This is a genomic window from Pseudomonas sp. 9.2(2024) (assembly GCF_039695385.1).
In the GTDB taxonomy this organism is placed as follows: Bacteria; Pseudomonadota; Gammaproteobacteria; order Pseudomonadales; family Pseudomonadaceae; genus Aquipseudomonas; species Aquipseudomonas paraglycinae.
The window spans coordinates 4545001-4602256 of sequence record NZ_CP155585.1 but is presented as its reverse complement, the minus strand read 5'-3'; the positions used below and the strand labels follow the sequence as shown (position 1 = coordinate 4602256).

Genomic DNA, 57256 nt, shown 5'->3' with positions numbered 1-57256 from the left:
ACTCTTCGGCGGCGACGATCGAATAGCTGTAATCCAGGCCCATGCCGCCGAATTTTTCCGGCTTGGAAATCCCCAGCAGACCGAGGTCGCCGGCCTTGCGGAATATCTCGTGGATCGGAAAGCGCCCGGCCTTTTCCCACTCATCGACGTGGGGGTTGATCTCGTGCTCGACGAACTGGCGGACGGTACGGCGCAGTGCTTCGTGTTCCGGGGTGAAGATCATTTTTATTGTTCTCCTTTAATCCGTGGCGATCAGAACCGGCTGACGCCGAAGCTGTTGGGTTGCAACGTGCGGATGTCGGCTTCGTGGCAGATGTCCAGCAGGTAACCGAGCAGGGTGCGGGTGTCGCGCGGATCGATCAGCCCGTCGTCCCACAGGTTGGCGCTGCCGTAGAGGGCGGTGGACTGGCTGTCGAGTTTCTGCGCGGTGACCTGCTCCAGCATGTCGAGCATTTTCGGGTCGGGCACCAGGCCGTCCTTGAGCTGTTTGGCTTCGGTGACGATGCGCAACACCTTGCCGGCCTGGGCGCCACCCATCACGGCGGTGCGGCTGTTGGGCCAGGCGAAGATGAAGCGCGGATCAAGCCCGCGTCCGCACATCGCGTAGTTGCCCGCGCCGTAGGAGCCGCCGACCACGATCGTCAGTTTCGGCACCCGCGCATTGGCAACGGCCTGGATCAGTTTCGAGCCGTGCTTGATCACGCCGTGCTGTTCCGATTCGGTGCCGACCATGAACCCGGTGGTGTTGTGGAAAAACAGCAGCGGTGTCTGGCTCTGATCGCAGAGTTGAATGAATTGCGCCGCTTTGCTCGCGCCGTTGGGCGTGATCGGGCCGTTGTTGCCGATGAAACCGCAGGCGCGCCCCTGGATTTTCAGGTGCCCGCAAACGGTCTGCTGATCGAACTCGCCCTTGAACTCCAGGAAGCGCGATTCGTCGGCGATCCGCGCAATGATTTCGCGCACGTTGTAGGGCTTTTTCGGGTCGTCCGGAATCAGGCCGAGCAGTTCGTCGATGGGGTACAGCGGCTCTTTGAATTGCGGCTCGGGCAGCCACGGTATTTGCTCGTTCCAGTTCAGCAGACTGACGATTTCCCGCACCTGACGCACGCCGTCGGCATCGTTTTCGGCCAGGTATTCGGCGGTGCCGGCGACTTGCGCGTGCATCTCGGCGCCGCCCAGTTCTTCGTCGGTGGCGACTTCACCGGTCGCTGCTTTAAGCAACGGCGGGCCGGCAAGAAACAGCTTGGCCTTGCCGCGCACCACCACCACGTAATCCGACAGCCCCGGCTGATACGCGCCACCGGCGGTGGCCGAACCGTGCACCACGGTGATCTGCGGCAGCCCCATGGCCGACATCCGCGCCTGATTGGCAAAGCTGCGTGCGCCTTCGACGAAAATCTCCGCCGCGTAATTGAGGTTGGCGCCGCCGCTTTCGGCGAGGGTGATGACCGGCAGTTTGTTTTCCTGGGCGATCTGTTGCAGGCGCAGGGATTTTTTCAGACCCGACGGGGAAATCGTCCCGCCCTTGATCGCGCTGTTGTTCGCCACGATCAAGGCGCGCACGCCGGACACGTAACCGATGCCGGCGATCAAGCCGCCACCGGCCGAGCTGCCGTCCTTGTCGTCGTGGAGTTTGTAGCCGGCCAGGCTCGCCAGTTCGAGGAACGGCGCGCCGGGGTCGAGCAACAGATTCAGACGTTCACGGGGCAACAGTTGTCCACGTTTGTCGAATTTCGGCTTAGCCTCGGCCGCCTTGTTCAGCAGGTTCTGTTCGAGCTGCTGGACTTGCTCGATGGCGGCGAGCATGGCTGCGCGGTTGCGGGCGAAGGCTTCGCTGTGCGGGTCGAGTTGGGACTGGATCTGCGGCATGGCTTACTCCTTGTCCTTCAAAACGTCCGGCATATAGGCCCGGTGAAAACCGTTGAAGGATTCGCTGTGGGTCGCCTTGTGCAGCGGCCAGGCGCGACTGCCCAGGCTGGCCGCGCCGTCTATGCGCAAGGTGCTGCCGCTGATGAACGCGGCAGCCGGGCTGAGCAGAAACACGATCGCTGCGCTGACCTCCGATTCGGTGCCGATGCGCTTGAGCGGCACGTGTTCGCGCAAGGTCGGGATCACGGCCTTGAACGCGCCTTCGTAAGTGTCCATGCCGCTGGACGCGATCCAGCCCGGCGCCACCGCATTCACCCGAACGCCGGCATAACCCCATTCGAACGCCGCCGTTTTGGTGAAGTTGTCCATGCCCGAACGCGCGGCGCCGGAGTGGCCCATGCCGGGCATGCCGCCCCACATGTCGGCGAGCATGTTGACGATGTTGCCGCCGTGTTTGCTCATCGACTGATTGAACACTTCCCGGGCCATCAGGAAACCGCCGACCAGATTGGTCCGCAGCACGGTTTCGAAACCTTTCTGATTGATCGAGGCCAGGGGCGACGGGTACTGGCCGCCGGCATTGTTGACCAGCCCGTGGATCGGCCCGTGTTCGCGGATCAGTTCGCTGACCAGCGCCTTCACCGCTTCTTCGTCACGGATATCGCAGGCCTTCCAGTGCGCCCGACCGCCGTCCTCGGCAATTTCGGCGGCGACGGTTTGCAGCTTTTCCGGCTTGCGTCCGACCAGCACCACGGTCGCCCCGAGCGCCGCCAGTTCATGGGCGGTGCAACGCCCGATGCCACTGCCGCCGCCGGTGACGATGACGGTCTGGCCGCTGAACAGATCAGCCCGGAAAATCGATTCGAACGCCATGGTGCCAATCCTCTAGTCGAACTGTTCGGCGATGCTCTGCGGCACCGGGATCTGGATTTCCAGCAATTGCTGGGCGAAGGCCTTGCCTTGCGGGTCGATGCGCAGGCTCGCCACGCCGCCGCCACCAAGGGCGTTTTCCAGCAGGAAGTTGAGGCTGTGGGTGCCCGGCAGATACCAGCGCTCGACCCGGCCGTGAATCGGGTCGAGGACATGGCTCATCCAGTCGACGACCACCGCCGGGGTCAGCGCTTCGGCGATCCACGGCAGGTATTCGGGACGGCGTGGCAGGACGCCGATGTTGCTGTGATTGCCCTTGTCGCCGGAGCGCGCCACGGCCAGTTTCACCAATGGCACGCTCGCGTCGGCGCGGCCCTGGGGTTTGGGCGTTTCGTGGGGCAGGGGCAGATCCTGACTGTCGAGTGTTGCAGGGGCGGGCAGGGTGAACGGGTGAGATTCGCCGGCGATGTCGATCTGCAATGTGCAGGCGCTTTTGTCGATCAGGAACGAGAACAGCCGGATCAACGGATATACCGTCGGCCGTCCGCCAACGATCCCGGTCAGCCCTGGCGCCATGCCGGTGGCGGCCTGGGCGATCTCCCGGGAGAACAGGATCAACGCTTGTTTGTTCGGGTGGCGCACGGCGAGTTTAATCACCACTTCGCGGCTGTCCCGGCGCTGGCCGTGAGGGCCGTAGGTGGCTTCGCTGCCGAGCAGTTCGACGTGGGTTTCGGTGTAAGGGCCGAGGCCCTTCTGGTCGAGCATCTCCGAGGTTTTGTCGAGAATCGCCTGGCTGACGCGCCGGGCTTTCTCCACGGCATCGATGCCGGCGATCAGGCAACTGGCGGTGCAACGGAAACCGTCCGGATACGTTGCGCTGACCTTGTATTGGTCGCTGGGCGGCAAGCCTTTGGCGCCGTGGACCCGGACCGCGTTTTTGCCTTGTTGCTGGAGTTTGACCTGGCTGAAATCGCAGACCACATCGGGCAACAGATAGGCCTGCGGATCACCGATTTCGTAGAGCATCTGCTCGCCGACGGTCAGTGGCGTAACCAGTCCGCCGGAGCCTTCGGGTTTGCTGACGATGAACTGGCCGTCGGCGCTGACTTCGACGATCGGGAAACCGATGTGTTCGTAGTCCGGCACGTCGCGCCAGTCGGTGAAGTTGCCGCCGGTGCACTGCGCGCCGCATTCGATGATGTGCCCGGCCAAGGCGCCTTGCGCGAGTTTGTCGTAGTCGTGCCACGACCAGCTGAATTCGTGCACCAGCGCGGCACTGACCACTGCGCTGTCGACCACCCGGCCGGTGATCACGATGTCGGCGCCAAGGCGCAGGGGTTCGACGATGCCCGGCGCGCCGAGGTAGGCGTTGGTCGACACGCACATCGGCGGCAGCGGGGCGCCGCTGAACATTTCCGTGATGCCTTGGGTGGCCAGTTGTTTGAACTGGGGTTGCAGGTCATCGCCCGACAGCACGGCGATCTTCAGCGCCACGCCAGCCTTGTCGCAGGCCGCTTGCAGCGCGGCGGCGCAGGCCTTGGGATTGACCCCGCCGGCATTGCTGATGACGCGAATGTTCTGTTCGGCCAGTTGCGGCAACAGAGGCGCGAGGACTTCGATGAAATCGCCGGCGAACCCGGCCTGCGGATCCTTCATGCGTGCGCCGGCCATGATCGACATGGTGATTTCGGCGAGGTAGTCGAAGACCAGATAATCCAGCTGTCCTGCGGCCACAAGCTGCGCGGCGGCGGTCGAGGTGTCTCCCCAGAATGCGCTGGCGCATCCGATGCGAACCGTGGTGGGCATTTTGATCTCCGACTCAGCAACCTGTGACAGAAGTGCATCGAGACTACCAAGCAAGCGCTTGGTTTGTAAACGCCTGGAATTATCTTCTGCCCAAGCGCTTGCTTGGTCACCGCCGGCGGCTTAAATTGCCCGCGCAACCCCGCCGTTTCTGCGGCGTACGGCGCATTTGACTGATCGACTGTAGGAGAGAACGGGTGGACGAGCAAAAAGCCCTGAGGGTCATGCGTGAACTGGTCGATGCCGGCCAGTTGACCGATCCGGACAGCGCTCGCGGCAAACTGCTGCAAGTGGCGGCCCACCTGTTCCGCAACAAAGGCTACGAGCGCACCACGGTTCGCGATCTGGCCGGTGCCGTGGGGATTCAGTCGGGCAGCATCTTTCATCACTTCAAGAGCAAGGATGAAATCCTGCGGGCGGTGATGGAAGAAACCATCCGCTACAACACCGCGCTGATGCGTGCGGCCCTTGCCGATGCCGCCGATGTGCGCGAGCGGGTGCTGGCGCTGATCCGCTGCGAATTGCAGTCGATCATGGGCGGCAGCGGCGAGGCGATGGCGGTGCTGGTGTATGAATGGCGCTCGCTGTCCGAAGACGGCCAGGCCAAAGTGCTGGCGCTGCGCGACATCTACGAAGACCTCTGGCTGCAAGTGCTGGGCGAGGCCAAGGAGGCGGGGTTCATCCGTGGCGACGTGTTCATTACCCGACGTTTTCTCACGGGCGCGTTGTCCTGGACCACCACCTGGTTCCGTGCCGGCGGCAGTCTGAGCCTGGATCAACTGGCCGAAGAAGCGCTGATTCTGGTGCTCGAAGAGCGCTAGGCGCTTTCTATCAGGTCGGGAAACTGGCTAACTGGGCGAAACCGCCTAGCTTGAATGCAATGATCGATACTTTTTCGGGGAGTGGGGTGTTTTGAAGTCTTCGCCAATTCGGACGGCCGCCGGGCTGATGCTCGCAGCGCTGGCTGCATTATGGGTATTGCCTGCTTCGGCGGCGCAAGTGGTTCGGGTGGGCGCGGCGCATTTTCCGCCCTACACCATTCGCCCGGAAAATGGCGCCGACACCGGCCTGCTGCCCGAGTTGGTCGCGGCTTTGAACAGCGCTCAGAGCGACTATCGCTTCGAACTGGTGCCCACCTCGATTCCTCGCCGGTTCGGCGATTTCAAGGACAGCCGCACTGACATGGCGATCTTCGAAAACCCTGAGTGGGGCTGGAAAGACATTCCCCACATCACCGTCGACATGGGGCTTGAGGACGCAGAGATTTTCGTCGCGCAGAACAAGCCCGGTCGCCAACAGAACTACTTCGCGGATCTCAAGGGCAAAAGGCTGGCGCTGTACAGCGGCTATCACTACGAATTCGCCAACTTCAACGCCGATCCCAAGTACCTCGCCGAAACCTACAACGCCACGCTGACCTATTCCCACGACAGCAACCTGCTGATGGTCTTGCGCGGGCGCGCGGACATTGCGTTGGTGACTCGCTCGTACCTGTTCGATTACCTGCTGCGCAACGAAAAAGTGCGCGACGAGTTGCTGGTGTCCCAGCGCATCGACCAGATCTACCACCACTACGCGATTCTCAGTCCGAAGGCGCCGATCACCGGTGAAGCGTTCGGCAAGCTGCTGCAGGGCCTGCGCGACAACGGGCAGATGCTGAAGATCTTCGATCCGTACAAGATTGCGGTGGTGCCGGTACCGCATCAATGACCGGCGGTTTTTGCCGAACGGCCTAAATTTCCCGCCCCGGCTCACGTCCCATCGTTGAACTGTCGACGATTATCGTGAGCCCGACCCATGTCCAATCTGAATGACCTGACTGCCCTGGCCCTGCCTTCGGGCAGCCAACTGGTAGCCGATGCCACCGAAAGCCGTCTGAGCCTGAGCCTGGACGGGCAACCGCTGATTCGCCTGCGTCTTGATCGTGAAGGCCAGGGGCCGATCCAGATCGATGAGCGCTATGCACTGCCGCCGGGCCAGGCGCTGTGGGCGGCCTGTTATTGGCTGTTTGCCCGGGATCCGGCGCGTCAGCAATTGATCTGGCAACTCGATCAGGCGCCGACCGAAGCCTTGCTCAGCGGTTTGCTGGTGGGCACTGAAGTGGCGGGTGAATACCGCTGCGAGCGCACGCTGTTCTGGCAACTGCCGCAACCGTGGCTCGGCACATCGCTGACCTGCAGCTATCCGCAGCAGATGGTCATCAGCAACGGCAAGCGTCATCCGCTGCGCCCGGTGAAACCGCGTGGGGAAGTCTATCGGCGTTTCGATGCGCGTCTCGGTGCCTGGATTTCCCTGCGAACGGTGGAGATCGAGCAGGATCTGGCGCGTTTCAATCGCTGGCAGAACAGCCCTCGAGTCGCCAGTTTCTGGCAGGAAGAGGGCAGCCTCGAACAGCACCGCGAGTACCTGAGCAAACTCGACGCCGATCCGCACACGCTGACCCTGATCGGTTGTTTCGATGATCAGCCGTTTGCCTATTTCGAAGCCTATTGGGCCAAGGAAGATCGTATCGCGCCGTTCTACGATGCCGACAATTACGATCGCGGCATTCACATGCTGGTCGGAGAAGAAGATCATCGCGGTCCGCACAAGGTGGCGAGTTGGCTGTCGGCGCTGGTGCACTACCTGTTTCTGGATGATCCGCGCACGCAGCGCGTCGTTGCCGAACCGCGTGCCGACAATGCGAAGATGATCGGCCACATGCACAACCAGTGCTTCCACTGCGAGAAAGAATTCGATTTCCCGCACAAGCGCGCGGCGCTGATGATTCTCGGGCGCGAGCGGTTCTTCGACCGGTGCACGCTGGTGTGATATTTCGCTGAAAACAAAAAAGATCGCAGCCCTTCAACGAAGGCTGCGATCTTTTTTTTGGCTCTGTTTCAGGTCAGCGACGGTTCGCGGACACCGCATCGGCGCGGCTGCCGGATACCTTGCGGCAGTGCACCAGCGCATCGCGAATCATGAAGTTGACCAGCGTTGGCGAAACGCCGAGTTCCTTGGCAATGTCCTTCTGCGGCACGCCGTGCAGACGGTACATCTCGAACGCATAGCGGGTGCGGACCGGCAGCTCGGTCAACGCGTCGGCGATGTGTTCCAGGGTCGAGAAGTTGATGTGCGAGGTTTCCGGCGAAGCGCCCTGAATGACCACGTTCAACCCTTCCTCCTCGGGGCCGGCGTACTTCTGCTCCAGCGCCTGTTTGCGGTAGTGATCGATCGCCAGATTGCGCACGATCTGGAACAGATAACTCAGCTGGGCCTTGATCGACGACGTGATCGGCGGCGCCGACTGCAGTCGGAAGAACGCATCCTGCACCACATCTTCGGCGCGTGACCGGCAGCCGGTAATGCGGGCTGCAATCTTGACCAGAATCAGTCGATTGTCGACGAATGCCTGAAGTAGCGGTGAATCGCACCTGCTTGTGGATACTTGTTCCGTCATGGAAATCACCTTGCTGCCAATAGGTTAGTGGGACGCCTGGGGGACGGGGCCGTCCTACACATCGAGCGACAAATTATGTTGAATGATAATGATTGTCAATTGAGAAAGAGAACTAATGATCCATAACAGTGCGATCTGAGAACTGCGACACGCCGCCGCACTCGCCCAAGCGCCCAGCCCCGTTGGCGATCCAGCCTGCCGACTAATTATTTCAAGACGTCATCCGTTCTCATTGGTGAATGGATCCGGGTACGCAGCCCCGGACCTACCGCATTCCAATGCCTTGCACGGTCGGCAAAGACCGTGTCCCGCATGCCTTGCACGGGCATGCCGCAGCCAACCCGATTCCACCAGCAAGCCGAATTCAGGCAGGAAACCTCATGACCGACGCGTTCGAACTCCCCAGCACCCTGGTTCAAGCCCTCCAGCGCCGCGCGGCCATGACGCCGGATCGGCTGGCCTTGCGCTTTCTCGCTGAAACCGAGGCGCAGGCTGTGGTGCTCAGTTATCGCGAGCTGGATCAACGTGCGCGCACCATTGCAGCCGCATTGCAGGCCGAGGCCGGATTCGGTGATCGCGCGGTATTGCTGTTCCCGAGCGGACCGGATTATGTCGCGGCGTTCTTCGGTTGCCTGTACGCGGGCGTGATCGCGGTGCCGGCTTATCCGCCGGAATCGGCCAAGCGTCACCATCAGGAACGCCTGCTGTCGATCATCGCCGACGCCGAGCCGCGTCTGCTGCTGACCAGCGCCGACCTGCGCGACGCCCTGCAGCAAATCGAAGGCGCGCCACCGCTGCTGTGCGTCGACACCCTCGACGCTGCGCTGGCCGAGCGCTGGGTCGAACCAACCTTGCCGCAAGACCACATCGCCTTCCTGCAATACACGTCCGGCTCGACCGCGCTGCCCAAGGGCGTGCAGGTCAGCCACGGCAACCTGGTGGCCAACGAACTGTTGATCCGCCACGGCTTCGGCATCGACGTGAACCCGGACGACGTGATCGTCAGCTGGTTGCCGCTGTACCACGACATGGGTCTGATCGGCGGCCTGCTGCAACCGATCTTCAGCGGTGTGCCGTGCATCCTGATGTCGCCGGCGTACTTCCTCGGCCGGCCGTTGCGCTGGCTTGAAGCGATCAGCCAGTACGGCGGCACCATCAGCGGTGGGCCAGACTTTGCCTATCGTCTGTGCAGCGAGCGGGTCAGCGAATCGGCGCTGGAACGTCTCGACCTGAGCCGCTGGCGTGTGGCCTATTCCGGCTCCGAGCCGATCCGTCTCGACACCCTCGAACGCTTCGCCGAGAAATTCACCGCGTGCGGTTTCAGCGAAAGCAGTTTCATGGCGTCCTACGGTCTGGCCGAGGCGACCCTGTTCGTCGCCGGCACACCGCGCGGCAAAGGTATTCCTGCACTGCGCGTCGATGATCAGGCCCTGGCACAGAACCGCGCCGAGCCGGGCGAGGGCAGTCCGATCATGAGCTGCGGCATCAGCCAGCCAGAGCACGCGGTGCTGATCGTCGAGCCGAACACCCTTGAAGAACTGGCCGACAATGCCGTCGGTGAAGTCTGGGCTACCGGCCCGAGCATCGCCCTCGGCTACTGGCGCAACCCCGAGGCCAGCGCCAAGACTTTCGTCCAGCATGCCGGCCAGACCTGGCTGCGCACCGGTGACCTGGGTTTCATCCGCGACGGTGAACTGTTCATCACCGGTCGCCTGAAAGACATGCTGATCGTGCGCGGTCACAATCTCTACCCGCAGGATCTCGAGAAGACGGTCGAGAACGAAGTTGAGGTGGTGCGCAAGGGGCGCGTCGCCGCGTTCGCGGTCAATCAGAATGGCGAAGAAGGCATCGGCATTGCGGCGGAAATCAGCCGCAGCGTGCAGAAAATCCTCCCGCCTGAAGCACTGATCAAAGCCATCCGTCAGGCCGTGGCCGAGGCGTATCAGGAAGCACCGAGCGTGGTGGTGCTGCTCAATCCGGGCGCGTTGCCGAAAACTTCCAGCGGCAAGTTGCAGCGTTCGGCCTGCCGCAATCGTCTGGCCGACGGCAGCCTCGACAGCTACGCGGTGTTCCCGTCGGCCACCGCTGAAACCGCTCATGAGTCGACCGCGTCCGCCTCCGAACTGGAAGCCCTGATCGGCAAGATCTGGGCCGAGCAACTCAACGTCAAACAGGTCAACGCCGACGATCACTTCTTCCTGCTCGGCGGCAACTCGATCGCCGCCGCCCAGGTGATCGCCAAGGTCCGCGAAGAACTGAGCCTGGAGCTGAGCCTGCGCCTGCTGTTCGAAGCACCGACCCTGTCCGCGTTCGCCGCAGCCGTGGCACAGCAGCAACAGGACGGCGGCAGCGCCCAAGGCGAAATCACCGCACTGTCGCGCAACGAAGCCTTGCCGCAATCGCTGGCGCAAAACCGACTGTGGATCACCTGGCAGCTCGATCCGCAGAGCAGCGCCTACAACATCCCCGGTGCCCTGCGCTTGCGTGGCGAACTGGACGAAGACGCCCTGCGCGCCAGTTTCCAGCAACTGATCGAGCGCCATGAATCCCTGCGTACGCGCTTCTTCGAGCGCGATGGCGTGGCCCTGCAACAGGTCGAAGCGGCGGGCGAATTCAATCTGCAACTGATCGACATCAGCGACCTGCCGGCCAGCGAACGTGAAGCCCGCGCACAACAGATCCGCGAAGACGAAGCCCGCACCCAGTTCGATCTGGAGAAAGGTCCGCTGCTGTGGGTAACGCTGGTTCGCCTCGACGACGAAGATCACCAGTTGCTGGTGACCCTGCACCACATCATTGCCGACGGCTGGTCGCTGAACGTTTTGATCGACGAGTTCTCGCGCCTTTACGCCGCCGCTTCCCAAGGCCAGCGCGCCGAACTCGCGCCGCTGCCAACCCAATACGCCGACTACGGCAGCTGGCAGCGCCAATGGCTGGCGCAAGGCGAGGGCGAACGGCAACTGGCGTACTGGAAGGCGCAGTTGGGCGACGAGCATCCGACCCTGGAACTGGCGACTGACCATCCGCGTTCTGCCAAACAAATTCACAGCGCCGCACGCCACAGCGTTCGTCTGGGGATCAGCCTTAGCGACGCGATCCGCCAGACGGCACAGGCTTATCAATCCACGCCGTTCATGCTGCTGCTCTCGGCGTTCCAGAGCCTGCTGCATCGTTACAGCGGCCAGCGCGACATCCGCATCGGCGTACCCAACGCCAACCGTCCGCGCCTGGAAACCCAGGGCCTGATCGGCTTCTTCATCAACACCCAGGTGCTGCGCGCCGACGTCGATTCGCGTCTGCCGTTCACCGAATTGCTGGCGCAAACCCGACAAGCTGCACTCGGCGCCCAGACGAATCAGGATCTGCCATTCGAACAACTGCTGGAAGCCTTCCCACAGGCGCGCGAGCAGGGCCTGTTTCAGGTCATGTTCAACCACCAGCAGCGCGACCTGAGTGCGCTAAAACGTCTGCCGGGCCTGCTGGCCGAAGAACTGCCGTGGCACAGCCGTGAGGCCAAGTTCGATCTGCAACTGCACAGTGAAGAAGACCGCAACGGTCGCCTGACGCTGTCCTTCGACTACGCCGATGAGTTGTTCGACGCCGCGACTATCGAGCGCCTCGCCGAGCATTTCAGCAACCTGCTGCGAGCAGTTTGCGAACGTCCGGAACAAACTATCGGCGATCTGCAATTGCTGACCGCCGCCGAACATACTCAGCAAAGCGAATGGAGCATCGCCCCGTGCACCCCGGCGCAACAATGGTTGCCGGAACTGCTCAACGAACAAGCCCGGCAAACCCCTGATCGCACCGCCCTGATATGGGACGGCGGCAGCCTCGATTTCGCCGAACTGCACGCCCAGGCCAACCGACTCGCCCACTACCTGCGCGACAAAGGCGTCGGCCCGGACGTGTGCGTGGCCATCGCCGCCGAGCGTTCGCCGCAACTGCTGATCGGCCTGCTGGCGATCATCAAGGCCGGTGGCGCCTACGTGCCGCTGGACCCGGATTACCCGGCCGATCGTCTGGCCTACATGCTCAGCGACAGCGGCGTCGAACTGCTGCTGACCCAGACGTCATTGCTCGACCGCTTGCCGGCCAGCGAAGGTGTCAGCGTGATCGCCATGGACACCCTGCACCTGGAAAACTGGCCGAGCCAGGCACCGGGTCTGCACCTGCACGGCGACAACCTCGCCTACGTGATTTACACCTCCGGCTCCACCGGCCAGCCGAAAGGCGTGGGCAACACTCACGCGGCGTTGGCCGAACGTCTGCAGTGGATGCAAAACACTTATCGCCTGAACGACACCGACGTGCTGATGCAAAAGGCGCCGATCAGTTTCGACGTGTCGGTGTGGGAGTGCTTCTGGCCGCTGATCACTGGCGCGCGCCTGCTGATCGCCGGCCCCGGTGAACACCGCGATCCGCATCGCATCGCGCAACTGGTTCAGCAATACGGCGTGACCACGCTGCACTTCGTGCCGCCGCTGCTTTCGCTGTTCATCGACGAACCGTTGAGTGCCGAATGCACCAGCCTGCGCCGCGTGTTCTCCGGCGGTGAAGCGCTGCCGGCAGAGCTGCGCAACCGCGTGCTGGCGCAACTGCCGGCGGTGCAACTGCACAACCGTTATGGCCCGACCGAAACCGCGATCAACGTCACTCACTGGCATTGCACCGTGGCGGATGGCGAGCGTTCGCCGATTGGCCGCCCGCTGGGCAACGTGGTCTGCCGGGTACTCGACAGCGATCTCAATCCAGTGCCGGCGGGTGTGCCGGGTGAACTGTGCATCAGCGGCATCGGCCTGGCCCGTGGTTACCTCGGCCGTCCGGCGCTGACCGCCGAACGTTTCGTGGTCGATCCGCTGGGCGAGCAGGGCGCGCGTCTGTACCGCACCGGTGACCGCGCACGCTGGACAAATGATGGCGTGATCGAATACCTCGGCCGTCTCGATCAGCAGGTCAAACTGCGTGGCTTCCGCGTCGAACCGGAAGAAATCGAAGCGCGTCTGCTGGCTCAGGACGGCGTGGCGCAGGCCGCCGTGCTGGTGCGTGAAACCGTCGCCGGCCCGCAACTGATCGGCTACTTCACCGCCACCGACACCAGTGAAAATCAGGATGGGCAAATCGCTCGCCTGAAAACCGCACTGGCTGCCGAGCTGCCGGAATACATGGTCCCGGCGCAACTGATGCGCCTGGACGCAATGCCCCTGAGCCCGAGCGGCAAACTCGACCGCCGCGCCTTGCCCGAGCCGCAATGGCAGGTGCGCGAACACGTCGAGCCGGTCACCGAGCTGGAACAGCAGATCGCTGCGATCTGGCGCGAAGTGCTGGGCCTGAAACAGATCGGCCTGCGCGACGACTTCTTCGCCCTCGGCGGTCACTCGCTGCTGGCCACGCAAATCATCTCCCGCACCCGCCAGGCCTGCGACGTCGAGCTGCCGCTGCGTGCCTTGTTCGAGCACAGCGAACTGGGTGATTTCGCCGAGCAGATCCGCCAGATCCAGGCCAGCGGCCGCACCAACAAACAGCCGCCGATCGACAAGGTTGATCGCAGCAAACCGGTGCCGCTGTCCTATTCCCAGCAGCGCATGTGGTTCCTCTGGCAGATGGAACCGGACAGCCCGGCGTACAACGTCGGCGGCATGGCGCGCCTGCGTGGCGTGCTGGATGTCGGGCGTTTCGAAGCGGCGCTGCAAGCGCTGATCCTGCGTCACGAAACCCTGCGCACCACGTTCCCGAGCATCGACGGCGTGGCCCGTCAGCAGGTGCATGCCGAAACCGGCGTGCGCATGGACTGGAAGGATTTCTCGAAGCTCGCCGCCGATGTGCGCGAGCAGAAAGTTCAGCAACTGGCCGACGATGAAGCGCACCTGCCGTTCGATCTGGAAACCGGCCCGCTGCTGCGCGCCTGTCTGGTCAAGACCGCCGAGCAGGAGCATTACTTCGTTCTGACCCTGCACCACATCGTCACCGAAGGCTGGGCGATGGACATCTTCGCCCGTGAGCTCAGCGCACTGTACGAAGCGTTCGTCGATGACCGCGAATCGCCGCTGCAACCGCTGCCGGTGCAGTATCTCGACTACAGCGTGTGGCAGCGCCACTGGCTGGAGTCCGGCGAGCGGCAGCGTCAGCTCGACTACTGGACCGCGCAACTGGGCCGCGAACACCCGCTGTTGGAACTGCCGGGCGACCGGCCGCGTCCGCCGGTGCAAAGTCATCAGGGTGAGCTGTTCCGTTTCGACCTCAGCGATGATCTCGCCGCACGGGTTCGGGCGTTCAACGCGCAGAACGGTCTGACCCTGTTCATGACCATGACCGCCGCCCTTGCGACCTTGCTTTACCGCTACAGCGGCCAGACCGATCTGCGGATCGGCGCGCCGGTGGCCAACCGTATCCGCCCGGAAAGCGAAGGCCTGATCGGTGCGTTCCTCAACACCCAGGTGCTGCGTTGCCAGCTCGACGGCCAGATGTCGGTCGGCGAGTTGTTCGAGCAAGTGCGCCACACCGTGATCGAAGGTCAATCCCATCAGGATCTGCCGTTCGATCATCTGGTTGAAGCGCTGCAACCACCGCGCAGTGCCGCCTACAACCCGTTGTTCCAGGTGATGTGCAACGTGCAGCGCTGGGAATTCCAGCAGAGCCGCATGCTCGCCGGCATGACCGTCGAGTACCTGGCCAACGATGCGCGGGCGACCAAGTTCGACCTCAACCTGGAAGTCACCGACCTCGACCATCGCCTCGGTTGCTGCCTGACCTACAGCACTGACTTGTTCGATGAACCGACCATCGCGCGCATGGCCAGACATTGGCGCAACCTGCTGGAAGCGTTGATCGCCAACCCGCAGCAACGCCTCAGCGAGCTGCCGCTGCTCGATGCACCTGAGCAACAGCAATTGCTCGACAGCCTTGGCGTCGAGCCGGGCGAGCGTCGTCTCGACCAGTGCATTCATCACCTGTTCGCCGAGCAGGCACTGGCGCGCAAAGATGCGCCGGCCCTGACCTTCGCCGGGCAGACCCTGAGCTACGCCGAACTCGACGCCCGCGCCAACCGTCTGGCCTGGGCCCTGCGTGAACGCGGTGTCGGCCCGCAAGTGCGGGTCGGTCTGGCGCTGGAGCGTTCGCTGGAAATGGTCGTCGGCCTGCTGGCGATCCTCAAGGCCGGTGGCGCCTATGTGCCGCTGGACCCGGAATACCCGCTCGACCGCCTGCATTACATGATCGAAGACAGCGGCGTCGGCCTGCTGCTCAGCGACCGCGCGATGTTCAAGGCCCTCGGCGAACTGCCGCCGAACGTGGCGCGCTGGTGCCTGGAAGATGACAGCGCCGCGCTGGCCGATTACCCGGCTACCGAGCTGCCATTTATCAGCCTGCCGCAGCATCAGGCGTACCTGATCTACACCTCGGGTTCCACCGGCAAGCCGAAAGGCGTGGTGGTCTCCCACGGTGAAATCGCCATGCACTGCCAGGCGGTGATCGAGCGCTTCGGCATGCGTCCGGACGACTGCGAACTGCATTTCTATTCGATCAACTTCGACGCCGCCACCGAACGTCTGCTGGTGCCGCTGCTCAGCGGCGCGCAGGTGGTGCTGCGTGCGCAGGGTCAGTGGGACGCGGAAGAAATCTGCGGCCTGATCCGCGAACATCGGATCAATATTCTCGGCTTCACCCCGAGCTACGGCAGCCAGTTGGCGCAGTTCCTTGCGACGCAAAACGACACTCTGCCGGTACGCATGATCATCACCGGTGGCGAGGCGCTGACCGGCGAGCACCTGCAGCGAATTCGCGCGGCGTTCAAACCGAGCCTGTTCTTCAACGCCTACGGCCCGACCGAAACCGTGGTCATGCCGCTGGCCAGTCTTGCGCCGGAAGTGCTGGAAGAGGGCGCCGGCAGTGTGCCGATCGGCAGCGTGATCGGTGATCGCGTGGCCTACATTCTCGACGCCGATCTGGCGCTGGTGCCGCAAGGTGCGACGGGTGAGTTGTTCGTCGGCGGTGCCGGTCTGGCGATGGGGTATCACGAGCGTGCGGGCATCACTGCCGAACGTTTCGTCGCCGACCCGTTTGCCGCCGATGGCGGGCGCATGTACCGCACCGGCGACCTGGTGCGCCAGCGCGCCGATGGCTTGGTGGAGTATCTGGGGCGGATCGACCATCAGGTGAAGATCCGCGGTTTCCGGATTGAACTGGGCGAGATCGAAACCCGCCTGCTCGATCACGATTCGATCCGCGAAGCGGTGGTGCTGGCGCTGGATGTGCCGAGCGGCAAGCAACTGGTCGGCTATCTCGTGACCGAGGTCGCTTCGCGAAGCGAAGCCGAGCAGGCCGAACTGCGCGAAGCGCTGAAGGCGCACCTGAAGACGCAACTGCCGGACTACATGGTGCCGACCCACCTGATACTGTTGGCGAGCATGCCGCTGACCGCCAACGGCAAGCTCGACCGCCGCGCCTTGCCGGCGCCGGATCCGGAGCTCAATCGCCAGGATTACGTGGCGCCAAGCAACGAGCTGGAGCAGACCCTGGCGCAGATCTGGTGCGAAGTGCTCAACGTCGAGCAGGTCGGCCTCAACGACAACTTCTTCGAACTGGGCGGCGACTCGATCCTGTCGATTCAAGTGGTCAGCCGTGCGCGTCAGCAAGGCATTCACTTCAGCCCGCGTGACCTGTTCCAGCATCAGACTGTGCAGACCTTGGCCGCCGTTGCCAGCCGCAGTGAAACCGTGACCGCCGAGCAAGGTCTGGTGACGGGCGAATCGCGTCTGACACCGATCCAGCACTGGTTCTTCGGCACCGAGATTCCCGAGCGTCAGCACTGGAACCAGGCGTTGCTGCTGGAGCCGACGGTTGCGCTGGAACCGCACCGTCTGGAGCAAGCGCTGTTGGCGGTGATCGAGCAGCACGATGCCCTGCGTCTGCGCTTCAGCGAGGTCAACGGCGTATGGCAAGCGACCCATCAACCGGTCACCGATGCCGACGTGCTGTGGCAGGTTCGCGTGCCGTCGATGGACAAGTGCGCCGCGCTGTTCGCGGATGCCCAGCGCAGTCTCGACCTTGCCCAAGGTCCGCTGCTGCGCGCAGTTTTGGTCGATGGGCCGGACGCTCAGCAACGGCTGTTCATCGCGATCCATCACTTGGTGGTCGACGGTGTGTCGTGGCGGGTTCTGCTCGACGATCTGCAAACCGTGTATCGCCAGCTCGACGCCGATCAGTCGGTGAAACTGCCGGCGAAAACCAGCGCCTTCAAGGACTGGGCGGCGCGTTTGCAGGCTTACGCCGGCAGCGAATCCCTGCGTGAAGAACTGAGCTGGTGGCAAGCGCAACTGGCCGGTCCGACTGCCGATTTGCCGTGCGAACGTCCTGAGGGCGGTCGCGAGAATCGTCATGCGCAAACCGTCAGCGTGCGTCTGGATGCCGAACGCACCAGGCAACTGCTGCAACAGGCACCGAGCGCCTATCGCACGCAGGTCAACGATCTGCTGCTGACTGCGCTGGCCCGCGTGCTGTGCCGCTGGAGTGGTCAGCCCTCGGCGCTGATTCAACTGGAAGGCCACGGCCGCGAGACCCTGTTCGACGAGATCGACCTGACCCGCACCGTCGGCTGGTTCACCAGCGCCTATCCGCTGCGCCTGACCCCACACAACATCGAAGAGGCTGCCGGGCAGGGCGCTTCGATCAAGGCGATCAAGGAACAACTGCGCGCCGTGCCGCACAAAGGTCTGGGCTATGGCGTGCTGCGTTATCTCGCCGATGATGCCAGCCGTCAGAGCATGACGGCGTTGCCGAACGCACCGATCACCTTCAACTACCTCGGCCAGTTCGACCAGAGCTTCGGCAGCGATGCGCTGTTCCGTCCGCTGGATGAGTCGGTCGGCGCTGCCCACGATCCGCACGCACCGCTGCCGAACGAGTTGAGCGTCGACAGTCAGGTGTACGGCGGTGAGTTGCTGCTGCGCTGGACCTTCAGCGCCGAACGCTACGACGCGCAGACCATCAACGAGCTGGCCGATGCCTACGTCGGCGAGTTGCAGAGCCTGATCGAACATTGCCTGCAGGACGAGGCCGGTGGCCTGACGCCGTCGGACTTCCCGCTGGCAAAATTGACCCAGGCCCAACTCGACGCACTGCCGGTACCGGCGGCGCACATCGAAGACGTGTACCCGCTGACGCCGATGCAAGAAGGCATGCTGTTGCACACCTTGCTCGAACCGGGCACCGGTCTGTACTACATGCAGGATCGCTACCGCATCAACAGCGAACTTGACCCCGAACGTTTCGCCCAGGCGTGGCAAGCAGTAGTCGCCCGTCATGAAGCGTTGCGTGCGTCGTTCTGCTGGAACGTCGGCGAAGACATGCTGCAAGTGATCCACACACCGGGGCGCACGCCGATCGAGTATCTGGACTGGAGCGCCATCGCTGACGCCGAGCAAGAGCCGAAACTGCAAGCGCTGCTCAAGGCCGAGCGCGAAGCCGGGTTCGATCTGCTCAATCAGGCACCGTTCCACCTGCGCCTGATCAAGGTCGGCGCGGCGCGTTACTGGTTCATGATGAGCAACCACCACATCCTGATCGATGCATGGTGCCGTTCGCTGCTGATGAACGATTTCTTCGAGATCTACACCGCCCTCGGCGAAGGTCGCGAAGCGCAACTGGCAATGCCGCCGCGCTACCGCGATTACATCGGCTGGCTGCAACGCCAGAGCCTGGCCGAAGCGCGTCAGTGGTGGCAGCAGAACCTGCAAGGCTTCGAGCGCACCACGCCGATCCCGAGCGACCGTCCGTTTCTGCGTGAACACGCCGGCGAAAGCGGCGGCATGATCGTCGGCGACCGCTACACGCGACTGAATGTCGAGGACGGCGCCCGTCTGCGTGAACTGGCCCAGGCCCATCAACTGACCATCAACACCTTCGCCCAGGCGGCGTGGGCACTGGTGCTGCGCCGCATGAGCGGTGATCGCGACGTGCTGTTCGGCGTGACCGTGGCCGGGCGCCCGGTGGAGATGCCGGAGATGCAGCGCACCGTCGGCCTGTTCATCAACAGCATCGCGCTGCGGGTGCAGATCCCGGCGGACGATCAGCGCGCCAGCGTGCGTCAGTGGCTGAGCGGTCTGCTCGACAGCAACATGCAACTGCGCGAGTACGAATACCTGCCGCTGGTGAACATCCAGGAACAAAGCGAACTGCCGAAAGGCCAGCCGCTGTTCGACAGCCTGTTCGTGTTCGAAAACGCCCCGGTGGAAGTCTCGGTGCTGGACCGCGCGCAGAGCCTCAACGCGACCTCGGACTCGGGCCGTACCCACACCAACTTCCCGCTGACGGCGGTTTGCTATCCGGGCGACGACCTCGGTCTGCACCTGTCTTACGACCAGCGTTACTTCGACGAATCGACCATCGAGCGCATGCTCGGCGAGTTCAAGCGTCTGTTGCTGGCACTGGTCGACGGCTTCCATGGCGATATGGCCGACCTGCCGCTGTTGGGCCTCGAGGAACAGGACTTCTTGCTCCACGGCTGCAACCAGAGTGAGCACGACTATCCGCTGGAACAGAGCTACGTCGAGCTGTTCGAAGCGCAGGTCGCGCAACATCTGCAACGCATTGCCGCCAGTTGCCTCGATCAGCAACTGAGCTACGCCGAGCTGAACCAGAACGCCAACCGTCTCGGCCATGCACTGGTCGCAGCCGGGGTGCAGATGGATCAACCGGTGGCGCTGCTGGGCGAACGTAACCTCGATCTGCTGGGCATGATCATCGGCAGCTTCAAGGCCGGTGCCGGTTACCTGCCGCTGGATCCGGGCCTGCCGAGCCAGCGTCTGCAACGCATCATTGAACTCAGCCGCACGCCGGTGCTTGTGTGCACCAAGGCTTGCCGTGAACAGGCGACGACCTTGCTGGATGAATTCAGCTGCGCCAACCGTCCACGCTTGCTGGTGTGGGAAGAGGTTCAGGCCGGCGCGGTGTCGTCGGCGAATCCGGGCATCTTCAGTGGCCCGGACAATCTGGCCTACGTGATCTACACCTCGGGCTCCACCGGGTTGCCGAAAGGCGTGATGGTCGAGCAGCGCGGCATGCTCAACAACCAGTTGAGCAAGGTGCCGTATCTGAACCTGAGTGACGCCGATGTGATCGCCCAGACCGCTTCGCAAAGCTTCGACATTTCGGTCTGGCAGTTCCTCGCCGCGCCGCTGTTCGGTGCGCGGGTGGACATCGTGCCGAACACCATCGCCCACGATCCGCAAGGCTTGCTGGTGCATGTGCAGCAGCAGGGCATCACCGTGCTGGAGAGCGTGCCGTCGCTGATTCAGGGCATGCTCGCTTCGGATCGCCTGAGCCTCGACGGTCTGCGCTGGATGCTGCCAACCGGTGAAGCGATGCCGCCGGAACTGGCGCACCAGTGGCTGCTGCGTTATCCGGAGATCGGTCTGGTCAACGCCTATGGCCCGGCGGAGTGCTCGGACGATGTGGCGTTCTTCCGCGTCGACCTGGCCTCGACTCGCGGCAGTTACCTGCCGATCGGTACGCCGACCGACAACAACTTGCTGTACCTGCTCGATGGCGCGCTGGATCTGGTGCCGTTGGGTGCGGTGGGTGAGTTGTGCGTCGCCGGCACCGGTGTCGGCCGTGGTTATGTCAGCGATCCGCTGCGCACCGCGCCGGTGTTTGTGCCGAATCCATTCGGTGCGCCGGGTGAGCGTTTGTACCGCACCGGTGACCTGGCGCGCCGCCGCAGTGACGGGGTGCTGGAGTACGTCGGCCGGGTCGACCATCAGGTGAAAATTCGCGGTTACCGGATCGAGCTGGGTGAAATCGAGGCGCGTCTGCACGAGCAGCCGGAAGTTCGCGATGGCGCGGTCGGCGTGCAGGAAGGCGTCAACGGCAAGCATCTGGTGGGCTACCTGGTGGCCGCAGATTCCGCACTGAATCAGAGCGAACGGCTGGAGCGGATCAAGCAGCGCCTGCGCGCCGAACTGCCGGAATACATGGTGCCGCTGCACTGGTTGTGGCTCGACCGGTTGCCGCTCAACGCCAACGGCAAACTGGACCGCAAGGCTTTGCCGGTGCTGGAGATCGGCCAGTTGCAAAGCCAGGATTACCTGGCGCCGCGCAGCGAGCTGGAACAGACCCTGGCCGATATCTGGGCCGAGGTGCTGAAGGTCGAGAAGGTCGGGGTACGCGACAACTTCTTCGAACTCGGCGGCCATTCGCTGCTCGCCACGCAGATCGCCTCGCGGGTGCAGAAAGCCCTGCAACGGGACGTTCCGCTGCGGGCGATGTTCGAATGCAGCACGGTGGAGGAACTGGCCGGGTACATCGAAGGGCTGGCGGCCAGCGACATTACCGAGGAGAAGGTTGATCGGCTCAATGACCTGATGGCAGAGCTGGAAGGCTTGTAGTCTTCAGAGTCAGTGAACTCAACATTTATCAACCGGTACATGGATGTACGTTTGTATAGTTGACGATCCCGAACCGGCAGCCCAGTCTGCCGGTTCTCTTTTTTGTCGCGGGGGTGATCGATGGCTTTCTTCGAAGTTGACGGACAGGCGCTTCACTACATTGATCAAGGCACAGGCCCGGCGGTGTTGCTGGCCGGCAGCTACCTGTGGGATCAGGCCATGTGGGCACCGCAGATCGCAGCGCTATCGGCGCACTATCGGGTGATTGCACTGGATCTGTGGGGGCACGGCGAATCCGGTCGCTTGCCTGAAGGCACCGCTTCGCTGGACGACATCGCCCGTCAGGCACTGGCCTTGCTCGATCATCTGGACATCGATCGGGTGACACTGGTCGGGCTGTCGGTCGGCGGCATGTGGGGCGTGCGTCTGGCGTTGTCGGCGCCGCAGCGGCTCAACGGTCTGGTGCTGATGGACACTTACGTAGGCGTCGAGCCGGAGCCGACTCGCCAGTACTATTTCTCGCTGTTCAAACAGATCGAGGAAAGCGGCGGGATCTCCGAGCAACTGCTGGATATCGTGGTGCCGATCTTTTTCCGCCCGGACATTGATCGAGAGTCGGCGCTGTATCAGGATTTCCGCGCCAAACTCGCCGGCTATTCCGCCGAACGCCTGCGCGAGAGCATCGTGCCGATGGGGCGCATCACTTTTGGCCGTGACGATCTGTTGCCGCGTCTGGGCGAGCTGAATGCGGCCACCACGCTGGTGGTCTGTGGCGATCAGGACAAGCCACGCCCGCCGTCGGAAGCACGGGAAATGGCTGAGCTGATTGGCTGTCCGTGTGTGCTGGTGCCGGAGGCGGGGCATATCTCCAATCTGGAGAATCCGTCGTTCGTGACCGACACGCTGCTGAAGTTTCTGGCAGAGCTGAAGTAACGAAAACGCCCACGCATTGCGTGGGCGTTTTTTTATTTCGGGCCGAGAATCTTCGCCAGTTTGTCCGGCGTCGGCGCGCCTTGCTGTTGTTGCAGTTCGCCCTTGTCGTCCATGTAGAAGATCGCCGGGGTGGCCTGCAAGTCCAGGTCTTCCATCAACTGCATGTTCGCCGCGAGTTTGGTCTGCACGGTAACCGGAATGTCCTTCAAAGCCTTGAGGGTGCTGGCCTTGCCGGCCTTCTCGTGATCTTCCAGGGCTTTGCTCGGGTCTTTGGCGGCGAGCAGGGCGGCGGATTTGGCCGGGCTGTCTTCGCGGATGATGCCGACCATGATGTGCCGCAACTGCACCTTGCCGGCCTTGACCCATGGACGGGCCTGTTCCCAGAACATGTTGCAGTACGGGCAGTTCGGGTCGCTGAACAGGTACACCGTGCGCGGCGCATCCTTGTTGCCGTCCTGAATCCAGTTGCTTGCTTCGAACTTGGCCCAAACTTCCTTGGCCATCGGCGCGTAGACCAGTTTTTGCAGCGGCGCGCTGCTCAGGTCATTGCCGTCGGCGTCGTACAGATTACCCAGCAGCACATGCTTGCCGTCCGGCGTCAGGTACAGCGCCATGCCGCGGTTCTGGTATTGCGCGGCGTAACCGCGCAAGCCGTCCGGCGCGTCGAACTGGCCGACGATTTTCGCGCCCTTGGCTTCGATCTTCTTGATCGCTTCAGGCAGTTCTTCGGCGGCCTGGACCGACGGCAAGTGCAGCAGGGCTGCGCTCATGGTCAGTGTCAGCAGGTGGCGGAGGCGGGGCATGGCAGTTTCCTTGAAGAAGAGGTGGCCGGGTTCGGACTGGAAGCCGGGGTATCGAAGTTTTCCAGGGCGCGGGCCAGGCTGGCGTTCGACAACTCGCCCAGATGGCTGCCCAGCAGGCGACCGTCCGGGCTATAGAACAGGGTAGTCGGCAGGGCCATGGAGCCCACGGCCTGGCCGAGACGTCCGCTGCGGTCGAACAGCACGTTGTTCAGGCTCAGGCCCTGGGTTTCGAGAAAAGTCGCAACGCTTTGCATGCTTTCGGCCTGGTTGACGAACAGGAACGTCAGGTCCGGGCGTTGTTGCTGGGCGTTTTCCAGCACCGGCATTTCCCGTCGGCACGGCGGGCACCAGGTGGCCCACAGATTGATCACCAGCGGCCCGCCCTGATAGTCGGTGAGTTTCACGGTTTCCCCGGCGGCGTTGCGCAGGGTGATGTCCGGCAGGCGTGTGCCTTGCTCGTAGATGTTCAGCGACAGGGTCGCCAGCACCCAGAACGCCACGCCGCTGACCACGCCGAAGCCCAGCGGTCGACGCAAACCCGGCCGGCGCCAGCCGCGATACAGCGCCGCCAGCAACAGCACGATCACCCCCGGCCAGGCGAGAAAACCGCCGTCGCGCAAGTCGATGATCTGCCAGAGATCGTTGCGATAGTGCCCCCAGTACATGGCGACAAACGCCATGCGCGCCGCCAGCATGCCGAGCAGAAACAGGCTGAACAGCGCCGACTCGGGGTTGTCACCGCCGCGCTTGGCCACCCGCCAGCCGACGAAGGTCGCCAGCGCCAGCGCGCTGATCAGCAGCAGGTGGTTGAGTGCGATGGCAAAGGTGCCGAGGGTGAAGGTCAGCATTAACGGGCGTCTCGGGTGGTGGTCCAGCGTTGCAGGAAAGTATCGGCATCGACCTCGCCGGTGATGCGCTGGCTGCGGCGCTCTTCGCCGTCGGCGCCGATCCACACGAAACTCGGTGGCCCCGGCACTTTATAACGGCCGAGCAGTTCGCGGCTGGCGGCATTGTCGGCGGTCACGTCGAGTCGGAGCAAGCGCACATCGCTCAGGGCCTGCATCACCCGCGCCTGGCCGAACACCTGTTTCTCCATGACTTTGCACGACGTGCACCAGTCGGCGTAGTAATCGAGCAGCACCCACTGGCCCTGCGCTTTGGCGGTGTCGAGCTCGCGTTGCAGGGCGCCCGGATCCTTGATCGTCGTGAAGGCTTCGTGGCCGCTGGGCGCCGCAGATCCGACACGGCCGGCGCTGTACACCTGCAACGGCTGATACGGATCGTCACTGCCACCCGCCGCACCGACCAGCAACAGACTGCCCCACAAGCCCAGTAACAGCGAACCGGCACCGAACAACTGCGCCACGCGACCGAAGCCTTCTGACTGTTTCCAGGCACTGTAAGCGGCGATCAATAGCAGCGCGCCGCACAGACCCAGCCACAGCGACGGATCCAGCACCGGACGCAGCATCAGCAGCGCGGTGGCGAGGAACAGGAAACCGAACACGCCCTTGAGCAGGTTCATCCACGCGCCGGGTTTGGGCAGGAAGCGATTGCCGATGGTTACCAGCAACAATAGCGGCACGCCGATGCCAATCCCGAGCGCAAACAGAATCAGACCGCCGTGCAGCGCGTTGCCACTTTGCGCGATGTAAAGCAGGGCGCCCGCCAGCGGTGCGGTCATGCATGGGCCGACCAGCAGACCGGACAACGCGCCCAGTACGCCCGCGCCGACCAGACTGCCACCGCGCTGACTGCGCGAGGCATGTTCCAGTCGATCCCGCAGGGCCACCGGCAATTGCAGCTCGAAGAAGCCGAACATCGGCAGCGCCAGAACCACAAACACGGCCGCGAACGTCCCCAGCAGCCACGGGTTCTGCAACCACGCCTGCAGGTTGGCCCCCAGCAGCGCAGCGATGACGCCCATCGCCGCATACACCAGCGCCATGCAAACCACATAACTGCCGGCCAGCGCGAAACCGCGACGCGGCGTGGCGCCGCTGCCGACTACCATGCCGGCCAGAATCGGCAGCATCGGCAATGAGCATGGAGCAAAGGCCAGCAGCAGACCGAGGCCGAAGAACACCAGCAGACTCCAGCCCAGCGAGTGCTGTTGCAGACCGCTGGCCAGTGCCTGATCCGGCGCTTCATCTGTCGTTGCTGCGGCTTTGCCGCCGAGGTCGATCACTCGGGTTTGTGGCGGATAGCAAAGGCCGGCGTCGGCGCAGCCCTGATAGCTGACCTTTATCTGGCCCGTGGCGGCTGCGGGAATCTTCAGTTCCAGACCCTGACGATAAACCGGCTGTTCGCCGAAATACTCGTCGCTGTGGGACTCGCCCTCCGGCAGGGCCGGGACGTTTTGTGTCGCCAGCCCATCGAACTTCAGACGCTTCTGGTACAGGTAATAACCGTCGGCGATTTGCCAGAACAGCTGGGTCTCACCGGAATCCAGACGCTCAGAGGTCAGTACGAATGCCTTGTCGACCGGCAGGAACTCCGGTTTTGACGCAAAGGGATCATTCCCTGCCTGAGCCAGACTCGAAATCAACAGTGCAAACAATAGAAAAAAATGACGCATGGAGGAGCCTTGTCCCTGTGCAATTGAGGGGCACAATGGGCGGCGGCGATTAACCGGTGATTAACCGGGTATATCCATGCGTCAAACCTGCGAGACGCTGCAGTATTGCAAACGAATGATGGAGTCAGAGACCCCGTGTCAGCCCGGCGAATGTACCGCTCACGTTGTGCACACCACCCTCGACTCGGCCTTTCTGCATGTTGTAAACCACGAACTGGTCATTGGTCAGGAAGATATACCAGAGGTTGTCGCTAAAGGTCGGATCAATCTGAGCCGCGGTAACAAGGCGATCTTTATAAAGTTCAAGTCCGGGCAGTACTGCTGTTGGATGGTGATTTACTTTTCGCGTTACAGTATCCAGCGTCAAGTGGGTCCCGTCATTCAACAAGAAGCGAAACAGATTTTTGTACCCGATGGCTTCCAGCCAAGTACCGGCAACGATTCTGTCGAAGTAGGGCAGGATCGGCGTCCACAGGGAGTTGGAAAGATTGTAAAAGGCATCAGCCTTTCCGGTGTCCTGGTTATAGGCGCAAACCATCGGGCGATCACCATTGTAAAAGAATAACCAGACAATATCCTTGTCGCCCGCCTGGGTCTGGGTGAAGCCGAACCGCAGATGCTTGGCATAGGCATCGAACCCTTCCCAGTGCCCCTTGATCGGTTTTGGATATTCGCCGGGTACTTCTTCGTCGCCATTGTTGTAGCAGGAAAAGGTTTCAGTATCTTTGAAGAAAAAGTAAATCCGGTCAGGGCCGGAGCGCCAGTCGATAGCAACAAAGTTGTTGAGTTTGGACATTTGATAGTTCCTTGGAATAGATAATTGGTTGTTCGGTGTTGTAGTAAGTGTGGTGTTTGTATGTTCTGCAGTTGAAGGTTAACGTGATAAATAACTTTTGCGCACTGATTATGTGATTGCCATTTGTGTCGCTTTGAACTTGATAAGTTATTGTCTGTTGGTTTTTAGTTGTCATCGCGATAATCGCTATTGAGAAAACCATTGCCCGCAGTCGTATACATCGGGATCATGCTTTTCCTTGGCGCGGGCAGTGTCCATAATTGCCGCTTAATCCTCTCCTGCTTGAATCGCGTTTTTTCTCATGGAGCTCCCATGCACGTACTGGTTTGCGAAGACGATGAGTTGATCGCCAGCGGGATCGTCGCCGGGCTGACGGCGCAAGGCCTGACGGTCGAGCACGTCAACACCGCCTCCAAGGCGCGGGCGATTCTCAAGGTTGCCGAGTTCGACGTGATGGTGCTCGATCTCGGCCTGCCGGACGAAGATGGCCTCAAACTGCTGCAGCAACTGCGCCAGCAGGGCCTGGAGATTCCGGTACTGATCCTTACCGCGCGGGACTCGGTCACCGACCGTGTCGACGGTTTGCAGTCCGGTGCCGATGACTATCTGCTTAAGCCTTTCGATCTGCGCGAATTGTTCGCGCGTCTGCAAACCCTGCTGCGCCGGGTAGCCGGGCGCAGTGTCAACCTGATCGAACACGGTGCGCTGACCTACGACCCGAGCAGTCGTGAAACCACGCTGGCGGGCCGTCCGGTGGACCTGTCCCGTCGTGAACAATCCCTGCTGCAAGCCTTGCTGCACAACCGTGGCCGGGTGCTGTCCACCGAGCAGTTGAAGGACAGCGTCTACGGTTTCAACGATGAACTGGAGAGCAATGCGCTCAACGTGCACATCCATCACCTGCGCAGCAAACTGGGCAAGGGCATCGTCGAAACCGTGCGCGGTCTGGGTTATCGCCTGGGCCCGGCCGATGGCGGAGAAACTGACAAGTGATGAGTCTGCGCCTGCGTCTGAGCCTGACTCTCGGCGCTGCGTTCGCGCTGATCTGGGCCCTGGCGGCCGCCTGGATGCTCAGCGACCTGCGCAACCAGATGATGTTTTCCCTCGACCAGCGCCTGGTGGCGTCGGCGCGGATGGTCGCCGGATTGCTGGAACAATTGCCGGCCATCCCGAGCAAAGGCGAAGGCACTCACTTCAGCGCCGAGCAACTGAACATTCCCGGCGGCATGGCCTGTCAGGTCAGCTCGTTGCGCGGGGAAATTCTTGCCCGCAGCCACAACAATCCGGAACAGGCGCTGGAAGCGCAGAAAATGGGTTTTCACGATCAGATGATCGATGGCGCGCCTTGGCGCAGCTTCACCCTGGCTCGGGGCGATGTGCGAATTACCACTGCCGACCGGGTCATCGAGCGCGAAGCCCTGAACATGTCGATCCTGCTGGCGGCCTCGGTGCCGGTGGGCGTGGCGCTGCTCGGCTGCCTGTGCCTGTTGTGGCTGGGGATCGGTCAGGGCCTGGCGCCGCTCAATCGCTTGCGTGAAGCCTTGATGCGTCGCAACGCGGATTCGCTCGAACCTTTGCAGTTGCAGTCATTCCCCAGCGAATTGAAACCGCTGCTCGAAACCCAGAATCAGTTGTTCCAGCGCATCGGCAAGACCATCGAACGCGAACGTCGCCTGACCGGCGATGCCGCCCATGAACTGCGCAGCCCGCTGACGGCGATCAAGACCCACCTGCAAGTGGCGCGCATGACCGAAGGCAGTGCCCGCGATCAGTCCCTGGCCCGGGCCGAGGAGGGCGCCGACCGCCTGCACCGGACCCTTGAGCAATTGCTGTTGCTGGCGCGGGTCGAGGGCAGTCTGTCGTTCGACGACGGTGTGCAGTGCAGCGCCGAACAGGTGGCGAAACTGGCGATTCAGGATTCGGCCAGTGACCAGCGCCAGCGCATCAAGCTGCACCTGCCTGAGCGATTGTCCGATGCGCCCCTGCAAATGCCGGCGGTGCTGTCGATCGCGGCTCTGCGTAATCTGTTGGACAACGCCCTGCGCCACACGCCGACCGACGGTGCGGTGGAGTTGAGCCTGGAAACCATCGCCAATCGTGTGCGTTTCGTAGTGCGCGATCACGGGCCGGGCATTGCCCCGGACGATCTGCAACATCTGACCCAGCGCTTCTGGCGCAACGGCCAGAGCACCGGCTGCGGACTGGGGCTGGCGATTGTCCAGGCCATCGTTCAACGTTGCGCCTGCACCCTGCATTTCGACAGCCGCCCGGATGGTTTGCGGGTCGAGCTGACGATGCCGCTGCAACCGGTCTGAAAGGTTGCCAGGCACATCAAATGTAACCTCTCTCCATTAGTCATCCGCCGGCCGCGACGTTATTGTCGCCCCAGCCTTTGACTCAATGGATTGAGGGAAACAGCGCCATGGAAGCACCCATCCACATCTGTCCCGCCACACCCGCCGACGCCGGCATCATCAGCCGGATTCTCGAGCGCTCTATTCGTGTCGGTTGCGCGCTCGATCATCGCAACGATCCCCAACTGGTCGACCGCTGGGTTCGCCGACAATCGGCGGAACACATCAGCGGCTGGCTCGCCGATCCGCATCTCTATCTGAATATCGCGCTTCTTCACGATAAGCCGGTCGGGGTCGGCATGGCCGCCGCCAATGGCGAGATCACGTTTTGTCATGTGCAGCCGGAGTGGTTTCGCCGGGGCGCGGGCCGCGCGCTGGTGGGCGATCTCGAGGGTTGGCTGAGGATTCGCGGCCGGCCTTGCGTCACGCTCTCCAGCACGCGAACCGGCGAGGCGTTCTACCGGCGCCTGGGGTATCGCGAAGCGGCGCCTGCCTCCACGCATCACGGCGTTTTGAGCCTGCCGATGCACAAGCCGCTGGCATTGTCGGCCTGACATTCGATCAAGGGTGTAAATCCTCGACACGCTGGTGCGTTTCCAGAACAGGAAAACCTGCATGTGCGCCCCGCGACCGGAACGCGCACCTGCCCGGTGTGCAGTTTTGGTCACTATCCATAGCGTATTGAGGGGTCGAGAGATGTCAGTCGCCACCAGCCTTATCGAAGAGTCGTCGGCCCGGATCGCCTCCGCGCCGGCTGAAACGCTGTATCAGTTCAATGAATCACCGTTGCTGGCCCGGCAGAGCCAGCAGGAATCCAATGCCCGCAGCTACCCGCGCCGAATTCCGCTGGCACTGAAGCGCGCCAAGGGCCTGTACGTCGAAGACGTCGAAGGCCGTACCTTCATCGATTGCCTGGCCGGTGCCGGCACTCTGGCGCTGGGGCATAACCACCCGGTGGTGATCGAGGCGATCCAGCAGGTGCTGGCCGATGAGCTGCCGCTGCACACCCTGGACTTGACCACGCCGGTGAAAGACCAATTCGTTCAGGACCTGTTCGGCCTGCTGCCTCCAGCATTGGCCAAGGAAGCGAAAATCCAGTTCTGCGGCCCGACCGGCACCGACGCCGTGGAAGCTGCGCTGAAACTGGTGCGCACCGCCACCGGGCGCAGCACCGTACTGTCGTTTTCCGGCGGTTACCACGGCATGAGCCAGGGCGCCTTGAGTCTGATGGGCAGCCTCGGTCCGAAGAAACCGTTGGGCGCATTGCTCAGCACCGGCGTGCAATTCATGCCGTTCCCGTACGACTACCGCTGCCCGTTCGGCCTCGGTGGCGCGGCGGGTGTGAAGGCCAACCTGAGTTACCTGGAAAACCTGCTCAATGATCCCGAGGCCGGCGTGCAGTTGCCGGCCGCAGTCATCGTTGAAGCGGTGCAGGGCGAGGGCGGTGTGATCCCGGCGGACATCGAGTGGCTACGCGGTCTGCGCCGCATCACCGAGAAGGTTGGCGTAGCGTTGATCATCGACGAAATCCAGAGCGGTTTCGCCCGTACCGGCAAGATGTTTGCCTTCGAACACGCCGGCATCACCCCGGACGTGGTGGTGCTGTCCAAAGCCATCGGCGGCAGCCTGCCGCTGGCGGTGGTGGTTTATCGCGACTGGCTCGACACCTGGCAGCCGGGCGCCCACGCCGGTACCTTCCGTGGCAACCAGATGGCGATGGCCGCCGGCTCTGCCGTGATGCGTTATCTGGTCGAGCACAAGGTCTGCGAACACGCCGCCGCCATGGGCGAACGCCTGAGCGAGCATCTGCACATCCTGCAGCGTGACTTCCCGCAGCTGGGCGACATTCGCGGTCGTGGCCTGATGCTCGGTGTCGAACTGGTCGATCCGAACGGCACGCCGGACGCACTGGGCCATCCACCGGCGTTTGCGCGTCTGGCGCCGCTGGTTCAGCGCGAATGCCTCAAGCGCGGGCTGATTCTGGAGCTGGGCGGTCGGCATGGTGCGGTGGTGCGATTCCTGCCGCCGCTGGTGATCACCGCCGCCGAAATCGATCGCGTCGCCGAGATCTTTGGCCGTGCGTTGAGCGCCGCGACCGCCGGCCTGTAAATTTTTCGCCGCGTCGAACGTTCTTTCTACATACCCGGCTGCACCCGTCGTGCAGCCCACCCTTACAGCGATGGAGACACAGCATGACGTCAGTATTCGACCGCGAGGACATCCTCTTTCAAGTCGTGGTCAACCACGAAGAGCAGTACTCGATCTGGCCGGACTACAAGGCCGTGCCGGAAGGCTGGCGCACCGTCGGCAAGAGTGGCCTGAAAAAGGAATGCCTGGCCTACATCGAAGAAGTCTGGACCGACATGCGTCCGCTGAGCCTGCGCCAGAAGATGGAAGCGCAAGCGGCTGCACAGTAAGTCTTCAGGCAAAAAGAAACCCGCTGAACCGGGAACGGTCAGCGGGTTTTTTCATGTCGATCGTTCCCACCCAGACGGTGATCGTTCCCACGCTCTGCGTGGGAATGCCTCATTGGACGCTCCGCGTCCGCTTCGCAAGGGACGCGGAGCGTCCCGGGCTGCATTCCCACGCGTAGCGTGGGAACGATCAACGGGGGGCAACTGGCCTTAGGCGCCGCTCAGGCCCTTGAGCAGCACATCCACATTGCCTTCCAGCTCTGCCACCGGATCCGCTGCATCGGTGCTCAGCACCAGCAGATGACTGCCCGATTCGGCAATCGCCGCTTTCACCGCGTCCGACGGCTGCCGATGGTGCAGCACCACTGCCACGTCATTGTCTTTCAGGGTGGCGGTGAGTTTTTTCAGATCCTCCGGCGTCCATTCGGCATCCGCGCGGGCATCCTGTCCGATCAATTCCAGATTGAGGCTGCCGATCAGGTAACCGAAGTGATCGCTCAGGCTCATCACGCTCAGGTTGTCGGCACTGGCCAGACGCGCCTCGCTGTCGGCACTAAGTTTCAGCAGGCGCTGTTTCAGTGCCGCCAGATTGGCCTCGATCTTCGGTTTGTCCTTCGGTACCAGGCGCACCAAGTCTGCCGCCATCACGTCGGCCATGCGACCCATGTTGTTGCTCGCCAGCCACGGCTGGCTGTTCAAACCGTCGACCTTGAGCCCCGGTTGTACGGCAATGCCGGGCAGGGCGCCGTCCACAGGGCGGGCGGCGTCGACTTCGACGATGCGGATGTTGCTGCGGCGGGCGATCGGATACAGCGGATCATCGGCCCACAGCGAGCGCACGCCGATCACGGCATCGGCGCCAGTGGCCAGTTTGCTCAGCGCCGGGGCGCCGCGACCGGTGAAATAGGCGGTCTGGCGGCTGCCCGGCAGATTCGCTGGCGCCGCACGTTCGAGGCTGATGTCGGTGCCCTTGAGCAGGACTTCACCCAGACCATAAGTGATGGGCAACGAGGCCAGCACACGCAACGGTTTCTCGGCAGCCAGCAGAGGGCTGGAAACCGCGCCACTGAAGGCGATGGCCAGAGTCAGTTTTCGTAATGAAAAAGCCATTTATCCAAGGTTCCCTTTCAGACTGGGGACGACGCCCCGGGCAATCGCGGCGAGGGCGAAGGCGATACCGGCGACCAGGATGATCGCGGCGCCGGACGGAATCGGCAGGTCGAACACGATCGGCGCGAGAATCCCGCACAGCGTGCTGATCGTGGCAATCAGCACCGAACACCAGAAAAAGCCTTTGAGCGACTGGCTGAGCAGACGTGCTGCCGCCGCCGGAATCACCAGCAGCGCACCGACCAGAATCGCACCGATGACTTTCACTGCGGCGACGGTGATAAGCGTCACCAGAATCACGAACAGGTAATCCAGGGTCTTCACCGCGACGCCGCGCACCGCCGCCAGTTGCGGATTGAAGCTGGCGAGCATGATCCGGTTGTACAGCGGCAGGGCCAGCGCCATCACCAGCGAGCCGACAATCGCCAGCACCAGCAGGTCGTTGCCGTTGACGGTCAGCACCGAGCCGAACAGCACGTTTTCCAGAATGTGCACGTTGATCTTGCCCGCCAGAATCAGCAGCAGGCTGGCGCCCAAAGCGAGGGACACCGACAGGAACACGCCAATCAATGTGTCGGGTGCCAGACCGGTGCGGTTGCGCAGGTAGTTGAGCAAAATGCCGAACAGCAGGCAGTAACCGAACAGGCTGCCGTACGGCCCGGTGTAGGGCTCGCCGAGCAGAATGCCGATGGCCACGCCGGTCAACGCCGCGTGACCGACTGCTTCGGAGAAAAACGCGAAGCGCTTGACCACCACCAGCGTGCCGAGGCCACCCAGTACCGGGCCGATCAACAGACCGGCCAGCAGCGCATTGACCACAAACCCGTAGGCCAGGGCTTCCGGCAAGTAACCGGAGGAGGCCCAGGCTTGCACCATCAAACGAAAGGCTTCGTAACTCATCAGGCAGCGCTCCGTGGATGGGTCGAGAACAGGGTCAGCAGGCGTTCCGGGGTCAGGGCCTGTTGCGGCGAGGCGTCGAACAGCACGCGGCGGTTGAGGCCGGTGACGCGATTGGCCAGGCGCCCGACCGCTTCCAGATCGTGCTCGATCCACAGCACCGTGATGCCTGCCGCACGCCAGTCGCCGAGCAATCGCTCGAAGACCTGAATCCCGGCTTCGTCGAGGGCCGACATCGGTTCGTCCAGCACCAGCAATTGCGGGGCCGGAATCAGGCCTTGAGCGAGCAGAACCCGCTGGCGTTCACCACCGGATAGTGCGCCCATCCGGCGCTTGCGCTTGTCCTGCATGCCGACTCGCTCCAGCGCATCACCGATAGCGCCGGCGTAGCGTTTGCTCAAGCCGAGGAAGGCCGGGCGACGCTGACACATGGCGGCCATAAAATCATCGACGGTCATCGGCAGACCCCGATCGAATTCCAGCGCCTGCGGCACGTAACCGATGGTGCCGGGTTCGCCGGGCCATTGCAGACTGAGCCGGCCGTGATGCGGCATCTGCCCGAGCAGGGTCTTGATCAGCGAACTCTTGCCGCCGCCGTTGGGGCCGACCAGCGCATGCACGCTGCCGGGCTGCACCTGGAAGGTGACTTTGTCGAGGATCGTCGTGCGGCCGAGGGTCAGGCTGACGTCGGCGAAATCCAGGGTCGGGCCGCTATGTCTGATTGAAAGGTTTTCCTGAGCCGTCATGCGCCGGACTCCTGAATCGCCCGAACCACGGTGTTGAGGTTGCCGGTCATTTCTTTTTCGTACTTGTCGGCGGTGTATTCGCCGTAGGAAATGTGTGACAGCGGGTACAGCTTCACTCCGGATTCGCGCTGGATGGTTTCGACGTAGGTGGACGGGAAATCCATCTCGGAGAAGATCACCTTCACGTCCAACTCCCGCAATTGATCGATGGTTTTCTTCAACTGGCTCGGGCTCGGCTCGATGCCGTGGGCCGGCTCGACCACGGCGGTGACTTCCAGACCGAATTCGCGCAGCAGGTAGTCATAAGCGGCGTGCACCGTGGCTACTCGCAGTTCGGCGTTCGGCGCCTGGGTCAGTTTGGCCAGGGCGTCGGCGCGCATCTGCCGCAGGCGTTTGCCGTAGGCGCGGGCGTTCTGGGTGTAGGTCTTGGCGTTATCCGGGTCGAGCTTGCCCAGTTCCCGGGCGATGTTGTTGACCTGGGCAATCGAGGCACTGATCGACAGGAACGTGTGCGGGTTCACCACTTTGCCGGCGCCGCGCGCAGCAACCCCGGTGGCGGCCAGCAACGGCACGTTTTCGTTGGCTTCGATAGTCTTGATGTTCGGCGTTTCGCTGGCGGCGATCATGCGGTCGGCGAAGTCGTCATGGCCGACGCCGTTGAGCACGATCACGTCCAGCCCGCTGATGCGCTTGATGTCTTCGGCGCGCGGCTCGTAGGCGTGCGGGTTGAAACCGGCGGGAATCAGTGGCACGACCTCGGCCTTGTCGCCGACGATGTTCGCCACATAGCTGTAATACGGATGCAGTGTGATGCCGATGCGCAGGCGCTTGGCCTGATCGGCGCTGGCCAGCGGGCTCAGCAGGCAGGCGCACAGACCGATCAGCAGCAGGCGCAGGAAAGGACGGCGTTGAGATGAACTAGGCATGGGCAAGCGGTCTTCTCTCGAATGAAGGCGAGGGTTCAATGACGATGTTCGCGGGTCACCCCGGCATCGAATTGCGCGACGATCTGTTTCCAGCCGGCGGCGGACAGCGCTGCGTCGGACAGGTCTGCTGGCGCTTGCAGGTCGGTGGCGCGGTTGAGCCAGATGTCCGGCGCAGCGTCGTCGGCTACGTTGAGGCGCATCAGAAACGAACCGGCCACGGCTGGTGCCTGGCTGTGGCCGAAGTAGGCGCGGTCGGCCAGCAACTGCCAGGCATGACCACCACGACTGACCGAACTGGCGTCCTGGGCAAACGGGGCGAAACCTTCGTCCGCCAGGTTCTGCGGGGTCGGCAGTGTTTGCTGTTCTTCGCGCAACAGGTGGATCTCGTCGAGGGTCACCCGCAGATCCGCATAGATGCCTTGCTCGCTGGCGCCTAGGTCGCGGCGGGCGTCCAGTTGATGGCTGGAAACCGGCTCCGGTTCGTGGGAAACGCCGCGCCATGCGACTACCGATCCGGCGACGGTGAGGATCAACAGACACATCAGCAGCACATTGAGGGTTTCGTGCCCGGCACCGGCCGGGCGTACAACCTGGGTGGTCGGCGTGGTCATGGGGCTTCGATATCCGCTTGGTCGATTTCGACCACGTGACCGGGGCCGGCGTCAAACAGCACGTAGAACTCGGCGCCGGGTTTCTTGAAGGTCAGGGTCGAATCGGCGCCGAGCTTGCCCGGCACCAGAATGGTTTCGTCATAGCCGATCACATCGAGGGTCACCCCCGGCGCGCCGCTACCGTCGGAGAAGCCGCCGGTGCATTTGATCTGCTCGGCGTCGATGGCCTTGCACTCGCACATCGGGTTGTGGGCCAGGGCGCCTGTGCTGAAACCGGCAGACAGCGCCAGCAATGCGGCGCTCAGGTGCAGGCGAAAGAGGCGTTGTACATGACTCATGGTTTGGCTCCTTGTTTGTTCAGCCAGGCGAGGGTGGCGGGCGAGGCCTGGCTTAGCGGAATCGAGGCCTGGTGCATGCTGCCGTCCCAGCCTTCCATGGTGATCCACAGTTCGGCGTCGGCAGCGGTCTTTTCCGGCACCGGCAACTGGGTGCCCATGCGGTACGGCGTGCCGAAGAAAATCACCCCGGCCGCGCGCAGGCTGCGAGGTTTGCCGATGCGCAGGTACGTCGCCTTGACGTGGTCGACACAGGCGTCGCAGAGGGCGGCGCTGAAATCTTTCATGTAGCCGGCGGGGCCGGTCAGGATCGGGGCCTGATTGCGCAGTTCGGCCAGTCGCAGGCTCCAGGGGCCGACCTGGATTTCGCCGATCTCCCGTTCACCCAGTCCGCTGTCACCACGAAACAGCGAAGCATCGGCGAAGTATTTGGGCATGAAACCGAGCGGGATCAGCAGCAACAGGACGTTGAGGTGGAAACGCCATTTGTGCCAGAACCGGTTCAGGCGCGACGGTGGTGTTATTCCAATGTGGCTCACGGACGCACCTCCGAAGGTTCATGTCGGGACGTCGATCGCGGCGCGACCTTGCGGTTTCTCTTGTCTTCGCGTTTGAGTGCGTTGAGCGTGGCCAGGGCGGTGCGCTTGGTCCAGATCAGCAGGCCGCTGAGAACCATCATGCTCAGCAGCAGGCCGAAGAAGAACCAGATCAGCTTGATCCAGATTCCGCCGAAATCGCCGGTGTGCAGCGGACGCATCGATTCGGTGACGAACTCCAGGGCGGAGCGGTCGGACAGCAGGCGCGAGGCGGCAATGTCACCGTTGTAAGGGTTGAGCGTGGCGGTCTGGAACATCAGCGGATACCAGCCACGACCACCGACACTCATGTGGCTGTAGGCGTTGCCGGGCAGGCTGACGAAACTGGCTTCCAGCCCCGGGATCTTTTGTTGAGCGATCTCGACGGCCGAGTCGAGACTGATCCGCGGTGGCGGTGTGCCGTCGGCGGAGATCGGCACACTTTCCCGGGACATCGCCGGGATGATCGGTTCGCTGGAAATGGAAATCTGGAAGTCGAACAGCAGGGCGCGGATCAGGAACCACACGCCGGTAATGGAAATCACCGCGATAAACCAGATCGACCAGATGCCGCTGAGGCGGTGAAAGTCGCCCCAGAAAATCCGCGCACCGTGACGAATGCGCAGGGTCGGGCGGAAAAAACCTTTCCAGAAGCGCTTGTACACCACCAGCCCGGTCACCAGCGAAGCGAGCATTGGCAGACCGAGGAACGACACCAGATACCAGCCCCAGCTGAAACCGTTGGTGAACGGCACCAGCCACCAGCCATGCAGTGCGCGGGTGAACGCCTTGAAGTTGAAGGTTGGCGCGGGGCCCTGGATGACGCCGGTGTACGGGTTGACGTAGACCGTCAGCGAACGCCCGTCGGGGTAGCTGACCTCGATGTCGAGGGCAAAGTGCGATTCGTCCGGACGACTGATGCTTTGCACCACGGTCTGCGGTTCGGCCTTCTTGATCGCGGCCAGGACCTGATCGTAGCTGAGCAATGGTGCGTCGTCCGAAGGGGCGCTGGCGCGCATCTGCGGATTGGCCAGCCAGACGATTTCCTGGCTGACCACTGCCAGGGTGCCGGTGACGCAGACGATCAGAACGAAAAACCAGATCGGCAACGCCAGCCAGCTGTGTACCAGGAACCACAGTTTCGAGCGGGATTTCTTCGACATGATGACGGGTCTTGATTCAGTGAGAGGGAGCGGTACTACGGGCTTCGCAGCACGGGAGTCCCCTGAAAGGCCGGTCGTGGCTTTTGCCTACGCGACCAGCCCGCATTTCTATAAGACGGATGACCGAAGCAAATCCCGATAAACGATATGAAAGTAAATGTTTCGCGATTGCAGGTGGCTGTCGCGTGGGCGGATTTTTGCGGGGGAGGCGAAGCAGTCCGGCAGCGCATGCCGCCGGATTGAAGGAGGGGAATCAGCGGAGAAAGTCGAGTGCTTCGGTCAGCAACAATTCGGGCACTTCTTCGGCGAGGTAATGCCCGGCAGGCAAAGCCTTGCCCCGTACATCAGTGGCAACTTGTTGCCATTCCCCCAGCGGATCGAAGCAGCGACCGACGGTGCCCTCGGCGCCCCACAGCACGAGTAACGGCAGGTTCAGATGGCGGCCGACAGCAAGGTCGGCGCGGTCATGTTCCAGGTCGATGCCGGCACTGGCGCGGTAGTCCTCGCAGATCCCCCGAGCGCTGCCGGGACGTTCCAGGCAACGCCGATATTCGCTGAATGCCTCGTCGGTAAAGGGTGCAAGCCCGGCGCTGCGGCTGCCCATGACACTGCGCAGATAACCTTCGGGATCGGCTTCGATCAAAGTTTCCGGCAACGGCGCCGGGCGGATCAGGAAGAACCAGTGCCAGTAGGCCCGGGCAAAGGCTTCGTTGGTCTGGCTGTACATTGCCAGGGTCGGCGCGATGTCGAGCAGGACCATGCGCTGTACAACCTCGGGATGATCGAGCGCCAGGCGATGGGCAACCCGCGCACCACGGTCATGGGCAAGGATCGAGAACTGCTCGAAGCCCAACGCCTTCATCAATTCCACGCCGTCGCGAGCCATCTCGCGTTTGGAATAGTTGAGGTGAGCCTCATCGGCCGGCGGGCGACTGCTGTCGCCATAACCGCGCAGGTCGGCGGCGATCACCGTGAAGTGCTCCGCCAGTTGCTCGGCGATCTTGTGCCAGATGACGTGGGTCTGCGGGTGCCCGTGCAACAGCAGCAGGCCCGGGCCGCTGCCTTTGAGGCGGTAGCTGATGTCCACACCGTTGACGTGGCGCTGGTCTTTGACGAATCCGGCAAACATCGGGTGATCCTTTATTCAGGCGAGTGGCCTGCATCCTGAAATCGCCGGGCGTTCATGACAAGACGTGAAGCGTGGTTCGACGGTTCATGAATCGTGTTCGCCCATCCCCGCGCGCTGCGCGGGAATGGACAACCTGGCTTTGCTAACCCTGCTGGAACATCTCCTTCGCCCGCTGCTCGATTTGCGCCTGGGTCAGGTCTTCCTTGCGCGTGGCCAGGAACCACAGATGCCCGTACGGATCTTTCAACGTCCCGCTGCGGTCGCCGTAGAACTGATCCTTGACCTCGGACACCGAGGTCGCGCCGGCCTCCAGCGCACGCTGAAAGGATTTGTCGACATCGGTCACGTACAGATGCAGACCGACCGACACCGCTGTGTCCGGATTGCTCAACGGACCTTGATCGCATGGCGAGCCGAGCATGATCGCGCTGTCGCCGATGCGCAGTTCGGCGTGGCCGATGCCGCCGTCGGGCATGCTCAGGCGCATGACTTCGGTGGCACCGAACGCCTTTTTATAGAAGTCGATGGCTTCGGCAGCTTTGTGAATGCCGAGGTACGGGGTAATGCTGTGGTACCCCTCGGGAATGGGTTTGACGCTCATGGCGGTACTCCCTGTTATTTGTTGCCTGGTTTTTATTAGAGGTTGAAGGTGTGCCTTCGCCGGGGTTGCCGGTCGCTCAACTATAGATCCGTGCCGCCGTCGTGACCGAGTAGCCGACGAGCAGGCCTCGCACTGTTCAGCCATCGACAGCGAAGCAACAGAATGCGCAAGTTTTCATCGCCAAACGCCCTGAAGTTCCGTTGCAGCCCTCGTAAAACAAGGCCTTTTCGTCAGGCACAGAAGCTGCAATGACCCGGTACAACACCGATACCGAGAGTCATCCATGTCTGAATCTGCCGTTTATCCGATCAACCCGCCGGCCGCCCACCGGATCGCCGACGACGCCGAAGCCTTGCGCGTGGCTGCACAGGTCGCCGCCGTCTTGCAGGAACACGCCGCCGAGCGTGACCGCAACCGCGAAGTGCCCGCCGAGATCGTCGATCTGTATTCCAACAGTGGCCTGTGGGGCATCACCGTGCCGAAGGAATACGGCGGCGCGCAGGTGTCCTGTGCGGTGCTGGCGCAGGTGATCGCGATCATTTCCGCCGCCGATCCGTCCCTCGGGCAGATCCCGCAAAACCATTACTGCCTGCTCGAAGACATCCGCCTGCAAGGCACCTTGGCGCAGCAGGCGCATTTCTTTGAGCTGGCGCTGCAAGGTCATCGTTTCGCCAACGCGTTGTCGGAAACCGGCGGCAAGAATGTGCAGGATATTCAGGCGACCCTCCGTCGTTATGGCGACGGCTTCGTGATCAACGGCCGCAAGGGCTACTGCACCGGTTCGCTCTACGCCCACTGGCTGGCGGTGCTGGCGCTGGATGAAGAACAGAAGGGCCAGTTGGCCTTCATCGAGCGCGGCACGAAAGGGCTGGTGATCGTCGATGACTGGGACAGCATCGGCCAGCGCACTACCTCCAGCGGCACGGTGCTGGCGCAGGATTTACAAGTGGCACCGTTCAATCTGTTTCCGACGTACCGTTCCTACGAGAACCCGACCCTGGCCGGACCGTTCGCCCAGTTGACCACCGCTGCCATCGACGCCGGCATTGCCCGTGCGGCGCTGCGCGATACGGTCGAATTTGTCCGCCAGTTCGCCCGGCCATGGATCGATGCGGGTGTGGACAAGGCCAGCGAAGATCCGCTGACCATCATTCAGATCGGCGCACTGGAAATCCGTCTGGAAGCCGCCGAGGCGTTGCTGGAACGCGCCGGTTGGGCGCTCGACGCCGCACGTCCGGCACCCGATGAAGACAACGTCGCACTGGCGTCACTCGCGGTAGCCAAGGCCAAAGTGCTGACCACCGAAATCGCCATCGAGGCCAGCAACAAGTTGTTCGAACTCGGCGGTACCCGTTCGACCCTGAAGAAGCACAACTTCGACCGCCACTGGCGCAACGCCCGGGTTCACACGCTGCATGATCCGGTGCGCTGGAAGTACCACGTGGTCGGCAACTGGCTGCTCAACGGCGTCAAACCGCCGCGCCACGACTGGTCCTGATCATGGCCGAGTGGTTCAAGCACCTTTACTGGGCCGACATCGCCCAGGCCTGTCTCGACACCCTGAGCATGCTCGGCGCAGCGCTGCTGTTCACGGTGTTGCTGGGCTTGCCGCTGGGGCTGCTGTTGTTTCTCACCGGCAAGCGCCAGTTGCATGAAACGGTCGGCCTGTACCGGGTGCTGTCGGTGATCGTGAACATGCTGCGTTCGCTGCCTTTCATCATTTTGCTGATCGTGCTGATTCCACTCACCACGCTGCTGGTGGGTACGTCGCTGGGCGTGCCCGGGACCATTCCGCCGCTGGTGGTCGGCTGCACGCCGTTCTTTGCGCGGCTGGTGGAAACCGCGTTGCGCGAAGTCGATCGCGGCGTGGTCGAGGCGACCCAGGCGATGGGCGCCAACACCTGGCAAATCATTCGCCACACCTTGCTGCCGGAAGCCCGCGGCGGGTTGCTGGCGGCGGTGACGGTCACCGCCATCGTGCTGGTGGATTACACGGCGATGGCCGGCGTGATCGGTGGCGGCGGGCTCGGCGATCTGGCGATCCGCTACGGATATCAGCGCTTTCAGACTGACGTGATGGTGGTCACCGTGGTGTTGCTGCTGATTCTGGTGCAGGCCCTGCAAATGACCGGCGACCGCTTGGTGGCGCACTACAGCCGACGCTGAAAAAACAAGTTCACCCATAAAGGCCCCACGTTCACCCCACGACGGCCACTTAAATCTGCCTTGGAGCACAGCATGAAAAAGACCCTGGCCGTACTGGCTGCCGTTCTGTCGTTTGGCGTCCATGCCAACGAAAAACTGATCGTCGGTGCCACCCCGGTGCCGCACGCGGAAATCCTCGAATTCGTCAAACCGACCCTGGCCAAGGAAGGCGTGGATCTGGACATCAAGGTCTTCACCGACTTCATTCAGCCCAACCAGCAACTGGCGCTGAAAAACCTTGACGCCAACTACTACCAGTACCGGCCGTTTCTCGATGATTTCAACAAGACTCGCCACACCGATCTGGTGCCGGTGGTCGGCGTGCACATCGAACCGTTCGGTGCTTACTCGACCAAGATCAAGAACATCTCGGAGCTGAAGGACGGCGCCAGCGTGTCGATCCCCAATGACCCGGTAAACACCGGTCGCGCCTTGGTGCTGCTGCACGAGGCGGGGCTGATCAAGCTCAAGGATCCGAGCAACACCCTGGCCACCCAGCGCGACATCGTCGAAAACCCCAAGCACCTGAAAATCCGTGAGCTGGAAGGCGCGTTGCTGGCTCGTTCAGTGAGTCAGGTGGACCTGGCGTTCGTGTTCGCCAACTACGCGCTGGAAGCCGGGATCGACACCAACAGCGCGCTGATCGTCGAGAAAGGCAAGAGCCTGTACATCGAGTTTCTGGTCGCGCGTCCCGACAACATCAACGACCCGGGCCTGCAGAAACTGGCCAAGGCGTTGAATTCCGATGAAGTGCGTCAGTTCATTCTGACCCGCTACAAAGGGCAGATTGCGCCAGGCTTCTGATGGATCGAATTGAGGGTTCCCACGGCATGGGAACCCTCACTTGGGTACGTCGAGAAAGTGCGCCCCCGGCCCTTGCTCGCCCAGCACATCGCCCTGATTGCGCAGCGGGCAGGCTTCCATCGACAGGCATCCGCAACCGATGCAACCGGTCAGCCGGTCCCGCAACAGCATCAACTGATTGATCCGCTCGTCCAGCTCCCGCCGCCACTGCTCCGACAACACTTTCCAGTCCGCCGCCGTCGGTGCGCGGTTGTCCGGTAGCTGTTTTAACGCCTCGCCGATTTCCGCCAGCGGAATGCCCAGGCGTTGCGCCACTTTGATCAACGCGACCCGCCGCAGCACTTCCCGTGGATAACGCCGCTGGTTGCCGGCATTGCGCTGGCTTTTGATCAAACCCTTGGATTCATAAAAGTGCAGGGCGGTGACCGCCACGCCGCTGCGGGCCGCGACTTCGCCGACGGTCAGTTGTTTGTGCACATTTTCCGCAGTGATCATTTGCAAAATGCCCCTTGACCTCTAGTTAACTCGAGGTTTTACCCTGCAGGCCTTCGAATCGCAAGATTCGTCTGACAGAGTGGGGATGTCATGCAAGCACCAGCGAAAAACCGCAGCTTTACCCAATTGATCGAATTTGAAATCGAACCCGGCCAGCAACCGGCGCTGGTCTCGGCGCTGGCGGTGCAGACCGAACGTCTGGCCCAGCGTTACGCCGGCTTCGTCAGCGCCAGCGTCCAGGCCAGCGACGATGGCCGGCGAGTGTTGAGCTTTCTGCAATGGCAGTCCCGCGAGGCGGGGGAGGCGGCGTTCCAGAGTTTCGAATCCGGCGAGCAGGATTTCTGGCAACTGATTCGTACCCATCAGGCGCGCACCGTGACCTTCGGTTCATTCCAGGTGCTGAGCAGCATCGCCCGCAGTCACGACGACGGTTTGCACTGCCAACTGGTCGGCTAGATCGACAGCTGGATCAAGCGCTCGCCTTGCAGGTTTTCCGTGGGCCGCCGCTTGTTCACCGCCAGTTCGCCGATCTTGATCAGCCGCGTGCGGGTGACGTTGCGGCTCAGGCCGAGCAGGGACGCGGTGTGCACCTGGTTGTAATGGCAGAAGCGATAAGCTGCGCGCAGCAACGCGTCTTCGACCTTCTCATGCAGGGCGCCGGCCTGTTGTTCGAAGAGTTTCTGGAAGGCGCGTTCCAGCAGCGCTTCCGGTGAGTCGTCGGCGGTCGCGTGCTGATCGTCGGGACGGTCGATGCGCAGGTTCGACAGGCGCAGATCGTCGCGTTCTATCACGCCGTTACGGCAGATCAACAGCGTGTGATGGATGACGTTTTCCAGTTCGCGGATGTTGCCCGGCCAACTGTAGCCGCGCAGTTTGTGTTCGGCGCCGGGGCTGATGGTGATGCGTCCGTAGCCCAGGCGCTGACTGTAGGCCTCGATGAAATGCCGGGTCAGCGGCAGGATGTCGCCGGGCCGCTCGCGCAACGGGCTCAGTTCCAGATTGACCACGTTCAGCCGGTAATACAGATCCTCGCGGAAATGCCCGGCGTTGATGGCTTTCTCCAGTTGCACGTTGGTTGCCGCCAGCACCCGCACATCGATGGGGATGCTCTTGCGCGAACCCAGGCGCACCACTTCACGCTCCTGCAAGACCCGCAGCAACTTGACCTGAATCGCCATCGGCAGATCGCCGATTTCATCGAGGAACAAAGTGCCGCCATCCGCCTCTTCGAACCAACCGGCCTTGGCGCTGAGGGCGCCGGTGAAGGCGCCTTTTTCGTGGCCGAACAGTTCGGCTTCCACCAGCGATTCGGAAAATGCCCCGCAGTTCACCGCAATGAACGGCCGATTGCGCCGGTTGCTCAGGTTGTGGATGTGCCGCGCTACCAACTCCTTGCCGGTGCCGGTTTCGCCGATGATCAGCACACTGGCTTCGCTCGGTGCGACCTGTTGCAGATGCGCGAGCAGGGCCTGGGATTTCGGGTCTTCGAACACCTGGGCGGTGGCGCGGATTGAGGTGGCCAGGGCGGGTGAAGGCGGCAGGGTCAGCAGTTGCATGGGTCTCGCTCCACGAAAGGAAATCAGGAATAGAACGTCGGCACCGGCAGGGACTGGTTCAGCGCCCAGTCGCCCAGCTCGTGGAGTTTGTAATCCAGCGGGTCGTGCAGGGTTTGCGTGCGCAGGTTGCGCCAGTGTCGGTCGAGGCGCAGCGACGCGTGGGTCGAACGGGCGCCGGTGACTTCGAACAGTCGGCTGCAAATCTCCAGGCCCTGGCGACTGGCGGCGACCTTGGCGGTGGCAATCGCCGTGGCCAGGTGACCGCGTTCTTCGGCGCTGAGGTTCGGGCCTTTGGCCCAGGCCTCGTCGAGCAACGCAGCGGCGCGTTCCACCAGCAATCGGATGCCTTCGAGTGCGACCCAGAACTCACCGTAATGGGCCAGCACATACGGATCTTCACGCACCTCGCGCACCGAGGATTTGTGCCAGACACGGGTTTCACTCAGGGTGTATTGCCGCGCTTCTTCAAAGGCCCCTTCGGCGATGCCGAGAAACATATGGGTGAACGTCAGTTGTGCAATCAATGGGCGCAAACAGGCGAAGGGGGTGCTCAGCGGACCGGGATCCAGCAGCAGTTCCGATTCTTCTACCCGCACTCGTTCAAACGTGGCGCTGCCGCTGTCGGTCTGGCGCTGGCCGATGTTGTTCCAGTCGTTGTGCAGGGTGATGCCGCTGCGGCCGCTGGGGATCGCCGCGATCAGCAGTTTGCCGCCGTTGCTTTCGTCCACCGCCGAAGCGATCAGCATTTGCGAATCGCTGGCGCCGGAGCAGAAGCTTTTCTTGCCGGAAAACTCGCGCCAGCCGCCCAGGTCCTTGACCACGGTGCGGGTGTCCAGCGGATTGAGCGCGTTGCCCCAGAACCAGTTCTGCCGCGCGGTCTGTTCGAACCACGGTTGCCATTGTTCCGGGCGGGAAAACAACCGGACGGTGGCGAGCATCAAATGATGAAAACCGAAGACGTGGGCGATCGAGCTGTCGACCTTGGCGAACTCGCGCACGACTTCCAGCGTTTCGCTCCAGCGCGCGCCGAGGCCGCCGTAACGGGTGGGAATGCTCAGGGCCAGCAGACCGCTGTCGCGCAGGGCGTCGCGTTCGGCTTTCGGCGTGCCGCCACGCTCGTCGCGCTCGACGGCGGTCAGGGCAAATTCGGCGGCCAGTTGGCGGGCGGTCTGCAACGGGGAGAGCAGGGTGCTTTGCGGTTTGGCAGTCACTCGGTCTTCCTCAGGCGTTGGCTTTGGCGGGCAAAACATCGTTGGCGATCATTTCGCCAAACGGCCCGGTGAGGTTGGTCACGCCGCGTCCGGCCAGGCTTGCATACGGCTCGGGCAACAACGGGAACACCAGCTCGGCAAAGCGGTAGGCCTCTTCGAGATGCGGGTAGCCGGAGAAGATGAAGCTCTCGATGCCCAGATCCGCGTATTCCTTGATTCGCGCCGCCACCTGCTGCGGATCGCCGACCAATGCAGTACCGGCACCGCCGCGCACCAGACCGACGCCGGCCCACAGGTTGGGGGCGATTTCCAGGTTGTCGCGGCGCCCGTCGTGCAGGGCGGCCATGCGTCGCTGGCCTTCGGAGTCGAAGCGCGAAAAGGATTTCTGCGCGGCCTCGATGGTTTCGTCGCTGATGTGCTCGATCAGTTTGTCGGCGGCTTTCCAGGCTTCTTCGGCGGTCTCGCGCACGATCACGTGCAGGCGGATGCCGAACTTCACTTTGCGCCCGTGACGCGCGGCGCGTTCGCGTACATCGGCGAGTTTTTCGGCGACGGCGGCCGGTGGTTCGCCCCAGGTCAGGTACACGTCAACCTGCTCGGCGGCCAGATCGTGGGCCGCGTCGGAGGAACCGCCGAAATACAGCGGTGGATAGGGTTTCTGCACTGGCGGATACAGGGCTTTGGCGTTCTGCACCTTCAGGTGTTTGCCTTCGAAATCCACCGCTTCGCCTTGCAACACCCGGCGCCAGATTTTCAGGAATTCGTCGGTGACTTCGTAGCGTTCGCTGTGGCTGAGGAAACTGCCGTCGCCACGGTTTTCGTCGGGGTCACCGCCGGTCACAACGTTGATCAGCAAGCGGCCATTGGACAGTCGATCCAGGGTCGCGGCCATGCGCGCCGAGACGGTCGGCGAGATGATTCCCGGACGGATCGCCACCAGATAACGCAGGCGTTCGGTGAGCGGCACCAGCGCCGAGGCGATCACCCACGAGTCTTCGCAGGAACGCCCTGTGGGAATCAGCACGCCGTGGTAACCGAGGCTGTCGGCGGCTTGCGCCACCTGTTTCAGGTAATTGAGGGTGACCGGGCGCGCGCCTTGGGTGGTGCCCAGATAGTGACCGTCGCCGTGGGTCGGCAGGAACCAGAAAACATCCATGAACTGCTCCTTAAGCGATCTTCAGTAACGGTTTGAGGTGAGTGCCGAACAGCGGCGCGGCGCGTTCGGCGGCCAGGCGGATGCGCGCTTTTAGCGGTTCGCTGGTGATCTGGTAGTCGGCGAAATCGGCTTCGGTGGCGTACACACCGATCGGCAGGGTCACGGCCTGGAAGAAGCTGAACAGCGGGCGCAACTGGTGATCGAGCACCAGCGCATGGCGTTCGCTGCCACCAGTGGCGGCGAGCAGCACAGGCGTGTCGATCAGCGCATTCAGGTCGATCAGGTCGAACAAATGCTTGAGCAGCCCCGGATAGGAGCCGCGATACACCGGCGCGGCGACGATCAGCAAATCAGCCTGTTCGATGGCCTGCAGTTCGGCTTCGATCTCGGCCGGCAACTCCTGACGGGACAGTGCGGCGCCCAGCGGGCGGGCGATGTCACCGAGTTCGATCAGGTGACTCTCGACCGGCAGGTGCCCGGACAATTCGGCCAGAAGGGCCTGGGTCAGCACCAGGGTGCGGGACGGACGCCAGGTTCCGCCGGACAGGGCGACGACTTTCAGTGGACGCGACATGGTCAGTTCCTTTTTCAACAGTTGCTCGGCGAGCAGTGAGTAGTCACTGGAGCAGAGCAAGCGCTGTACCAATTCCTGTAAGGCCCGTATTCCGGGGCTTTGAGCGTTTTCGGTGGCTGTGCTCATGTGACTTTCAGGCCGGTTTGTTGAACCACTGTTGCCTGGGAAACAGTTGCTGGAGCAACAGTACCGAACGCGATGAGAGATTTATAAAGGCTGACTTTTATTCCGTAAAAGACTGTTAATTGATATTGATAGGTCTTTTTAGAATATAAAGGGGAATACTGTTCGAATTCTGATAGCCACTATTGAGAGCGTTGATTTCTGCCAAAGCGTGCCCGGGCGTAGCCTTTCTCCATCGACCCACACTGCTCGCCAGGACGCTCCCATGAATCGTTTACTGACTGTTTCGCTGATGCTCGCTGTCTCCGTTCTCGCCGGTTGCGCGAGCCATGTTTCCCCGGAACTGCGCCCTTACACGGCGGAAGAAACCCGCGAACTGGCCCTTGAAACCTTGAACCGTCGCGGTCTTTCCTTCGAGGAATATCATGCGAAAAAAGCCGAATTGCTCGGCCAGCCACAGAAGACTTTCGGGTTTGATAGCAAAGGTGAGATGAGCGCCGAGCGGGCCGTACAGCTGCACGGTCGTCCAAGCTGATTCGTAACTGTACTGCTTGAAGTTTTACCCAACTGTCCGTGGGTTTGCACGGCGCCGTGGGATAGGGTCAACACCTGAATGACCCTGACGGACTGCCTGCCATGACCCTCTCGCTCGACCTGCTGCTGGGCTTCGCCCTGTTTGCCCTTGTCACCTCGATCACACCGGGGCCGAACAACACCATGTTGCTGGCATCGGGCGTGAACTTCGGCTTTAACCGCACCATCCCCCATATGCTCGGCATTACCTGCGGTTTCTTCGTGCTGGTGGTGGCGGTGGGTTTTGGCCTGGGCGCGGTGTTCCAGACTTATCCGCTGCTTTATACGGTTCTGCGTTACGTCGGCGCGGCGTACTTGCTGTACCTGGCGTGGAAAATCGCCCATTCCGGCCCCGTCGGCGACAGCGAGCAGGGCGAGGCAAAACCGATCAGCTATCTCGGTGCGGCAGCCTTCCAGTGGGTCAATCCCAAGGCGTGGATCATGGCCATCGGTGCCATCAGCACCTATACGCCGATGCAGGGTTATTTCACCAACGTGATCGTGATTGCGGCAGTGTTCGCCATCATCAACCTGCCGAGCGTCGGCGTCTGGGCCGCGTGCGGGACTCTGTTGCGCAACGTACTGAAGGATCGCCGCTGGTTGCGGGTGTTCAACTGGGGTATGGCGGCGCTGCTGGTGATTTCGCTGTATCCGTTACTCCTTGAAAGCTTTAGCTGACGCAGTGCTACAACCGCCGGCCTGATGCCTGTTAAAGTCGCGTTCAGGAGCGTTCCTACGCACTTTTAAATGAAGTTGTTCTTCTTTAACGGCATCCGATCAGGTATTGATGACGCTCTCGAACCCGGACGCAGCTCACAAGGCTGCGTCGTGCCGTTTGTAGACACGAGCTTCCTGATCCCGGAACACGCTCTGCGAGTCTTTTTATGAACACACGTCCGCTGTATTTCGATTACGCCGCCACCACTCCGGTGGACGAGCGGGTCATCCAGGTGATGATCGAGTGTCTGGGTTTCAACGGTAACTTCGGCAACCCGGCCTCCAGTTCCCACGCCTTCGGCCAGCAGGCCCGGCAAACGGTCGAGAACGCTCGCCGGCAAGTCGCCGAACTGGTCGGCGCCCAGGCGCAGCAGATCGTCTGGACCTCCGGCGCTACAGAATCCAACAACCTCGCCCTTAAAGGCGTGGCTCAGGCTCGTGGTGTGTCCGGCGGGCACATCATCACCAGTCAGATTGAACACAAGGCCATCCTCGACACCGCCCGGCAATTGCAGGACGCCGGTGTCGCCGTGACCTATCTGGTACCGGACGCCGAAGGCCTGATTACCCCGCAAGCGGTCAGCGAAGCGATGCGCGATGACACCTTTCTGGTGTCGCTGATGCTGGTCAACAACGAACTCGGCACCGTCAACGACATCCCGGCCATCGGCGAAGTGGTGCGTGGGCGTGGAGCGTTGTTCCACGTCGATGCGGCCCAGGGCGCCGGCAAGGTCGCGATCGATCTGGCGCAATGGCCGGTGGATCTTATGTCGTTCTCGGCGCACAAGCTCTACGGCCCCAAAGGCATCGGCGCGCTGTACGTCGGTCCGCGTGCGCAGCAGCGGTTGCAGGCGCAGATTCACGGTGGTGGCCACGAGGGCGGCTTGCGTTCCGGTACCCTGGCGACTCACCAGATTGCTGCCATGGGCTCGGCATTCGCCTTGGCCGCCGAGGCGTTTGATGACGAGAAGAAAACCATCGTTGCGTTGCGCGAGCGACTACTCGAACAACTGTTGAGCCTGCCTGGCGTACGCCTCAATGGCAGTTCCACCCAACGTATCCCGCACACCTTGAGCCTGACCTTCAGCGAAGGCGAGTTCAATCCGGCGGCGCTGAACCATTCGATCGCGTTTTCCGCGACCTCGGCCTGCAATTCCGCCAGCAACACACCGTCCCACGTCTTGCTGGCACTGGGGCATGACGCCCACCTGGCGGGACGCACGATTCGTCTGAGCCTCGGTCGTTTCACCACCGCCGAGGACATCGACAAGGCTGTAGATCTGATCAAGACCGCCTGCGCCAGTGCTCCGGCATTCTGGGCGACAGGGCTTTAACGAGCCGGCTTCGAACGGCACCGAACAATAACGATGAAGTGATTGGCAGGAGACATGATGAGTACCCAGACTTTGACCGAAGGAACGGTTCCCCAGCGCCTCGCGCACACCCGTGAACTGATGCGTCGCGAAGGTATCCACGCGTTGCTGGTGCCGTCCGCCGATCCGCACCTGTCGGAATATCTGCCGGGTTACTGGCAGGGCCGGCAATGGCTGTCGGGTTTCCATGGCTCGGTCGGCACGTTGATTGTCACCACCGATTTCGCCGGGGTCTGGGCCGACAGTCGCTACTGGGAACAGGCGACCAAGGAACTCAAGGGCAGCGGTATCGAACTGGTGAAACTGCAACCGGGTCAGCCGAGCCCGCTGGACTGGCTGGCCGAGCAGACGCCGGAAGGTGGCGTGGTCGCGGTCGACGGCGCAGTGATGGCCGTCGCGTCGGCGCGTACGCTGGGCAGCAAGCTCGAAGCGCGGGGCGCCAGTCTGCGTACCGACATCGACTTGTTGAAAGAAGTCTGGAGCGATCGCCCGGCGCTGCCGAATGCGCCGATCTACCAGCACCTGCCACCGCAGGCGACTGTCAGCCGTGGCGAGAAACTCGGCAAACTGCGCGAAACCCTGCAGGAGCGCGGTGCTGACTGGCACTTCATCGCCACCCTCGACGACGTCGCCTGGCTGTTCAACCTGCGCGGCGGCGATGTGTCGTTCAATCCGGTATTCGTTTCCTTCGCGCTGATCAGCCAGCAACAAGCCACGCTGTTTGTGGCACTGAGCAAGGTCGATGCTGAGCTGCGTGCGGTGCTGGAAAAAGACGGCGTGACCCTGCGTGACTACAGCGAAGTCGCTGACGCCTTGCGTGCTATTCCGAGTGGCGCGAGCCTGCTGGTGGATCCGGCGCGAGTCACCAGCGGTCTGCTGGATAACCTCGACACTGGCGTGAAGCTGGTCGAAGGCCTGAACCCGACCACCCTGGCCAAGTCGCAGAAGAGCCTGGCGGACGCCGGGCACATTCGTCAGGCGATGGAGCAGGATGGCGCGGCGCTGTGCGAGTTTTTCACCTGGCTGGAATCGGCCTGGGGTCGCGAGCGCATTACCGAGCTGACCATTGACGAGAAACTCACTGCTGCTCGTGAGCGTCGTCCGGATTATGTGTCGCTGAGTTTCAACACCATCGCCGCATTCAACGCCAACGGCGCGATGCCGCATTACCACGCCACCCCGGAGGAGCACGCGGTGATCGAGGGTGATGGATTGTTGCTGATCGATTCCGGTGGTCAATACCTGGGCGGCACTACCGACATCACGCGCATGGTGGCTGTTGGTACGCCAACCGAAGAGCAGAAGCGCGATTGCACTCGTGTGCTGAAAGGCGTGATTGCCTTGTCCCGCGCACATTTCCCGAAAGGCATTCTGTCGCCGCTGCTGGATGCGATTGCCCGCGCGCCGATCTGGGCAGAGAACGTCGACTATGGTCATGGCACCGGCCACGGCGTGGGTTATTTCCTCAACGTTCACGAAGGTCCGCAGGTGATCGCCTATCAGGCGGCGCCGGCGCCGCAAACTGCCATGCAACCAGGGATGATCACTTCCATTGAACCGGGCACTTATCGTCCGGGCCGCTGGGGTGTGCGGATCGAGAACCTGGCGATGAACGTTGAAGCGGGAAGCAGCGAGTTCGGCGAGTTCCTCAAGTTCGAAACCCTGACCCTGTGCCCGATCGACACTCGCTGCCTGGAGCCGTCGTTGCTGACGCAGGAAGAGAAACAGTGGTTTAACGCCTATCACGCCGAAGTGCGCGAGCGCCTGAGTCCGCTGCTTGAAGGCGCGGCACTGCAATGGTTGAACACGCGTACTGCTGCTATTTAACAGGTTGAAGCTCGGGCGCTGCAGCCAGCGCCTGGGTCATGAAATCGACAAACGCGTTGATCCTGGCGGACTGGCGACGGTTCGCCGGGGACACGGCGTGAATCGGCAATGATCGGGTCTGATAGTCCTGCAACAGGGCGACCACTTGACCGGCCTTCAAGTCCTCGCTGAACAACCAGACCGGTGACAGCGAAATCCCCAGTCCTCCCAAGACCATTTCGCGGATCGCTTCGGAGTTGTTGCTCTGGGCGTTGCCCTGGATGCGTACGTCGTGGTGTTGGCCATCCTTCTCGTAAGTCCACAGATTCTGAGTGCTGAGCAGGTTGAATTGCAGGCAGTTGTGCTGCGCAAGATCCTGAGGTGATTTTGGGTGGCCGTGGCGTTGCAGGTAATCGGGCGTCGCCACCGTGAGCCGGTGGGTGGTGCCGATGCGTCGGGCGATCATGCCGCTGTCGTTCAACTCGCCGATGCGCAGACTGACGTCCAGGCCTTCACTGATCAGATCCAGATTCAGATCGCTGAGTTGCAGGTCGATCTGCACCTGCGGGTAGCGCTGCAGAAATTCCGCCAGTCGCGAGGCGATCTGCAAACGGCCGAAACTGACGGAGGAGCCGATCCGCAAAGGTCCGGCCACGGTTTCCCTGCCGGACTGGAAGCTGTGCTCGGCGGCGTCCACAGCGGCGAGGATATTTCGACATTCGTTGTAGTACCGCTGACCTTCATCGGTCAGTGATAGCTTGCGTGTACTGCGGGCAATCAGCTTGCCGCCCAGTTCATTCTCAAGAGCGCGCAGGACTTTGCTGATGGTCGGCTGGGTGGTGTGCAGTTCCCGGGCAACGGCGGAAAAACTGCCGCGTTCGACCACCCGGACGAAGATGGCCATTGCGTTGAGCTTGTCCATGAAGCGCCTCATTCATGCCGATTCGGCATGCTCACTATAGTCATTTGACGTCTTATCGGCATGGGTCTGCTGCGGGACCATGGCTTCACTTTCTCCCACAGGAATGACCGAAATGACTGACTCACTCAACATGAAAGCCCTGATAGTGGACACCGCGAACGGGCCGTTACGCTTGGTTTCCCTTGAGCGCCCCGTGGCAGAGGCCGGGCAGGTACTGGTGCGGATCAAGGCCAGCGGTGTGAATCCGCTGGATCTGAAAATCCGTGCGGGGCAGGCCGCCCATGCCCGGCAACCGTTGCCGGCGGTATTGGGGCTGGATCTGGCGGGTGTGGTCGAAGCGGTGGGTGAGGGCGTGCAGAATTGGGCGTCGGGCGACGAGGTGTATGCGTTGGCCACAGGCATTGGTGGCGCGCAAGGTTCGTTGGCCGAGTTTGCAGTGGTGGACGCACGACTGCTTGCGCGTAAGCCTTTGAACTTGAGCCCGCGCGAGGCCGCGAGCCTGCCATTGATATTGGTCACGGCGTGGGAAGGCCTGGTGGATCGGGCTCGGATGAGTGCGGGGCATAAAGTATTGATTCACGGTGGAGCGGGCGGCGTCGGGCATGTGGCCGTTCAACTGGCCCGAGCATTCGGTGCAGATGTTTATGCAACAGGTTCTGTGAGGCAGCGCTCGATCATCGAGGGTTACGGTGCGACGTTCATCGATTATCTAGAGAGCTCGGTGGAGAACTATGTCGCCGAGTTCACGGCGGGGGAGGGGTTCGACATTGTTTATGACACGGTCGGCGGCGAGACGCTGGACGCCTCGTTCAAAGCCGCACGGATCTACAGCGGACATGTGCTGAGTTGTCTGGGCTGGGGGCAGCACAGCCTTGCGCCGTTGTCGTTTCGTGGGGCGACGTATTCGGGCGTGTTCACCTTGTTGCCGTTACTGACCGGCAGGGGCTGTGAGCATCATGGCGAGATTTTGCGACAGGCTGCCGCGCTGATTGAGTCCGGTCAGCTGCGACCTCTGCTCGATCCGCATCGGTTCACGCTGGAAACCGCCGGAGAAGCCCATGAGCTGCTGGCAGCGAAAGCAGCTCAGGGGCGTGTGGTCGTGGAGATTTAGCGAAGGGCTTCCACAACGAAGTCGAGCCGGTCCTGACCGAAGAACAACTGGTTGTCGATGAACATGCTCGGCGCACCGAAGACGCCACGCTTCACGGCGGTTTCGGTGTTGTCTTTGAGCGCAGCCTTGACTGCTTCATCGTTGGTCAATACCAGTACTTCTTCAGGATTGAAGCCATGTTCGGTCAGCACGGCGGCAACTGTTGCCGGCTCATCGAGGGCGCGGCCTTCAACCCACAGCGCTTTGAACAGGCAATCGATGAATGCCAGGAAGCGATCAGGATGACGCAGTTGAATGCCGGTGACCGCGCGCATCAACATCAGGGTATTGATCGGGAAATGCGGGTTGAATTTCAGGGGCACGCCGTAGCGTTTGGCGTAACGGTCCAGGTCCTGAAACATGTAACGACCCTTGGCCGGGATCATTGCCGGCGACGCGTTGCCGGTGGCTTTGAAGACGCCGCCCAGCAACATCGGAATGTAGATCAACTGGCTGCCGGTTTCAGCGCAGATTTTCGGCAGTTGGGTATACGCCAGGTAGGTGGCGGGGCTGCCGAGATCGAAATAGAACTCCACGGTTTTGCTCATGTTCGCTGCACTCTGTTTTTGTTATTGGGGGGATTACCAGCGCTCGTTCCACGGACGCAGATCCAGTTCGAACGTCCAGGCGTCCCGTGGCTGGCTATGCAGATACCAGTAGTTCTCGGCGATGTGGTCGGGATTGAGAATACCGTCCTGATCCTTGGTGGCATATTTGTCAGGGAAATTGTCGCGGATGAAGTCGGTATCGATGGCGCCGTCGACCACGACGTGGGCGACATGGATGTTCATCGGGCCAAGCTCTCTGGCCATGCTCTGTGCCAGAGCCCTGATACCGTGTTTGGCCCCAGCGAACGCGGCAAAGCCGGAGGCACCGCGTAATCCGGCAGTAGCGCCGGTGAACAGGATAGTGCCGCGGCTACGGGTCACCATCCGTTTGGCGACTTCCCGGGCATTGAGAAATCCGGAGAAACAGGCCATTTCCCAAATCTTGAAGTACTTGCGGGCGGTTTCTTCGAGGATGCTGCAGGGAACGTTGGCGCCGATATTAAAAACAAATGCTTCAATCGGACCGAGGCGGGTTTCGATATCTTCGATCAGCGCAATGACGTCTTCTTCCTTGCGCGCGTCGCATGCAAAACCGTGGGCTTCGCCACCGTTCGCCTGAATGGCTTCCACCAAGGGCTGCAATTTGTCGGCGCTGCGCCGCGTGACACACGCGACGAAACCTTCCTTGGCGAACCGCTTGGCGATGGCGCCGCCCGTGGCATCACCTGCACCGACAACCAATACGACCTTCTTGTTATTCATGGGTGGATCCCTTTAGTAAACGATCGTTAAGTGAACGAACGTTATGCTAGGATTTGCTCAGCGTCAAGGCACTCAATGTGAGGACAAATACATGCGGTATTCCGCCGGTCACAAGCTGGAAACCAAAGAAAAGCTCCTGCAAAGCAGCTCGCTGTCTGCGAAAAAGACCGGGTTTTCATCAATGGGCGTCGATGGCCTGATGAAGGCGATCGGCTTGAGCGGGGCGGCGTTCTACAGTCATTTCTCGTCCAAGGACGCCCTGTTCGCGGCTATCGTCGAGCGCGAGTTGTGCCAGAGTCTTGAACGCTTGGGCGGGCAGGGTACGCAGGATCGCGAACGGCTGGAGCGGTGCCTGAAACTGTATCTGAACATGGCCCATGTCGAGCAGCCTGAGCTGGGCTGCGCATTGCCTGCACTGGGCGCCGAGATAGCGCGGTCGGATATTGTTGTGCGGGAGCAGGCCGAGCTGTGGATTTGTAAGCTTCAGGAAAGTTGGGCGCAGATTCTGGAAAGCGACAGCCTGGCCTGGGCGATTCTGTCGCAATGTGTCGGGGCACTGGTGGTGGCGCGTATGTTGGCGTCACCGAAGATTCAGCAACGGGTGCTGAAGTCCTGTCATGAAGAGATCGGGCTCCAGCTCGCCGCTTCGCGAACGCAGTAGCGGCGATGGTTTATTTGCAGATGACGATCATGCTGCGGCTGGTATAGCCGGCGGGGTTGAGACCGAAGGGGTAATCACCCGGTTCTTCCACGGTATCGCCTGATTTGGCGATGACCTTGTAGCCCTTCGGTGCGCAAGAGTTTGCAGCGCTGGCGTAGCACTTGTCCCAAGAAGAGGACAGCCCCGAACAGTTGATGTGCAGCCCTTTCTTGCCATGCTTGACCTGAGTCTTCGACGTCGCCGCGCAGCCCGCAACGGCGAGTATGGCGATCAGTATCAAAATTCGTTTCATTACCGTCCTTATGGCGGCCTCGAGTCTGGCGCTCGGGTCTGCCTGTATGCGCTCTCGCTTGACGCGTTCCGATGTCCGTATCCGAAAAAATCCATGTCTGGCATTGGGTTGCGAGGCTAAACATGGCCTAAATGAGCGCCAAATGCCAGACCTTCGTTCAATCCCCTTTTAATCCGCGGCGATGGCGGGTTTGGCAGTGCTGCCCATGGTCATGGTCGCACCGACGGAGGCCAGAATAATGCACAGGATCGCCATCCATTGTGACAAAGAAAGGTATTCCTGAAGGAATAGCAGGCCCGACAGCGCGCCAAAGGCCGGTTCGATGCTCATCAGCGTGCCGAAAGTGCGGGCGGGCATGCGGGTGAGGGCGACCATTTCCAGTGTGTAGGGGAGGGCGGTAGACAGGATCGCGACGCCGATAGCGATCGGGATCAATGCCGGAGTCAGCAATGCGCTGCCGGCGTGGACGATACCGATGGGGGCGACGAACAGGGCAGCGATCATCACGCCAAGCGCTGCGGTGGTCACGCCGTTATCTGCGCCGGCCTTTTGGCCGAACAGAATGTATAGCGCCCAGCAAACGCCGGCTCCCAGTGCATAACCTGCACCGACCAGATCGATGCCCGCGGACGTAGCGCCGGTCGGTATCAATAGCAACAAGCCGATTGCAGCCAGGGCAATCCAAACAAAGTCGATTGCGCGACGTGAGGCATAGATGGCGACCGCCAGCGGGCCGGTAAACTCCAAGGCAACTGCGATGCCGAGCGGAACGGTGCGTAGCGACATATAGAAGAGGAAGTTCATCCCCCCCAGCGCCATCCCGTAGACAATCACTGTGCGCAGCGACTTGGCTGTCAGCTTCGCCCTCCAGGGTTTGAGCAGTAACAGCATGATCACGCTGGCGAAAATCAAACGCAGCGTCGTTGTGCCTTGGGCGCCCACGATGGGGAACATGCTTTTAGCCAGCGAAGCGCCGGACTGGATTGATGCCATA

At 62.1% G+C, this 57256-nt stretch carries 49 protein-coding genes (2 of these 49 running past the window's edge); 20 read left to right on the top strand and 29 right to left on the bottom strand.

Annotated features, from left to right (window positions below; genetic code table 11):
• The 4 genes in view from atuD to ABFB52_RS20570 are tightly spaced (at most 29 nt apart) and all read right to left on the bottom strand, a layout consistent with a single transcriptional unit that may run on beyond the window.
• Window positions 1-223: the beginning of a citronellyl-CoA dehydrogenase gene (atuD, locus tag ABFB52_RS20585; protein ID WP_085700109.1), read on the bottom strand. The gene continues 935 nt to the left of window position 1, outside the view; 223 of the gene's 1158 nt are visible here — the first part of the coding sequence; the start codon lies at window positions 221-223; its stop codon lies off the left edge, out of view.
• Between the two features lie 29 nt (window positions 224-252).
• Complete coding sequence (gene atuC, locus ABFB52_RS20580) at window positions 253-1869, bottom strand: geranyl-CoA carboxylase subunit beta (protein ID WP_129972570.1); 1617 nt, start codon at window positions 1867-1869, stop codon at window positions 253-255.
• A gap of 3 nt (window positions 1870-1872) precedes the next feature.
• Window positions 1873-2742 (bottom strand): SDR family oxidoreductase, encoded by an 870-nt coding sequence (locus ABFB52_RS20575; protein ID WP_129972571.1) that lies wholly within the window; start codon window positions 2740-2742, stop codon window positions 1873-1875.
• Between the two features lie 12 nt (window positions 2743-2754).
• Window positions 2755-4545, bottom strand: a complete 1791-nt coding sequence (locus ABFB52_RS20570) for an acyclic terpene utilization AtuA family protein (protein ID WP_346836103.1) — start codon at window positions 4543-4545, stop codon at window positions 2755-2757.
• Between the two features lie 194 nt (window positions 4546-4739).
• Here ABFB52_RS20570 and ABFB52_RS20565 point away from each other — a divergent pair, with 194 nt between their 5' ends.
• The 3 genes from ABFB52_RS20565 (at window position 4740) to ABFB52_RS20555 (ending at window position 7353) form a co-directional block, all read left to right on the top strand.
• On the top strand, window positions 4740-5363 hold the full coding sequence (locus ABFB52_RS20565; protein WP_007955773.1) for a TetR/AcrR family transcriptional regulator: 624 nt from the start codon (window positions 4740-4742) through the stop codon (window positions 5361-5363).
• 91 nt (window positions 5364-5454) lie between these two features.
• A complete protein-coding gene (locus ABFB52_RS20560; protein WP_085744939.1) occupies window positions 5455-6252 on the top strand; it encodes a transporter substrate-binding domain-containing protein in 798 nt (265 codons plus the stop codon).
• A gap of 87 nt (window positions 6253-6339) precedes the next feature.
• Window positions 6340-7353 carry a GNAT family N-acetyltransferase gene (locus ABFB52_RS20555; RefSeq protein WP_085744938.1) on the top strand — a complete coding sequence of 338 codons (1014 nt, stop codon included), beginning with the start codon at window positions 6340-6342 and terminating at the stop codon, window positions 7351-7353.
• A gap of 73 nt (window positions 7354-7426) precedes the next feature.
• Here the strand turns inward: ABFB52_RS20555 and ABFB52_RS20550 are convergent, their stop codons facing one another.
• Window positions 7427-7981, bottom strand: coding sequence for an RNA polymerase factor sigma-70 (locus tag ABFB52_RS20550; protein WP_007955779.1), 555 nt, complete (start codon window positions 7979-7981; stop codon window positions 7427-7429).
• Between the two features lie 380 nt (window positions 7982-8361).
• Between ABFB52_RS20550 and ABFB52_RS20545 the strand changes: the two genes are divergently transcribed.
• Entirely contained in the window at window positions 8362-21363 is a 13002-nt protein-coding gene (locus ABFB52_RS20545; protein ID WP_129973784.1) for a non-ribosomal peptide synthetase, read from the top strand.
• 120 nt (window positions 21364-21483) lie between these two features.
• The gene (locus tag ABFB52_RS20540; protein ID WP_085744936.1) at window positions 21484-22296 is read left to right on the top strand and encodes an alpha/beta fold hydrolase; all 813 of its coding nucleotides are present in this window, start codon (window positions 21484-21486) and stop codon (window positions 22294-22296) included.
• Window positions 22297-22328: 32 nt separating this feature from the next.
• On the opposite strand, the gene dsbG is transcribed toward ABFB52_RS20540, so the two are convergent.
• The 4 genes from dsbG to ABFB52_RS20520 all read right to left on the bottom strand — a co-directional run bounded on the left by dsbG (window position 22329) and on the right by ABFB52_RS20520 (window position 26473).
• Window positions 22329-23099 carry a thiol:disulfide interchange protein DsbG gene (gene dsbG / locus ABFB52_RS20535; protein WP_085744935.1) on the bottom strand — a complete coding sequence of 257 codons (771 nt, stop codon included), beginning with the start codon at window positions 23097-23099 and terminating at the stop codon, window positions 22329-22331.
• Window positions 23075-23947: a TlpA disulfide reductase family protein gene (locus ABFB52_RS20530; protein ID WP_064378572.1), complete on the bottom strand. Its 873-nt coding sequence runs from the start codon at window positions 23945-23947 to the stop codon at window positions 23075-23077. Before ABFB52_RS20530 ends, dsbG begins: the two co-directional genes overlap by 25 nt.
• Window positions 23947-25677, bottom strand: a complete 1731-nt coding sequence (gene dsbD, locus ABFB52_RS20525) for a protein-disulfide reductase DsbD (protein ID WP_129973785.1) — start codon at window positions 25675-25677, stop codon at window positions 23947-23949. The genes ABFB52_RS20530 and dsbD overlap by 1 nt, the downstream gene beginning before the upstream one ends.
• A gap of 124 nt (window positions 25678-25801) precedes the next feature.
• Entirely contained in the window at window positions 25802-26473 is a 672-nt protein-coding gene (locus ABFB52_RS20520) for a hypothetical protein (RefSeq protein ID WP_085744932.1), read from the bottom strand.
• 312 nt (window positions 26474-26785) lie between these two features.
• Here ABFB52_RS20520 and ABFB52_RS20515 point away from each other — a divergent pair, with 312 nt between their 5' ends.
• From ABFB52_RS20515 to ABFB52_RS20495, 5 genes are all read left to right on the top strand, one after another.
• Entirely contained in the window at window positions 26786-27466 is a 681-nt protein-coding gene (locus tag ABFB52_RS20515) for a response regulator (protein WP_064378569.1), read from the top strand.
• Window positions 27466-28788 carry an ATP-binding protein gene (locus ABFB52_RS20510; RefSeq protein ID WP_085744931.1) on the top strand — a complete coding sequence of 441 codons (1323 nt, stop codon included), beginning with the start codon at window positions 27466-27468 and terminating at the stop codon, window positions 28786-28788. The genes ABFB52_RS20515 and ABFB52_RS20510 overlap by 1 nt, the downstream gene beginning before the upstream one ends.
• A 107-nt stretch (window positions 28789-28895) precedes the next feature.
• Window positions 28896-29381, top strand: a complete 486-nt coding sequence (locus ABFB52_RS20505) for a GNAT family N-acetyltransferase (RefSeq protein ID WP_129973786.1) — start codon at window positions 28896-28898, stop codon at window positions 29379-29381.
• A 142-nt stretch (window positions 29382-29523) separates the two neighbouring features.
• Window positions 29524-30936: an aspartate aminotransferase family protein gene (locus tag ABFB52_RS20500; protein ID WP_102686433.1), complete on the top strand. Its 1413-nt coding sequence runs from the start codon at window positions 29524-29526 to the stop codon at window positions 30934-30936.
• An 83-nt stretch (window positions 30937-31019) separates the two neighbouring features.
• Entirely contained in the window at window positions 31020-31244 is a 225-nt protein-coding gene (locus ABFB52_RS20495; RefSeq protein WP_007917715.1) for an MbtH family protein, read from the top strand.
• A gap of 207 nt (window positions 31245-31451) precedes the next feature.
• Here the strand turns inward: ABFB52_RS20495 and ABFB52_RS20490 are convergent, their stop codons facing one another.
• The 10 genes from ABFB52_RS20490 to ABFB52_RS20445 form a co-directional block, all read right to left on the bottom strand.
• The gene (locus ABFB52_RS20490) at window positions 31452-32351 is read right to left on the bottom strand and encodes a zinc ABC transporter substrate-binding protein (RefSeq protein WP_129973787.1); all 900 of its coding nucleotides are present in this window, start codon (window positions 32349-32351) and stop codon (window positions 31452-31454) included.
• A complete protein-coding gene (locus ABFB52_RS20485) occupies window positions 32352-33251 on the bottom strand; it encodes a metal ABC transporter permease (RefSeq protein WP_129973788.1) in 900 nt (299 codons plus the stop codon).
• On the bottom strand, window positions 33251-33994 hold the full coding sequence (locus ABFB52_RS20480) for a metal ABC transporter ATP-binding protein (RefSeq protein WP_129973789.1): 744 nt from the start codon (window positions 33992-33994) through the stop codon (window positions 33251-33253). The genes ABFB52_RS20485 and ABFB52_RS20480 overlap by 1 nt, the downstream gene beginning before the upstream one ends.
• Window positions 33991-34920, bottom strand: a complete 930-nt coding sequence (locus ABFB52_RS20475) for a metal ABC transporter substrate-binding protein (RefSeq protein WP_064598220.1) — start codon at window positions 34918-34920, stop codon at window positions 33991-33993. Before ABFB52_RS20475 ends, ABFB52_RS20480 begins: the two co-directional genes overlap by 4 nt.
• Window positions 34921-34955: 35 nt before the next feature.
• Window positions 34956-35531: a DUF6162 family protein gene (locus tag ABFB52_RS20470; RefSeq protein ID WP_085744925.1), complete on the bottom strand. Its 576-nt coding sequence runs from the start codon at window positions 35529-35531 to the stop codon at window positions 34956-34958.
• On the bottom strand, window positions 35528-35869 hold the full coding sequence (locus tag ABFB52_RS20465) for a hypothetical protein (RefSeq protein ID WP_085744924.1): 342 nt from the start codon (window positions 35867-35869) through the stop codon (window positions 35528-35530). Before ABFB52_RS20465 ends, ABFB52_RS20470 begins: the two co-directional genes overlap by 4 nt.
• On the bottom strand, window positions 35866-36405 hold the full coding sequence (locus ABFB52_RS20460) for a thiamine pyrophosphate-binding protein (protein ID WP_085744923.1): 540 nt from the start codon (window positions 36403-36405) through the stop codon (window positions 35866-35868). Before ABFB52_RS20460 ends, ABFB52_RS20465 begins: the two co-directional genes overlap by 4 nt.
• On the bottom strand, window positions 36402-37604 hold the full coding sequence (locus ABFB52_RS20455; protein WP_129973790.1) for a PepSY domain-containing protein: 1203 nt from the start codon (window positions 37602-37604) through the stop codon (window positions 36402-36404). The genes ABFB52_RS20460 and ABFB52_RS20455 overlap by 4 nt, the downstream gene beginning before the upstream one ends.
• A 253-nt stretch (window positions 37605-37857) precedes the next feature.
• Window positions 37858-38733, bottom strand: a complete 876-nt coding sequence (locus ABFB52_RS20450) for an alpha/beta hydrolase (RefSeq protein ID WP_102686426.1) — start codon at window positions 38731-38733, stop codon at window positions 37858-37860.
• Between the two features lie 142 nt (window positions 38734-38875).
• Window positions 38876-39334, bottom strand: coding sequence for a VOC family protein (locus tag ABFB52_RS20445; RefSeq protein ID WP_085744920.1), 459 nt, complete (start codon window positions 39332-39334; stop codon window positions 38876-38878).
• Between the two features lie 283 nt (window positions 39335-39617).
• Here ABFB52_RS20445 and ABFB52_RS20440 point away from each other — a divergent pair, with 283 nt between their 5' ends.
• The 3 genes from ABFB52_RS20440 to ABFB52_RS20430 all read left to right on the top strand — a co-directional run bounded on the left by ABFB52_RS20440 (window position 39618) and on the right by ABFB52_RS20430 (window position 42343).
• Window positions 39618-40832: an SfnB family sulfur acquisition oxidoreductase gene (locus ABFB52_RS20440; protein ID WP_129973791.1), complete on the top strand. Its 1215-nt coding sequence runs from the start codon at window positions 39618-39620 to the stop codon at window positions 40830-40832.
• 2 nt (window positions 40833-40834) lie between these two features.
• Window positions 40835-41500 (top strand): methionine ABC transporter permease, encoded by a 666-nt coding sequence (locus ABFB52_RS20435; protein WP_129973792.1) that lies wholly within the window; start codon window positions 40835-40837, stop codon window positions 41498-41500.
• 72 nt (window positions 41501-41572) lie between these two features.
• Window positions 41573-42343, top strand: coding sequence for a MetQ/NlpA family ABC transporter substrate-binding protein (locus ABFB52_RS20430; RefSeq protein ID WP_129973793.1), 771 nt, complete (start codon window positions 41573-41575; stop codon window positions 42341-42343).
• A 36-nt stretch (window positions 42344-42379) separates the two neighbouring features.
• Here the strand turns inward: ABFB52_RS20430 and soxR are convergent, their stop codons facing one another.
• Window positions 42380-42838, bottom strand: a complete 459-nt coding sequence (gene soxR, locus ABFB52_RS20425; protein ID WP_007955822.1) for a redox-sensitive transcriptional activator SoxR — start codon at window positions 42836-42838, stop codon at window positions 42380-42382.
• Between the two features lie 90 nt (window positions 42839-42928).
• Here soxR and ABFB52_RS20420 point away from each other — a divergent pair, with 90 nt between their 5' ends.
• A complete protein-coding gene (locus tag ABFB52_RS20420) occupies window positions 42929-43294 on the top strand; it encodes an antibiotic biosynthesis monooxygenase (RefSeq protein ID WP_085744915.1) in 366 nt (121 codons plus the stop codon).
• Here the strand turns inward: ABFB52_RS20420 and ABFB52_RS20415 are convergent.
• From ABFB52_RS20415 to msuE, 4 genes are read right to left on the bottom strand one after another with little or no spacing between them, the layout of a single operon-like run.
• Window positions 43291-44394, bottom strand: coding sequence for a sigma-54 dependent transcriptional regulator (locus ABFB52_RS20415; protein ID WP_127799091.1), 1104 nt, complete (start codon window positions 44392-44394; stop codon window positions 43291-43293). The genes ABFB52_RS20420 and ABFB52_RS20415 overlap by 4 nt on opposite strands.
• A 23-nt stretch (window positions 44395-44417) precedes the next feature.
• The gene (locus ABFB52_RS20410) at window positions 44418-45605 is read right to left on the bottom strand and encodes an acyl-CoA dehydrogenase family protein (protein ID WP_007955826.1); all 1188 of its coding nucleotides are present in this window, start codon (window positions 45603-45605) and stop codon (window positions 44418-44420) included.
• Window positions 45606-45615: 10 nt separating this feature from the next.
• Window positions 45616-46761, bottom strand: coding sequence for an FMNH2-dependent alkanesulfonate monooxygenase (gene ssuD, locus ABFB52_RS20405; RefSeq protein ID WP_007955828.1), 1146 nt, complete (start codon window positions 46759-46761; stop codon window positions 45616-45618).
• 10 nt (window positions 46762-46771) lie between these two features.
• Entirely contained in the window at window positions 46772-47335 is a 564-nt protein-coding gene (gene msuE, locus ABFB52_RS20400; protein ID WP_064378551.1) for an FMN reductase, read from the bottom strand.
• Window positions 47336-47723: 388 nt separating this feature from the next.
• On the opposite strand from msuE, the gene ABFB52_RS20395 reads away from it, so the two are divergent.
• From ABFB52_RS20395 to ABFB52_RS20380, 4 genes are all read left to right on the top strand, one after another.
• Window positions 47724-47993: a hypothetical protein gene (locus ABFB52_RS20395; RefSeq protein ID WP_085744911.1), complete on the top strand. Its 270-nt coding sequence runs from the start codon at window positions 47724-47726 to the stop codon at window positions 47991-47993.
• Window positions 47994-48094: 101 nt separating this feature from the next.
• Entirely contained in the window at window positions 48095-48709 is a 615-nt protein-coding gene (locus tag ABFB52_RS20390; RefSeq protein ID WP_007955835.1) for a LysE family translocator, read from the top strand.
• Between the two features lie 206 nt (window positions 48710-48915).
• A complete protein-coding gene (locus tag ABFB52_RS20385; RefSeq protein WP_102686420.1) occupies window positions 48916-50082 on the top strand; it encodes an aminotransferase class V-fold PLP-dependent enzyme in 1167 nt (388 codons plus the stop codon).
• Between the two features lie 57 nt (window positions 50083-50139).
• Complete coding sequence (locus ABFB52_RS20380; RefSeq protein WP_129973794.1) at window positions 50140-51948, top strand: aminopeptidase P family protein; 1809 nt, start codon at window positions 50140-50142, stop codon at window positions 51946-51948.
• On the opposite strand, the gene ABFB52_RS20375 is transcribed toward ABFB52_RS20380, so the two are convergent.
• Entirely contained in the window at window positions 51941-52849 is a 909-nt protein-coding gene (locus tag ABFB52_RS20375; protein WP_129973795.1) for a LysR family transcriptional regulator, read from the bottom strand. The two genes, ABFB52_RS20380 and ABFB52_RS20375, sit on opposite strands and share 8 nt — an antisense overlap.
• A 112-nt stretch (window positions 52850-52961) precedes the next feature.
• On the opposite strand from ABFB52_RS20375, the gene ABFB52_RS20370 reads away from it, so the two are divergent.
• Window positions 52962-53960, top strand: coding sequence for a zinc-dependent alcohol dehydrogenase family protein (locus ABFB52_RS20370; RefSeq protein ID WP_129973796.1), 999 nt, complete (start codon window positions 52962-52964; stop codon window positions 53958-53960).
• Here the strand turns inward: ABFB52_RS20370 and ABFB52_RS20365 are convergent.
• Together ABFB52_RS20365 and ABFB52_RS20360 are read right to left on the bottom strand one after the other, a co-directional pair.
• The gene (locus tag ABFB52_RS20365; RefSeq protein WP_085744905.1) at window positions 53957-54547 is read right to left on the bottom strand and encodes a 2-hydroxychromene-2-carboxylate isomerase; all 591 of its coding nucleotides are present in this window, start codon (window positions 54545-54547) and stop codon (window positions 53957-53959) included. The two genes, ABFB52_RS20370 and ABFB52_RS20365, sit on opposite strands and share 4 nt — an antisense overlap.
• 33 nt (window positions 54548-54580) lie before the next feature.
• Window positions 54581-55309: an SDR family oxidoreductase gene (locus tag ABFB52_RS20360; protein ID WP_129973797.1), complete on the bottom strand. Its 729-nt coding sequence runs from the start codon at window positions 55307-55309 to the stop codon at window positions 54581-54583.
• A gap of 91 nt (window positions 55310-55400) precedes the next feature.
• Here ABFB52_RS20360 and ABFB52_RS20355 point away from each other — a divergent pair, with 91 nt between their 5' ends.
• Window positions 55401-55970, top strand: a complete 570-nt coding sequence (locus tag ABFB52_RS20355; RefSeq protein ID WP_129973798.1) for a TetR/AcrR family transcriptional regulator — start codon at window positions 55401-55403, stop codon at window positions 55968-55970.
• Between the two features lie 10 nt (window positions 55971-55980).
• Here ABFB52_RS20355 and ABFB52_RS20350 read toward each other — a convergent pair whose 3' ends face one another.
• Together ABFB52_RS20350 and rhtA are read right to left on the bottom strand one after the other, a co-directional pair.
• Window positions 55981-56262: a hypothetical protein gene (locus ABFB52_RS20350; RefSeq protein ID WP_007955851.1), complete on the bottom strand. Its 282-nt coding sequence runs from the start codon at window positions 56260-56262 to the stop codon at window positions 55981-55983.
• A gap of 168 nt (window positions 56263-56430) precedes the next feature.
• On the bottom strand, window positions 56431-57256 hold the 3' portion of the coding sequence (gene rhtA / locus ABFB52_RS20345) for a threonine/homoserine exporter RhtA (protein ID WP_085744902.1). Its footprint extends 62 nt past the window's final position; 826 of the gene's 888 nt are visible here — the last part of the coding sequence; its start codon lies beyond the right edge, outside the window — the gene reads right to left on this strand; it ends in the stop codon at window positions 56431-56433.

Excerpts from the sequence above, each read along its gene's own strand:
- atuC (WP_129972570.1), bottom strand. The coding sequence starts at position 1,869 with ATGCCGCAGATCCAGTCCCAACTCGACCCGCACAGCGAAGCCTTCGCC.
- ABFB52_RS20575 (WP_129972571.1), bottom strand. The coding sequence starts at position 2,742 with ATGGCGTTCGAATCGATTTTCCGGGCTGATCTGTTCAGCGGCCAGACC.
- ABFB52_RS20570 (WP_346836103.1), bottom strand. The coding sequence starts at position 4,545 with ATGCCCACCACGGTTCGCATCGGATGCGCCAGCGCATTCTGGGGAGAC.
- ABFB52_RS20555 (WP_085744938.1), top strand. The coding sequence starts at position 6,340 with ATGTCCAATCTGAATGACCTGACTGCCCTGGCCCTGCCTTCGGGCAGC.
- ABFB52_RS20550 (WP_007955779.1), bottom strand. The coding sequence starts at position 7,981 with ATGACGGAACAAGTATCCACAAGCAGGTGCGATTCACCGCTACTTCAG.
- ABFB52_RS20545 (WP_129973784.1), top strand. The coding sequence starts at position 8,362 with ATGACCGACGCGTTCGAACTCCCCAGCACCCTGGTTCAAGCCCTCCAG.
- ABFB52_RS20540 (WP_085744936.1), top strand. The coding sequence starts at position 21,484 with ATGGCTTTCTTCGAAGTTGACGGACAGGCGCTTCACTACATTGATCAA.
- dsbG (WP_085744935.1), bottom strand. The coding sequence starts at position 23,099 with ATGCCCCGCCTCCGCCACCTGCTGACACTGACCATGAGCGCAGCCCTG.
- ABFB52_RS20530 (WP_064378572.1), bottom strand. The coding sequence starts at position 23,947 with ATGCTGACCTTCACCCTCGGCACCTTTGCCATCGCACTCAACCACCTG.
- dsbD (WP_129973785.1), bottom strand. The coding sequence starts at position 25,677 with ATGCGTCATTTTTTTCTATTGTTTGCACTGTTGATTTCGAGTCTGGCT.
- ABFB52_RS20520 (WP_085744932.1), bottom strand. The coding sequence starts at position 26,473 with ATGTCCAAACTCAACAACTTTGTTGCTATCGACTGGCGCTCCGGCCCT.
- ABFB52_RS20515 (WP_064378569.1), top strand. The coding sequence starts at position 26,786 with ATGCACGTACTGGTTTGCGAAGACGATGAGTTGATCGCCAGCGGGATC.
- ABFB52_RS20510 (WP_085744931.1), top strand. The coding sequence starts at position 27,466 with ATGAGTCTGCGCCTGCGTCTGAGCCTGACTCTCGGCGCTGCGTTCGCG.
- ABFB52_RS20505 (WP_129973786.1), top strand. The coding sequence starts at position 28,896 with ATGGAAGCACCCATCCACATCTGTCCCGCCACACCCGCCGACGCCGGC.
- ABFB52_RS20500 (WP_102686433.1), top strand. The coding sequence starts at position 29,524 with ATGTCAGTCGCCACCAGCCTTATCGAAGAGTCGTCGGCCCGGATCGCC.
- ABFB52_RS20495 (WP_007917715.1), top strand. The coding sequence starts at position 31,020 with ATGACGTCAGTATTCGACCGCGAGGACATCCTCTTTCAAGTCGTGGTC.
- ABFB52_RS20490 (WP_129973787.1), bottom strand. The coding sequence starts at position 32,351 with ATGGCTTTTTCATTACGAAAACTGACTCTGGCCATCGCCTTCAGTGGC.
- ABFB52_RS20485 (WP_129973788.1), bottom strand. The coding sequence starts at position 33,251 with ATGAGTTACGAAGCCTTTCGTTTGATGGTGCAAGCCTGGGCCTCCTCC.
- ABFB52_RS20480 (WP_129973789.1), bottom strand. The coding sequence starts at position 33,994 with ATGACGGCTCAGGAAAACCTTTCAATCAGACATAGCGGCCCGACCCTG.
- ABFB52_RS20475 (WP_064598220.1), bottom strand. The coding sequence starts at position 34,920 with ATGCCTAGTTCATCTCAACGCCGTCCTTTCCTGCGCCTGCTGCTGATC.
- ABFB52_RS20470 (WP_085744925.1), bottom strand. The coding sequence starts at position 35,531 with ATGACCACGCCGACCACCCAGGTTGTACGCCCGGCCGGTGCCGGGCAC.
- ABFB52_RS20465 (WP_085744924.1), bottom strand. The coding sequence starts at position 35,869 with ATGAGTCATGTACAACGCCTCTTTCGCCTGCACCTGAGCGCCGCATTG.
- ABFB52_RS20455 (WP_129973790.1), bottom strand. The coding sequence starts at position 37,604 with ATGTCGAAGAAATCCCGCTCGAAACTGTGGTTCCTGGTACACAGCTGG.
- ABFB52_RS20450 (WP_102686426.1), bottom strand. The coding sequence starts at position 38,733 with ATGTTTGCCGGATTCGTCAAAGACCAGCGCCACGTCAACGGTGTGGAC.
- ABFB52_RS20445 (WP_085744920.1), bottom strand. The coding sequence starts at position 39,334 with ATGAGCGTCAAACCCATTCCCGAGGGGTACCACAGCATTACCCCGTAC.
- ABFB52_RS20440 (WP_129973791.1), top strand. The coding sequence starts at position 39,618 with ATGTCTGAATCTGCCGTTTATCCGATCAACCCGCCGGCCGCCCACCGG.
- ABFB52_RS20435 (WP_129973792.1), top strand. The coding sequence starts at position 40,835 with ATGGCCGAGTGGTTCAAGCACCTTTACTGGGCCGACATCGCCCAGGCC.
- ABFB52_RS20430 (WP_129973793.1), top strand. The coding sequence starts at position 41,573 with ATGAAAAAGACCCTGGCCGTACTGGCTGCCGTTCTGTCGTTTGGCGTC.
- soxR (WP_007955822.1), bottom strand. The coding sequence starts at position 42,838 with ATGATCACTGCGGAAAATGTGCACAAACAACTGACCGTCGGCGAAGTC.
- ABFB52_RS20420 (WP_085744915.1), top strand. The coding sequence starts at position 42,929 with ATGCAAGCACCAGCGAAAAACCGCAGCTTTACCCAATTGATCGAATTT.
- ABFB52_RS20415 (WP_127799091.1), bottom strand. The coding sequence starts at position 44,394 with ATGCAACTGCTGACCCTGCCGCCTTCACCCGCCCTGGCCACCTCAATC.
- ssuD (WP_007955828.1), bottom strand. The coding sequence starts at position 46,761 with ATGGATGTTTTCTGGTTCCTGCCGACCCACGGCGACGGTCACTATCTG.
- msuE (WP_064378551.1), bottom strand. The coding sequence starts at position 47,335 with ATGTCGCGTCCACTGAAAGTCGTCGCCCTGTCCGGCGGAACCTGGCGT.
- ABFB52_RS20395 (WP_085744911.1), top strand. The coding sequence starts at position 47,724 with ATGAATCGTTTACTGACTGTTTCGCTGATGCTCGCTGTCTCCGTTCTC.
- ABFB52_RS20390 (WP_007955835.1), top strand. The coding sequence starts at position 48,095 with ATGACCCTCTCGCTCGACCTGCTGCTGGGCTTCGCCCTGTTTGCCCTT.
- ABFB52_RS20385 (WP_102686420.1), top strand. The coding sequence starts at position 48,916 with ATGAACACACGTCCGCTGTATTTCGATTACGCCGCCACCACTCCGGTG.
- ABFB52_RS20380 (WP_129973794.1), top strand. The coding sequence starts at position 50,140 with ATGAGTACCCAGACTTTGACCGAAGGAACGGTTCCCCAGCGCCTCGCG.
- ABFB52_RS20375 (WP_129973795.1), bottom strand. The coding sequence starts at position 52,849 with ATGGACAAGCTCAACGCAATGGCCATCTTCGTCCGGGTGGTCGAACGC.
- ABFB52_RS20370 (WP_129973796.1), top strand. The coding sequence starts at position 52,962 with ATGACTGACTCACTCAACATGAAAGCCCTGATAGTGGACACCGCGAAC.
- ABFB52_RS20365 (WP_085744905.1), bottom strand. The coding sequence starts at position 54,547 with ATGAGCAAAACCGTGGAGTTCTATTTCGATCTCGGCAGCCCCGCCACC.
- ABFB52_RS20360 (WP_129973797.1), bottom strand. The coding sequence starts at position 55,309 with ATGAATAACAAGAAGGTCGTATTGGTTGTCGGTGCAGGTGATGCCACG.
- ABFB52_RS20355 (WP_129973798.1), top strand. The coding sequence starts at position 55,401 with ATGCGGTATTCCGCCGGTCACAAGCTGGAAACCAAAGAAAAGCTCCTG.
- ABFB52_RS20350 (WP_007955851.1), bottom strand. The coding sequence starts at position 56,262 with ATGAAACGAATTTTGATACTGATCGCCATACTCGCCGTTGCGGGCTGC.